The following is a 42,306-nucleotide window of genomic DNA, read 5'->3' as shown; positions in this document are numbered from 1 at the left end:
CCCGGACAAAGCTTCAAAGATTGTTGTTCAATTGTTGCAAGAGCTGCGCGCCGTGCCTCCGCGCAAAGTATCGTCTAACTACTCGTTCAAGGCGGACGGCTACGCCGCCGCTTAACTCCAGCGTTAGGCCTACTCTCGAACTTTGGTTACACATGAGATTTCTAATCCTTCTCGCCATCTTGCTGTCTCAAGCCGGTTGCACACAAAAGATAGAGGCCTTTTCTCCTGCCTCTGCCGACCACTCAGTCTCGGCCGTCAGCCGCTATCCAAATGCTGTGGTGCCCGCCAAAGTTGGCACTTACAGCGGCCCCGCTAAATCCGGCGCCGGATACTTCTATGATGAGGTTCTTGAGTATCGGGTCTGGCTACATCCTGAGAAAGGCGCCAAGCCACTCGCTGGTGACAAGGATTACTTTGCTGCCTTCGCTCAATACGAGTCAGCCCTAAAATTCTCAGAGACAACACCAGGCGCGGAGCCACCTCTCGCTCTAGTCCGTCAAATCGAGTCAATCAATGAGCCCAGCCCAGGTGTGTACGAGTGGACCAAGGAAGAGCGCATTACTGAATGGCAAGTCGAATGGCTGCTCGACAGTCATCGAGAGCCAGACAGCATTTCAAAGTTCTTGTCCAAGCATGGATCTCCCGGCAAGTAGGCCTAACAATTCCGTAAGAGACTTCCGATCAAGCCCGGGTGCATGAAGCCTTTGCCCTGAGCTTTCGGGCCGCTGCTGGTCATCGTGTTGTCCTGTATTGCGTCGTGCGTGTCAGTGCTTTGCGTGTTGCAACGAATGTCAGACTGCATTTCCGTAATCGGTCTTGTTGAGCCAATGTTGCTGACTCAGACCTGTGTATAAACCGCACCCGAAGACCTCGTTCGTTCATCGGACTGTCCGATGCCCGGGGATCAGCCGACACATCGTTTGGACGTCCACCTAGTTAGTCAGGTTCTCTCCGGGGTGGTCTGACCTGTTGTCTACCGTATCGCGCTGACGTTGAATCGAAACTTTCTTCTAGGCCGCTTGCGCCGCTTCGGTTTGCCGGTGCATGGCCCGTGGCCACCCAGTCGGATGGTTCAGACAGGCATGCGGGTCGTAGTCCACGTCGTGCGCCAGCATCGCCCAGATCTGCCGGGCATGTTTGTTGGCGATGGCCACGATGACCTTGCCGAAGGGCATACGCCCGTCGAGTGTGCGTATCCAGCGCTGCTCCGGCGTGGCCTTCTCGATGGCCACGGCCTTGGCCCGCTGCAGGCTGCTACGCGCGCCCTGGATCAGCAAGGTACGCATCGCCTCGACAGCTGATCTCACCCAATCGTGCATGGCCGCTGCTGGAATGCTGGGTGGGCACCAGCCCTAGCCACGCCGCCATCTGCCGACCCTGCTTGAACTCGCGGGCATCACCGACCGTGGCCACCGCCGCGTCGGCCGTGATCGGGCCGATGCCGACGATCGCGCGCAACCGCACACTCCGCTCGACCTATCAGTAGCGGGAGAGTGAGAGCCGGGACGGAGGCGCAAGTCGTGGAAAGTTCCTTCGTCCGCTTCCCCCGGATGTGGAAGAAGCTTGCCTTCGCGGTGGTGGGTACGCTGCCGCGGGCGTTCCGGCACCAGCGCCTCGGCTTCGTCGATGCCCTGGTCATGTTCATGCAGCTGGCAGGCTGACCGTTCCATCGTCGCAGCTTCCTGCGGCCTACGCGTCGACCGGTAAGCGTGCAGACTTATGCATCGGTTTAACTTCGCTGCGTGCAGGCTGGAAAGTAGACCCGATGTCCGGCATGTTGCAGATTTACACATGCCGCCGCATTGGCTGCACCACGCGCCGCGCCAATAAAGGCGTCCGCCAGCCCCATGGAGAGAACAACCGCTATGCCGATACCCCGCTCGGATGCCCTGGTCTTTTTCGGCGCCACTGGCGACCTCGCCTACAAGCAGATCTACCCTGCCCTGCAGGCGATGATGCTGCGCGACGGGCTGGACCTGCCGATCATCGGCGTGGCGCATTCCGGCTGGAGCCTGGAACAGCTGCGCCAGCGCGCCCACGACAGCCTGGCGCAGGCGGCGAAGCAGCATGGCGGCAACGTCGATGAAGCCGCGTTTGCGAGGTTCTCGGCCCGCCTGCAGTACGTCGATGGCGACTACAACGACCCGGCCACCTTCACTCATTTGAAACAAGTACTGGGCAGCGCCAAGGCGCCGCTGCATTACCTGGCGATTCCGCCGAGCCTGTTCGGCGTGGTGGTGAAAAACCTGCACCAGGCCGGCTGTGCCGACAACGCGCGGGTGGTGGTGGAAAAACCCTTTGGCCGCGACCTGGCCTCGGCGCAGGCGCTCAATCGCACCCTGCACGAGGTGTTCCCGGAATCGGCGATCTTCCGCATCGACCATTACCTGGGCAAGGAGCCGGTGCAGAACCTGCTGTATTTCCGCTTCGCCAACAGCGTGCTCGAGCCGGTGTGGAACAACCGCTATGTCGACAGCGTGCAGATCACCATGGCCGAGCAGTTCGGCGTGGATGGCCGCGGCAGTTTCTACGAGGGCGTCGGTGCGATCCGCGACGTGCTGCAGAACCACCTGCTGCAGGTGACCTCGCTATTGGCGATGGATGCGCCGATCGGCAACGACCCCGCCTCGCTGAATGCGGAAAAGCTGCGGCTGTTCCGCGCGATGCGCCCGCTCGATCCGGCCGAAGTGGTGCGCGGCCAGTTCGACGGCTATCGCCAGGTCGACGGCGTGGCGCCGGATTCCAACGTGGAGACCTTCGTCGCGCTGCGCCTGCACATCGACACCTGGCGCTGGGCCGGCGTGCCGTTCTACATCCGCGCCGGCAAGAACCTGCCGATCACCACCACCGAGGTGATCGTCGACATGAAGACGCCGCCATTGTCGGTGTTCGACGAGATCACGCCGCCGCAATCGAACTACTTCCGCTTCCGGCTCAGCCCCGCGGTGATCATTGCCGAGGGCATGCGGGTGAAGAAGCCGGGCGAGGCGATGCAGGGCGAACCGGTGGAGCTGGTCGCGCATCACCATGCGGCGGTGGAGAAACCGCCCTACGAGCGGCTGCTCGCCGACGCGATGCGCGGCGACAACGCGTTGTTCACCAGCGACGAATGCGTCGAGGCGGCGTGGGCCGTGGTCGACCAGGTACTGCAGCACGAGGGCAACGTGAGCTTCTATGCGCCGGGCAGCTGGGGGCCTGCGGAGGCCGCGCAGATCGTCAGCAGCAGCGAGGGCTGGCACGATCCCGTTCCTGAATCCAGCCCGCCGAAGGCGGACAAGCCATGCTGAGCGACAAAGCCAGCGGCGTCGCTTCTGTCGCCTTCCTGCTCGACGTCGACAACACCCTGCTCGACAACGACCGCTTTGCCGCCGACCTCGGCAACACGCTGGAGCAGGCGTTCGGCGCGGCCGAACGCGACCGCTACTGGGCGATCTACGCACAGCTGCGCGACGAGCTGGGCTACGCCGACTACCTCGGCGCGCTGCAGCGCTTCCGCGCAGGCCTCGACAACGACCCTTCGCTGCTGCAGATGTCGGCCTACCTGCTGGAATACCCGTTTGCCGACCGGTTGTATCCGCACGCACTGGACACCATCGCGCACCTGCGCACGCTGGGCCCGACGGCAATCCTGTCCGACGGCGACGTGGTGTTCCAGCCACGCAAGATCCAGCGCGCCGGCATCTGGGCCGCGGTGCGTGGCGAGGTGCTGATCTACCTGCACAAGCAGCAGATGCTGGTGGCGATGCAGCAGCGTTACCCGGCCGCACATTACGTGATGGTCGACGACAAACCGCAGATCCTCGCCGACATGAAGCAACGGCTCGGCCACAAGCTGACCACGGTATTCGTGCGCCAGGGCCACTACGCCGCGGCGGCGCCGACCGACCTGCACCCGGCGGCGGACCTCACGATCGCGTGCATCGGCGATCTGCGCCGGCGTAAGCTTGAAGACTTCCTGCCAGACACGCCCGTCATCAGCCTGCCGGCAGGCTGAAACAACCCGTATTGAACTTGAGTCATGGAGCAAGCATGAAAGCAACCCGTCAACTGCACGAACTCGGCCAGAGCCTGTGGCTGGACAACATCACCCGCACCCTGCTCGATGACGGCACGCTGGCGCGCTACATCGCCGAGGACTCGGTCACCGGCCTGACCTCGAACCCGAGCATCTTCGACGCCGCGATCGGCGACGGCGATGCCTACGATGCCGGCGTGCATGCCAAGGCGCTGGCCGGGCTGTCCGGCGAAACGCTGTTCACCGAGCTGGCGCTGGAAGACCTGCGCCGCGCGGCCGACCTGTTCCGGCCGATCTTCGACGCCACCGACCGCGTCGATGGCTGGGTCTCGATGGAGGTCTCGCCGCTGCTGGCCGCCGATACCGCCGGCACGATCGCCGCGGCCAAGCAGATCCATGACCAGGCGCAGCGCGACAACCTGTTCGTGAAGATTCCCGGCACGCCGGAGGGCATCCCGGCGATCGAGGAGGCGATCTTCCTCGGCATCCCGATCAACGTGACCCTGCTGTTCTCCTGCGCGCAGTACGTGGCGGTCGCCGAGGCCTACATGCGCGGCATCGAGCGGCGCATCGCCGCCGGGCTCGGTTCGCGCGTGGGCTCGGTCGCCTCGCTGTTCATCAGCCGCTGGGACGTCGCCAGCAACCCGCAGCTGCCGCCCGAACTGCACAACAAGCTCGGCATCGCCGTGGGCCAGCAGACCTATCGCGCCTACCGTGAGCTGCTCGCCTCGCCGCGCTGGCAGAAGCTCGAAGCCGCCGGCGCGCAGCCGCAGCGCCTGTTGCTGGCCAGCACCGGCACCAAGGACCCGGCCCTGCCGGACACGCTGTACATCAGCGCGCTGGCCGCCCCCGACACGATCGACACGATGCCGGAGAAGACCCTGCTCGCGTTCGCCGACCACGGCCAGCTGCATGGCGTGATGGCCGCCGACGGAGGCGACGCCGATGCGGTGCTGGCGCAGATCGGCAAGGCAGGGGTGGATGTGGATGCGCTGGCGCTCAAGCTGCAGGTCGACGGTGCCGCCGCCTTCGTCAAATCGTGGACGCAGCTGCTGCAGCGGATCGCCGACAAGGCCAATGCGCTGGAAGACAAGTCCAAGGGACCGGCCCTGCCATGAGCCAGCCGCCACTCACCACGATGCCGCAGTGGCAGGCGCTGCGGCAGCATTTCGCCACGATCGGCCCGAAGCACCTGCGCGAACTGTTCGCCGCCGACCCGCAGCGCGGCGTACGGCTGACTGTCGAGGATGTCGGCCTGTACCTCGACTACTCCAAGCAGCGCGTCGATGCCGACACGCTGCACCTGCTGCGCGAACTAGCCGAGGCCTGCCAGTTGCCGCAACGGATCGAGGCGATGTTCCGCGGCGACAAGATCAACAGCACCGAAGGCCGCGCGGTATTGCACGTGGCGCTGCGCGCACCGACCACCGAGAAGATCCTGGTCGACGGCCATGACGTGGAACCGGACGTGCACGAGGTGCTGGAACGCATGGCGGCGTTTTCCGAACGCGTGCGCAGCGGCGCGTGGCTGGGCCATACCGGCAGGCGCATCCGCAACGTGATCAGCATCGGCATCGGCGGCTCCGACCTCGGCCCGGTGATGGCGTACGAGGCGCTGCGCGATTACAGCCGGCGCGACATGACATTCCGTTTCGTCTCCAACGTGGACGGCACCGACTTCGCCGAGGCCGTGCGCGACCTCGATGCGGCCGAGACGCTGTTCATCATCTGCTCGAAGACGTTCACCACGCTGGAGACGTTGACCAACGCGCACGCGGCGCGGGCATGGAGCGTGGCGGCGCTGGGCGACGAAAAATCCGTCGCGAAACACTTCGTCGCGGTCTCCACCAATGCCGAAGGCGTCAGCAAGTTCGGCATCGACACCGCCAACATGTTCGGCTTCTGGGACTGGGTCGGCGGGCGCTATTCGATGGATTCGTCGATCGGCCTGTCGACCATGCTGGCGATCGGCGCGGACGGTTTCCGCGAGATGCTGGCCGGCTTCCATGCGATGGACGAGCATTTCCGCCACGCGCCGCTGGAAAAGAACCTGCCGGCGCTGATGGGCCTGCTGGCCGTCTGGAACAACAACTTCCTCGATGCCGCCACGGTCGCCGTGCTGCCGTACGAGCAATACCTGAAACGCTTCCCCGCCTATCTGCAGCAGCTGACGATGGAGAGCAACGGCAAGCACGTGACGCTCGACGGCAAGGTGGTGGACTACAACACCGGCCCGATCTACTGGGGTGAACCGGGCACCAACGGGCAGCATTCGTTCTACCAGCTGATCCACCAGGGCACGCGCATCGTGCCGTGCGATTTCATCGGTTTCGGCCAGACCCTGAATCCGTTGCCGGCACAGGGCGGCGGCGACCAGCACGACTTGCTGATGGCGAACCTGATCGCGCAGGGCGAGGCGCTGGCATTCGGCAAGACCGCGGACGAAGTGCGCGCCGAAGGCACGCCCGAGGCGCTGGTGCCGCATCGCACGTTCGAGGGCAACCGGCCCAGCACGACGATTCTTGCCGCAAAACTCACCCCGCACATCCTCGGCACGCTGATCGCGCTGTACGAGCACAGCGTGTTCGTGCAGGGCGTGATCTGGGACATCGACTCGTTCGACCAGTGGGGCGTGGAGCTGGGCAAGCAGCTGGCCAGGACCACCATCGCCGAGCTCGTCGCCGCGGACGAGCCGAAGCTCGCCCACGACAGTTCGACCAATGCCTTGATCCGCCGCTACCGACAGTTGCGCGACGACGCCATTTCAGGAAAAGCATGAGCCAGAGCACATGAGTCAAATCATCAGTCCACTCGCCGGCAAACCGGCACCGGCGTCGATCCTGGTCGACATCCCGAAGCTGCTCGCGGCGTATGCCGATCTCGAGCCCGATCCGTCGGTGGCCGCGCAGCGCGTGGCGTTCGGCACCTCCGGCCATCGCGGCAGTTCGTTCGATCGCAGCTTCAACGCATGGCACATCCTGGCGATCAGCCAGGCGATCTGCGAATACCGCAAGTCGAAAGGCATCGACGGTCCGCTGTTCATCGGCGCGGATACGCATGCACTATCGCAGCCCGCGTTCGAGAACGCGCTGGAAGTGCTGGCCGCGAACGGCGTGCAGACGATGATCTCCACGGGTGGCGAGTTCACGCCCACACCGGCGATCTCGCACGCGATCCTCGTGTACAACAAAGGCCGCATCTCCGGTCTTGCCGATGGCATCGTGATCACGCCGTCGCACAACCCGCCCGACAACGGCGGCTTCAAGTACAACACGCCGAACGGCGGCCCGGCCGATACCGACATCACCGGCTGGGTGCAGAACCGCGCCAATGCGCTGCTCGAAGGCGGCTTGAAGGACGTCAAACGGATGCCGTTCGCGCAGGCGCGCAAGGCCGCCACGACGCGCGAGCACGACTACCTCAACACGTACGTCGCCGACCTCGCCAACATCATCGACTTCGATGTGATCCGCGGTGCCGGCGTGCACATGGGCGTCGATCCACTCGGTGGCGCCGGCGTGCATTACTGGGCGCCGATCGCCGAGCGCTACAAGCTCGACCTCACCGTGGTCAGCGCGGTGGTCGATCCGCAGTTCGCGTTCATGACGGTGGACTGGGACGGCAAGATCCGCATGGATCCGTCGTCGAAATACGCGATGCAGCGGCTGATCGGGCTGAAGGACACCTACGACGTCGCGTTCGCCTGCGACACCGACCACGATCGCCACGGCGTCGTCACCCGCAGCAGCGGGCTGATGGAGCCGAACCATTACCTGTCTGTGCTGATCGATTACCTGTACCGGCAGCGGCCACAGTGGAGCGCGAATGCCGCAGTCGGCAAGACCGTGGTCACCACCGCGCTGATCGACCGCGTGGTGAAACGGCTCGGGCGCAAGCTGTACGAAGTGCCGGTCGGCTTCAAGTGGTTTTCCGAAGGCCTGTTCGATGGCTCGCTCGGCTTCGGCTGCGAGGAGAGCGCCGGTGCGGCGCTGCTGCGCCACGACGGCTCGGTATGGACTACCGACAAGGACGGCCTGGTGCCGGCGCTGCTGTCGGCCGAGATCACCGCGCGGCAGGGCAGGGACCCCGGCGAGTTGTTCGCGCAACTGACCGATGAACTCGGCAAGCCGTTCGCCGATCGCGTCGAGGCCGCCGCCACGCCCGCCCAGAAAGCCAAGCTCGCGAAGCTGTCACCCGATCAATTGAAGAGCGACCAGCTCGCCGGCGAGAAGATCACGCAGGTGCTCGACAAGGCGCCGGGCAACGGTGCCGCGATCGGCGGCATCAAGGCGGTTGCCGCCAGCGGCTGGTTCGCCGCGCGGCCATCCGGTACCGAGGCGATCTACAAGATCTACGCAGAGAGCTTCAAGAGCGAAGACCATCTGCGGAGCCTGCTGGCCGAAGCGCAGAAGATCGTCGACGCGGCGCTCGTGTAGAAGCGCACCCTGTGCGCGAATGCTCTTGGCATGAGCAACACACCAGAGCATCGCGCACAGGATGTGCTCCTGCATAACCCCAACCATCATCGGAGAAACCCATGTCCACCGAGCTCGACCAGCAATGCATCAACACGCTTCGCTTCCTGTCGGTGGACATGGTGCAGAAGGCCAACAGCGGCCATCCCGGCCTGCCGCTCGGTGCCGCGCCGATGGCGTACACGCTGTGGACGAGGCAGCTGAAGCATCACCCGGCGAATCCGCACTGGCCCGACCGCGACCGTTTCGTGTTGTCGGCCGGCCACGGCTCGGCATTGCTGTACAGCCTGCTGCACGTGACCGGCTACGCACTGTCGCTGGATGACCTCAAGCAGTTCCGCCAGTGGGGCAGCAAGACGCCCGGGCATCCCGAATACGGCCACACGCCCGGCGTCGAGGTGACTACCGGCCCGCTGGGCCAGGGCCTGGCGAACGCGGTCGGCATGGCGATCGGCGAGGCGCATCTGGCCGCGCGCTACAGCCGCGACGGCCATGCCGTGATCGATCACCGCACCTGGGCCATCGTCAGCGACGGCGACCTGATGGAAGGCGTCGCCAGCGAAGCCGCCTCGCTGGCCGGACATCTGAAGCTGGGCAAGCTGGTCTGCCTCTACGACGACAACTACGTCACCCTCGCCGCCGGCACCGACATCACCTTCTCCGAGGATCGCGCCAAGCGCTTCGAAGCGTATGGCTGGCAAGTCATCCACGTGGCAGACGGCAACGACGTGGACGCGATCGGCGCTGCGCTGGAGGCTGCCCGCGCCGATACCGCGCGGCCGTCGCTGATCCTGGTGCGCACGCATATCGGTTTCGGCTCGCCCGAGCAGGACAGCTTCAAGGCGCACGGCTCGCCACTCGGCGTCGAGGATACGAAAAAGACCAAGCAGAACCTCGGCTGGCCGCTCGAACCCGACTTCCTTATACCGGAACCGGCACTGGCGCGTTTCCGCGAGGCGCTCGAGCAGGGCGCCAAGGCGGAAGCCGAGTGGAATGGACGTCTGGACGCCTATGCCAAGGCCTTCCCCGATCTTGCAAAAGAACTGCAGGGTCGCCTGCGCGGCGAATTGCCGGCTGGCTGGGACACGGACATTCCCGTGTTCCCCACCGACGCCAAGGGCCTTGCCACCCGCGTTGCCAGCGGCAAGGTGATGAATGCGATCGCGCCGAAGCTGCCCGCGCTGTTTGGCGGTTCGGCGGACCTCGATTCCTCGACGCACACCAACCTGAAGGGACTCGGCGATTTCAACCCGGCCGCCACGCCGGGACAGGATACCCAGGGTTCCGACAGCGCCGGCTGGAGCTATGCCGGCCGCAACCTGCACTTCGGCGTGCGCGAACACGCGATGGGCTCGATCAGCAACGGACTGGCCGTGCATGGCGGCTTCCTGCCGTATGGCTCGACCTTCCTGATCTTCTCCGACTACATGCGCCCGGCCATCCGCCTCGCCGCGCTGATGGGCGTGCACGTAGTGCACGTGTTCACCCACGACAGCATCGCGCTGGGCGAGGACGGCCCCACCCATCAGCCGGTGGAACAGCTGGCCAGCCTGCGCGCGATCCCCAACCTCACCGTGATCCGTCCCGCCGACGCCAACGAAACCGCGATGGCCTGGAAGGTCGCGGCGCAATCGGAGAAGCATCCGGTACTGCTGGCGCTGACCCGACAGGATCTGCCCACGCTCGACCGCACGCGCTATGCCAGCGCGGACGGCGTGCGCCAGGGCGCCTATGTGCTGAGCGACGCGAAAGACGGCAAGCCTGCGCTGATCCTGATCGCCAGCGGTTCCGAAGTCGCCCTGATCCTCGCCGCCGCCGACCAGCTGCAGGCCGACGGCATCGCCGTGCGCTGTGTGTCGATGCCGAGCTGGGAGCTGTTCGACGCGCAGCCGCAAAGCTACCGCGACCAGGTGCTGCCGCCGAATGTGCCGGCACGTCTGGCGGTGGAACTGGGTGCGTCGCAAGGCTGGGATCGCTACGTCGGCGCGCACGGCGACATGCTCGGCATCGACCGCTTCGGCGCCTCGGCGCCGGCGGGGGTGTTGCTGCGCGAGTACGGCTTCACTGTCGAGAACGTGGTAAAGCGGGCCCGCGCGTTGCTGCAGCGCTGATTCCGGCGGATTGCCGACCGGCGCGCCTGGACCGGCAACCGGTCCGGTGCTGTCGGCGGAGTTGGACTGGCCCCGCTGCACGACGGGTCACTGGCGTGAACCGTTTTGTCCACAAAGCGGCCCAGTGACGCCCGTGTCCATCGCCATATATATCTGAACTTATCGGTATGTTATTGTCCTGGCCGGCTTCCACCCTGCCCAGGCCATTCCCTTGTCCAGTCACCCGTCCGACCTGAAGGCCGCCGTACTGCGCGGCCGCGCCCACGCGCTGACCGTGCTCATCGGGCTTTCCGTCGCCGGTTGTGCCGTCGGCCCCGACTATCACCGCCCGGATGCTCCACCGGTGAATCGTTACACCGCGCAGCCGTTGCCCGCCGCCACGGTATCGGCCAAGGCGGCCGATGGCGATGCGCAGCGCTTCATGCAGGGCCGCGACATACCCGCGCTCTGGTGGACCACGTTCGACAATGCCGAACTGACCCGCCGGGTGGATACGGCATTGAGCCACAGCCCGTCGATTGCCTCGGCCCAGGCCGCTTTGCGCCAGGCGCAGGAAAGCGCCAACGCGACCCGCGGCGGCCTGTTTCCGTCGGCGGATGCCGCCGCCGGCGCCACCCGCGAGAAGGAATCGGCGATCCAGTCCTTTGTTCCCGGCGGCCTTGGCCCGTTTACCGTCTACAACGCGTCGGTCAGCGTGGGCTATACGCTGGACCTGTTCGGCGGGGTCCGCCGCGGCATCGAGGCACAACTGGCGCAGGCGGATTATCAGCGCGCCCAGCTCGACACCACCTATTTGACTCTCGCCGCCAACGTGGTCACCGCTTCGCTGCAGGAGGCCTCGCTGCGCGAGCAGCTGCGCGCGACCGAGGACATCCTGGATATTCAGCGCAAAAGCCTGAGGATCGCCGAACAGCAGCAACAGATCGGGGCGAAGTCGCTGTCCGACACGCTGGCCGTGCGCACGCAACTGGCCGCCACCGAAGCCACCTTGCCCCCGCTGCGCGCCCAGCTCGCCGCGACCCGCAATCAGCTGGCGACCTACCTGGGCACTACGCCGGCGCAACTGGAGTTGTCGCCGCTGACTCTGGATGCGATCAGCCTGCCGCAGGACATCCCGGTGAGCCTGCCTTCCAGCCTGGTCGAGCAGCGCCCGGACATCCGCGCGGCCTCCGCCCAGCTGCACGCGGCCTCGGCCGGGGTCGGCGTGGCCACCGCGGCGATGCTGCCGCAGATCACGCTTTCCGGCAGTGCCGGCTCACAGGCGCTGAGCGCCGGCGACCTGTTTTCCGCCGGCACCGGCGCCTGGTCGCTGGGTCTGGGCCTGACCCAACCGCTGTTCCACGGTGGCGAACTGCTGCACAAGAAACGCGCCGCCAAAGCTGGCCTGGACAAGGCCGTGGCTGACTGGCAACAGACCGTGCTGGTCGCCTTTCAGAACGTCGCCGATTCTTTGCAGGCCCTGCAATACGACGCGCAAGGGCTGGCCGCGCAGGCGGTTGCCGAAAGCGCGGCGTCGCAACAACTGGAATTGACCCGCCAGCAATACCAGGTGGGCGCCACCAGCTATATCAACCTGCTCGATGCCCAGCGCAGTTACCAGCAGTCGCGTATCGCGCTGATCCAGGCACGCGCCGCACGGCTGTCCGATACCGCCGCGCTGTACGCCGCCCTTGGCGGCGGCTGGCGCAGTGATACCCAGATAGCCAGCCAGAAGCCCTAGCTCGATCAACGAGTGCGAACAGGATGTCCGCTTTTCGACTTTCGCGATCGTGGATGATCGCAATAACCCAAGGAGTTCGCGCATGACCACGCGCGTCGACAAAAAGCCCAGCACCACCAAACGCATGATCTGGATGATCGCGGGGGTCCTGCTGCTGATCGTGCTGATCGCCGGCATCAAGGTACTGCTGGTGGTGCGCATGATCCACAGCATGCCCAAGCCGGCGCCGTTCACGGTGAGCACCACCATCGCCAGCGAACAGCCATGGCAGCCCGCGCTGAGTGCCGTCGGCACACTGCGTGCAGCCAACGGTGCCGACCTGGCGATGGAGGTGGCCGGCCTGGTCACCGCGGTCAACCTGAAATCCGGCCAGGATGTGAAACAGGGCCAGGTGCTGCTGCAGCTGCGCGACGACGACGATGTGGCCCAGCTGCAACAACTGGAAGCGACCGCCCAGCTGTCCGGGCTCACCTTCGAGCGGGCGCGCAAGCAGCTCGCGGTGCAGGCGATCAGCAAGGCCGATTACGACACCGCCGCCGCCGACCTCAAGGCGAAGCAGGCTGCGGTAGCGCAGCAGAAAGTGGTGGTCGCCAAGAAGCAATTGCGCGCCCCGTTTACCGGCCGCGCCGGCATCATCACCACCAGTCCCGGCGACTACCTGAGCGCCGGCACCACGGTGGTGACCGTGCAGCAGCTCGATCCCCTGCTGGTGGACTTCTACGTGCCGCAGAGCGAGCTTGGCCGGTTGCAGGTGGGCCAGGCGGTGAAGCTGAAGCTGGACGCCTATGCCAGCCGCGGCTTCAGCGGCAAGCTCAGCGCGATCAACCCCAAGGTCGATCTCAACACGCGCAATGTGCAGGTCGAGGCGACCGTACCCAACCACGACAAGGCGCTCACTCCCGGCATGTTCGCCAAGGTCAGCGTCGACGTCGGCAGCCAGCAGCGCCAGCTGACCCTGCCGCAGGCGGCGATCGTCTACAACCCCTACGGCGACACGGTGTACGTGGTGCAGCCATCCAAGGGCAAGGATGACAAGGGCCAGCCGCTGCCGGCCACGGTGAAGCAGACCTTTGTCACCCTGGGCGAGACCCGCGGCGACCAGGTGGCGATCCTCAAGGGCATCGAAGCCGGCACCGTGGTCGTGACCAGCGGCCAGATCAAGCTGAAGAACGACTCGCCGATCGCGATCGACAACAGCGTGCAGCCTGCCGACAGCGTCAACCCTGCGCCGCAGGAGCACTGAGCAAACACCATGAAATTCACCGACCTGTTCATCAACAAGCCGGTGCTGGCGGTGGTCGTCAGCCTGCTGATCCTGGTGCTCGGCGTGCGCGCCGTCAGCAGCCTGACCGTGCGCCAGTACCCGAAGACCGAAAACGCCACGGTCACCGTCAGCACCGCCTACTACGGTGCCGACGCGCAGACCATGGCCGGCTTCGTCACCCAGCCGCTGGAACAGGCGATTTCCCAGGCGCAGGGCATCGACTACCTGTCCTCCAGCAGCGTGCAGGGCGTGTCCACCATCACCGCTACGCTGCGCCTGAATTACGACGCCAACCGCGCCCTGACCGAGATCACCACCCAGGTCAACTCGGTGAAGAACCAGCTGCCGCCGGAGGCGCAGCAGCCGGTGCTGAACGTGCAGACCGGCGAAACCATCGACGCGATGTACATGGGCTTCTACAGCGATGTGCTGCCCACCAACAACATCACCGACTACCTGGCGCGGGTGGTCAAGCCCAAGCTCGATTCGATCGATGGCGTGCAGACCGCCGAGCTGCTGGGCGCACGCCAGTTCGCCCTGCGCGCCTGGCTCGACCCGGCCAAGATGGCCGCGCATGGCATCACCGCCAGCGATGTGAACACGGCGCTGGCCTCCAACAATTACCTGGCCGCGGTCGGCTCCAGCAAGGGCCAGGCGGTGACGGTGGACCTGACCGCCAACAGCAACCTGCATACAGTCGACGAGTTCAAGCAACTGGCGATCAAGCAGGTCAACGGTGCGATCGTGCGCCTGCAGGACGTGGCCACCGTCTCGCTCGGCTCGGACAGCTACGACTTCAACGTGGCCTTCAGCGGCAAGCGCTCGGTCTTCATCGGCATCAAGGTCGCGCCCGACGCGAACGTGCTCGACGTGGCCAAGCGCGTGCGCGAGGCGTTCCCCGATATCCAGAGCCAGCTACCCAGCGGGCTGACCGGGCAGATCGTCTACGACGGCACCGAGTTCGTGAACAGCTCGATCAACGAGGTGGTCAAGACCCTGGTCGAGGCGTTGCTGATCGTCACCCTGGTGATCTTCCTGTTTCTCGGCAGCCTGCGCGCGGTGATCATTCCGGTGATCGCGATGCCGCTGTCGCTGGTCGGCACCTTCTTCGTGATGCTGGCGCTGGGCTACTCGATCAACCTGCTGACCCTGCTGGCGCTGGTGCTGGCGATCGGCCTGGTGGTGGACGACGCCATCATCGTGGTGGAAAACGTCGACCGGCACATGAAAGAGGAAGGCAAGACGCCGTTCCAGGCGGCCTTGCTGGCCGCGCGCGAGCTGGGCGGACCGATTCTGGCGATGACCGTGGTGCTGATCGCGGTGTATGTGCCGATCGGCTTCCAGAAGGGCCTGACCGGCGCACTGTTCACCGAGTTCGCCTTCACCCTGGCCGGCGCGGTGACGGTATCGGCGGTGATCGCACTGACCCTGTCGCCGATGATGTGCTCGAAGTTCTTTCGCAGCGAGCAGGAGAACAACCGCTTCGTGCAGTTGATCGACCGCCAGTTCGAGCGTGTGCACCACGGCTACCAGCGCGTGCTGCACAACGTGCTCTCGACCAAGTCCGTGGTGATCGTGATGGCCTGCCTGCTGTTGCTGGCCACCATCGCGCTGGGCATGACCGCGAAGTCGGAACTGGCCCCCGAAGAAGATCAGGGCATCGTGGTCGGGCAGCTGGTCGGCGCACCCAACGTGACCGCGCAACAGATGAACGTCTACGCGACGCAGATGTTCGACTTGTCCAAACAGTTGCCGGAATACCAGCAGATGTTCCAGCTGACCGGCGTACCCACCATCAACCAGGGCATCGGTGGCGTGCTGTTCACGCCATGGAGCCAGCGTCACCGCAGCGCCCACGAACTGCAGCAGGTGCTGCAGCAGAAGTGGAATGGCATCGCCGGCGGCAGGGTGGCGGCCTTCCAGTTCCCACCGTTGCCGGGCGCCTCGGGCCTGCCGATCCAGGTGGTGATCACCACCACCGAGCCGTTCGAGAACCTCAACGATGTCGCTACCCAGGTCCTGCAGAAGGCGCAGGCCAGCGGCAAGTTCTACTTCATCGACTCCGACCTCAAGGTGGACAAGCCGCAGAGCACGGTCAGCCTCAATCGCGACATGATCACCACGCTGGGGCTGACCCAACAGGATGTCGGTGCCGCACTCGGCTCGGCGCTCGGCGGCGGCTACGTCAACTACTTTTCGATCTCCGGCCGCTCGTACAAGGTGATCCCGCAGGTATTGCAGGTGGACCGGCTGAACCCGGATCAGGTATTGAACTACTACATCCGCGTGCCGGATGGCTCGGTGATCCCGGCCTCGACCGTGGCGAAGATCACCAAGCAGGTAGTACCGCAGTCGCTCAACCGCTTCCAGCAGTTGAACTCGGCCACGATCTCCGGCGTGAGCGGGATGTCGCAGGGCGAGGCACTGGCCTATCTGCGCGACCTGGTGAAGCAGGTTGCACCGACCGGCTACAACGTGGACTACTCCGGCCAGTCGCGGCAGTTCACCCAGGAGTCCGGCGGTTTCGGCGCGACCTTGCTGTTCGCCGTGATCATCGTGTTCCTGGCCCTGGCCGCGCAGTTCAACAGTCTGCGCGATCCGGTCGTGATCCTGGTCTCGGTGCCACTGGCACTGTTCGGTGCGCTGATCTTCGTCAACCTCTTCACCAGCCTCAACATCTATACCGAGGTCGGCCTGGTGACCCTGATGGGCCTGATCAGCAAGCACGGCATCCTGATCGTGCAGTTCGCCAACCAGTCGCAACTGGAGGGCATGTCCAAACGCGAGGCGATCGAACACGCCGCAGCGGTACGCCTGCGGCCGATCCTGATGACCACCGCGGCGATGGTGCTGGGCGTGCTGCCGCTGGTGATCGCCTCCGGCGCCGGCGCGGCAGGGCGCTTCAACATGGGCCTGGTGATCTCCACCGGCCTGGCCATCGGCACCGTGTTCACCTTGTTCGTGGTGCCAGCGTTCTACCTGCTGCTTGCCGCCGATCACCATGGCGGCAAGCCGTCGGACGATCCGCGGCTGGCGGGGCCGGAGTCGACCGTGCAGGCTTGAGCAACCGACAGAAGATAAGGCGCGGGTGACCGCGCCTTTCTTCTTGCAGCATCCGGCAACGATCGCCTAGTTGCGCGATTGCAGCTTCGACAGCAGCCGCAGCAGTTCCAGATACAGCCACACCAGGGTCACCACCAGCGCGAACGCGCCATACCACTCCATGTACTTCGGTGCACCGGCATTGACCCCGGTTTCGATCATGTCGAAGTCGAGGATCAGGTTCAGCGCCGCGATCACCACCACCACCGCGCTGAATGCGATACCGATGCCGCTGTGGCCATTGATGAAGCCCATCGAGTGGCCGAAGAAGCCCATCGCGAAATTGGCCAGGTACAGCAGCATGATGCCGCCGGTGGCGGCAACGATGCCGAGCTTGAATTTCTCGGTGGCCCGGATCAGCCCGCTGCGATACGCCAGCAACAGTGCCGCCATGGTGCCGAAGGTCAATCCCACCGCCTGGATCACGATGCTCGGATAGCGCATCTCGAAGATCGCCGACAGCGCACCGATGAACACGCCCTCGGCAAGCGCATACAGCGGTGCGGTGATCGGCGCCCAGGTTTTCTTGAACGAGGTGACCAGGCCCACGATCAGGCCACCGATCGCGCCGCCGAGCACCAGCGGGAGCATCGCCGGCATGCTGGCCGGACCGCTGAACTGGCTCCAGCTGTACATCGCCCCCATCAGCACCAGAATCAGCAGGAAACCGGTCTTGTTGACCGTGCCGTTGATCGTCATCGCCTCGTCACCGCGTGCGACGACTGCGCCACTGGCGGCGTCGAGGAAGGTGTTCTTGTTGAGTGCCGGGTTGCCGCTTTGCATGGAATGTCTCCCGTGAAATGCCCACCATCGTAGCCACCACACCATCGACATGACAGCATGCTGCGCCGATACGCCGCGCGTGGCGCGCTACTGGCATGCACAAACTACGCGACAATATGACCCAGCCCAATGCCGCGGAGTTCCGATGAATCCCTCCACCCTGCGTATCGCCACCCGCAAGAGCGCACTCGCGCTGTGGCAGGCCGAGCATGTCGCCGCCCTGCTGCGCGCGGCGCATCCAGGGCTCGCGGTGGAGCTGGTGCCGATGAGTACCCGCGGCGACGAGATCCTCGACCAGTCGCTGGCAACGATCGGCGGCAAGGGACTGTTCTTGAAGGAGCTCGAGGTGGCGATGCTGGAAGGCCGCGCCGACCTGGCGGTGCATTCGCTGAAGGACGTACCGGCCGAGCTGGAACCGGGTTTCGTGCTGGCGGCGATCCTGCCGCGCGCGGATGCGGCCGATGCCTTCGTCAGCAACCACTCTGCGGATCTTGCCGCGCTGCCCCATGGCGCCCGGGTCGGCACTTCGTCGCTGCGGCGGCAGGCGCAGTTGCGTGCGCTGCGGCCGGATCTGGTGCTGCTCGACCTGCGCGGCAATGTCGGCACGCGGCTGGGCAAGCTCGATGCCGGCGACTACGACGCGATCGTGCTGGCCTGTGCCGGGCTGGAACGGTTGGGGCTGGCCGCTCGCATCCGTGCGCGGCTGACGGCGCCGGACTGGCTGCCGGCGCCGGGCCAGGCGGCGATCGCGGTCGAGGCACGCGAAGGCCACACCGGCGTACTGAGTTTGCTGGCGGCACTGGACGACGCCGATACCCGGCTGACGATCAGTGCCGAACGGGCGATGAACCAGGCCCTCGGCGGCAGCTGCACGGTGCCGGTCGGCGCCTGGTGCGTGCTGGGCGAACATGGCCTGCACTTGCGTGGCATGGTCGGCGATGCGGCGAGCGGCCGGCTGCTGCATGCCGAGGCCAGCAGCCACGGCGATCAGGCGGCCGCACTGGGTCGACAGGTGGCGGCGATGCTGCTCGCCCAGGGCGCAGGCGAGCTGCTCGGCTTCTGACGGGGAACAAGTGCGAAAAGGCCCGATGCTCTGGCCGTTCCCCCTTCCCAGACAAAACGGCCCCGCAGCTCACGCTGCGGGACCGCTTCAGCCAACCATGATCAATCGACTCAGAAGCTGTAGACCAGGTTGGTGGTGGCCAGCGTATCCATCTTCTTGATACCCGGCAGCACGTCGCTGTTGTGGCGTACCTGGAAACCCACCTTCAACGCCAGCTTCTTGGTCATGCTGACCGCCAGGCCGGCATCGTTCTGCAGGTAGGTGTTCTTCGAACCCGCTTCCATCAGGAACGTGTCCTCGAACGAGGTGTTGTCCGAGATCTTCAGCTTGTAGTTGACCAGGCCACGGGCCACCAGCTCGTTCTGGGTCGACTGCTGCTGCGGCACCAGCACGCTGTCCACCACGATGTCGACGTTGGCCGGGCGGTATTCCTTGTAACCCGGGCCGATTTCGAACGACAGCTCGTTGCGCTCGTCCTTCAGCGCGATGTAGCCGTAGCCGAGCGAAATCACGCCCTGCCAAAGGTTGGCGCCGAATTCGTCGTGCTCGTAACGGGCGGCACCGACGATGTAGCTGCGCTGGTCGAACTTGTAGCCGACCGAGGCGCCGGCGTCATAGCGGTTGGCGGTGGTGTTGAACTCGTTGACCGTGTTGCCGGAGGTGTCGACCACCTTCAGCTGGCTCTTGGCACGCAGCGCGTCGAGGAAGAAGTTGTTCTTCCACTGGTCGTTTTCCTGGCTCAGGCCAAGCTTGGCGTTGATGTTCTGCGAACGCGTGTTGCCGGTGGCGGACGCGAAGCCGAACTCGCCCGAGCCGGTCCAGCCCCCATTGTTGCCGGCCGTGCTGGCGTTGGTGCTGTCCTGGGCCTGCACGGCAAAGCTCGCGAGAGCCGTCAGCAACAGGCCGGCAATCAAGGTCTTTTTCATCGGGGCAGTCCATTTGTTAATTAATAGTGATGCGTACCTTAACGATTTGGCTTGAACACCCAATGAACGTTTGGTGGTGCGGTTCAGGCTGCTCTGTGATTTCAGCTTGGTCGGCAGCGCCATTGGCAAGTGTCCTCGACACAGGCATTGTTCCGGGATCGGCGAGCACACCTACGGCAGCCCATGCTTGCGGCGCAATGCATGGCTTGCGGCCACCACGGCTCGCCACCATGCTACATGGCGCCCTTTCCCACGATATGCCGCCGAATCCATGGATCGTTACGAACGCATACTGACCCTGCACCGCCTGCTGAAATCAGCGCACTACCCGGTTCCGCTGTCGCGCCTGCTCGGCGAACTGGAGTGCTCGCGCGCCACGCTGTATCGCGACATCGCGTTTCTGCGCGATGCATTGCGCGCACCCATCGAAAGCGCCGGTGGTGACCAGGCCGCGTTCCGCTATGAACTCGGTGAGGGCGAACGCTTCGAGTTGCCGGGACTGTGGCTCACCTCCGACGAGCTGTCCGCGCTGCTGGCCCTGAACGAGCTGATCAGCCGCTCCGGTCCCGGCGTGCTGGCCGGTGCACTGGCCCCGTTCAAGGCACGCATCGAGGGGCTGCTGTCCGATCAGGGCAGCGGCAAGGCGTTGCCGATCGAGCGCATACGCGTGATTCCCTGGGGTGAACGCAAGCTGGACCAGCAGGTATTCCGCATCGTCGCCGGCGCGGTGCTGGAACGGAAGCAGCTGCGTTTCCGCTACCGCGCGCGCACCACCAATGCCGACAGCCATCGCACCGTGTCGCCGCAGCGGCTGACCCATTACCGCGACAACTGGTATCTGGACGTGTGGGATCACGACCGCGAGGCGTTGCGCAGCTTCGCGGTGGACCGGATCGCCGAGGCGCATGCGCTGGATGTCGCGGCCACCGATGTCGCGGAAGGCGATCTCAACGAACTGCTCGCCTCCAGCTACGGCATCTTCGCCGGCAAGCCGAAGGCGTGGGCGACCATCCGCTTCTCCTCGCACGCCGCACGCTGGGTCGCCGACGAGCACTGGCATTCGCAGCAGCAGGGCGCCTGGCTGCCGGACGGTCGCTACGAACTCAAGGTGCCCTATTCCAATTCCAAGGAACTGCTGATGGACGTACTCAAGTACGGCCCGGATGCGGAAGTCGTGGCACCGTTGCCGCTGCGCGAGGAGATGAAAATCCTGCTGCAGCTGGCGCTGGGCGGCTACCAGCATCCGTAGGCATGAGCGAGGCGTCGCGATGAGTCACACCGATATCGCCGATCCCAGCGCCGCCCCGGCCGATGCCGTGGTACCGCGCAAGCCCTCCATCGCACTGGCACTCGGGGCTGGCGGTGCGAAGGGCTTGGCGCATATCGGCGTGATCGAGGAGATCGAGGCGCAGGGATTCCAGATCACCGCCATCGCCGGCACCTCGATGGGCGCACTGATCGGGGGCGTGTACGCGATGGGCAAGCTCGACGTCTATCGCGACTGGGTCTGCACACTGGCCAGGCTCGATGTGTTCAAGCTGCTCGATTGGACGTTCTCCGGCGGCGGCCTGATCAAGGGCGAACGGATCATCGGCACGCTGCGCGAACTGATCGGCGACGTCCGCATCGAGGAACTGCCGCTCGCTTTTACCGCGGTCGCCACCGATCTCGATCGCGAACGCGAAGTGTGGCTGACCCGCGGCTCGCTGTTCGACGCGATCCGTGCCTCGATCTCGATTCCAACAGTGTTCCGGCCTTACACGATCGGCGAGCGCCGACTGCTCGACGGCGCCTTGCTCAACCCGGTGCCGGTCACGCCGCTGATCCGCGACCCAGCCGACTACCTGTTCGCCGTGAGCATGGATGGTCCGGCGGAGCTGGCGCCCGTGGCGACTCCCGCAGATGATCCCGTCGACGAGACCAGCTACCGTCACCGCCTCGGCGAATTCTTCGGCCGGCTGCTGCCGCACAGCGAAGGCAAGCCACGCGAGCCCGGCGCCTGGGATCTGCTCAACCAGTCGATGGACCTGATGCAGGCGAACCTCTCGCGCCTGCGCCTGGCCGCGTACGAGCCGGATCTGCTGATCCAGCTGCCGCGCAACGTGTCGACTGCATATGAGTTCTACCGCGCCCGCGAACTGATCGAGCGCGGTCGCGCGCAGACGCGTGAGGCGCTGGCGCACTGGTCGAAATCGGCGACACCGCAGCGCCAGCCCTGAACGCCTTCTCCGGATTCAGCTGCGTCAACGCGGACCATGCGTGCGCAACCAGTTTTCCAGATACGACTTCAACGCCACTGCGTTGTTGTGCTCCTCGTCGTGCGCGCCGTAGAGCAGGGTGACCACATGCCGCGCCGCACGCTCGGCCAGCGGCCGCCAGTGTTCGGCCGCAGCATCCAGCTCGGTGGCATAACGGTGGCGGAAGCCATCCCAGCGTGCCGGCTCATGCCCGAACCACTGGCGCAACGCGGTGGAGGGCGCCAGCTCCTTCGCCCACTGATCCAGCGACACGGCTTCCTTCTTCAACCCGCGTGGCCACAGCCGATCGACCAGCACGCGATACCCGTCGGCTTTCGCGGCCGGTTCGTAGACACGTTTGACGGCAATGCTCATGACTGGCCTCCGGCAAGGAGATCCCCAGCATACGACGGCCGGATCAGCCCGACGTGATCCGGGTCAGAGTTCCTCGACCTTGGTCACCTTGCCACGCCGCATCAGCCACGCCACGCCGCGCAGGTCGGCCAAGCCAACCCACAGCCGGTCCAGCATACCGTACTTGGAAACGCCGGCGGTGCGCGGGCGATGGCTGACCGGCACGCTCTGGCTCTGGAAGCCGGCGCGCTTTACCAGCGCCGGCAGGTAGCGGTGCATGTGGTCGAAGTAGGGCAGGCGCAGGAACACTTCGCGCTCGAACAGCTTCAGGCCGCAGCCGGTATCCGGCGTGGCGTCCCGCAGCATGCGCGAGCGCACCGCGTTGGCGATCTTCGAGGAGATCCGTTTGTTGAAGCTGTCGCGGCGGGTGGTGCGCCAGCCGGCGAACAGTCGCGTCTCGGCAGCGGCCTTGTCGCGCGCGGCGAGCAGGTTGGGAATGTCGGCCGGGTCGTTCTGGCCATCGCCATCCAGCGTGGCGATCCACGGCGACTGCGCCGCGCGCACGCCGTTCCACACCGCGGTGCTCTGCCCGCTGCGGGTGACGTGGTGCAGCACGCGCAGCTCCGGATGCGTGGCTTTCTGCGCAGCCAGCACGGCACGGCTGTCGTCGCTGGAATCGTCATCGATGTAGATGACTTCGTAATCGACCTTGCCGCGCAGGGCGGCGGCGATTTCCGCCAGCAGCGGCGGGATGTTGTCGCGTTCGTTGAAGACGGGGACGACGACGGAGAGTTGCGGCATGGGGGAGGCCTTGAATATCTACGTGAACGTGAAGCGTGTGGCGGAGCGAGGAGCGAGTGGAGAGGAGTGAGAAACGAGAGAAGGCATTCAAATACGGCATGCCCGCGCGCGCGTTTCTCACTCCTCTCCACTCATTTCTGCCCTCAACGGATCTTGCCGAGGATGCCTTCCAGCTCGTCGTTGCTGTGGTAATGGATCACCAGCTTGCCGCGGCCGCCGCGGCCCTGCGCCAGTTCGACGCGGGTGGCGAAGCGCTCGGCCAGTTCGCGCTCGAGGTCGGCGATGTTCGGGTCGCGCGCCGGCGCGCTTTTCGCCTTGCCTTTCGGCGCCTGCTGCGCGCGCCGCGCGGCTTCCTCCAGCTCACGTACGCTCCAGCCATGCCGCGCCGCTTCCAGCGCCAGACTCTCGGCTTCGCGTTCGGGCAGGGTCAGCAGGCAGCGGGCGTGGCCCATCTCCAGCTTGCCCTCGTCCAGCAGTTTCTTGATCGAGGCGGGCAGTTCGGTCAGGCGCAACAGGTTGGATACGGCCGCGCGCGAACGACCCACCGCATCGGCGGCCTGCTGGTGGGTGAGGTCGAAATCGTCGATCAGTCGCTTCAGCGCATCGGCCTCTTCCAGCGGGGTCAGGTCCTGGCGCTGGATGTTCTCGATCAGCGCCATCGCGGGTACGGCGGCTTCCGGCACCACCTTCACCAAGGCCGGCAGCTCGGCCAGCTGCGCGCGTTGCGCGGCGCGCCAACGGCGCTCGCCGGCGATCAACTCGTAGCTGTTCTTGCCGATCGAGCGCACCACCACCGGCTGGATCAGGCCCTGCGCCTTGATCGACGCGGCCAGCTCGTCCAGCGCCTCGTCATTCCAGTGCCGGCGCGGCTGGTACTTGCCCGGCTGGATCTGCTGGATCGGCAGCATGCGCAACTCGCCCTCCTGCCCGATCACCGACGGCGCAGCCTCGCCGTCGCCACCGAGCAGGGCATCGAGCCCGCGTCCCAGTCCACGTTTTTTCGCAGCAGCCATGCTTTATTCCTGATGGTCGGCGACCGGCGTCTCGAGGATCTCGTCGCCGTCGTCGTGCATTGGTGGTTCGATGCCGGCGCCCGGATCGGCGTGTTCGGCGCGCGGCGGCAAGCCGCGCTCGCGCCGGATCACTTCGCCGGCCAGGCCGATATAGGCGATCGCGCCGCGCGAGCTGCGATCGTACAGATGGATCGGCTGGCCGTGACTGGGTGCCTCGGCCAGCCGCACATTGCGCGGAATGATCGAGCGCAGCACCTTGTCGCCGAAATGCTGGGTGAGTTGGGCCGAAACCTCGTTGCCCAGGTTGTTGCGCACGTCGTACATGGTGCGCAACAGGCCTTCGATCTCCAGGTTCGGATTCAACCGGTGGCGCACCGCCTTGATCGTTTCGAGCAGGCTGGACAAGCCTTCCAGCGCGAAATACTCGCACTGCACCGGAATCAGCACGCCATCGGCGGCGGTCAGCGCATTCAGCGTGAGCAGGTTCAGCGACGGCGGGCAATCGATCAGGATGGTGTCGTACTTCGCGCCGACCTTGGCCAGCTGCTCCTTCAGTCGATGCTCGCGTGCCAGCGCATCCATCAGCTTCAGTTCGGCGGCAGTGAGGTCGCCGTTGCCAGGCAGCAGGTCGTAGTGTCCCTCGGTCGAGACCACCGCCGCCACGATCTCGACCTCTTCCAGCAACACCTCGCAGCCGCTCGGCTTGGCGTCGCGCTTGTTGATGCCCGAGGCCATCGTCGCGTTGCCCTGCGGATCCAGGTCGACCAGCAACACCCTGCGCTTCGCGGCAGCCAGCGCAGCGGCAAGATTGACGGCAGTGGTGGTCTTGCCGACGCCGCCTTTCTGGTTGGCGACAGCGATGATGCGTGCCATGGATGGATAGCTACCGTACGCGGGAGAGGGTTAGTGTAGATCAGACGCGGCCGAGCACCAGCAGATGACGCTCGGCCGGCAGTCCCGGCACACTCAGTTCATGCGTGCTGCGCAGCGCGAAGCCGGCCGGTATGCCCGGCAACTCCTCATCCGGCCGCTTGCCCTTCATCGCCAGCCAGGTGCCGCCCGGCGCCAGCAGGTGGCCGCCCCAGCCGAGCATGTCGGCGAGACTGGCAAACGCACGCGCGGTGATGCAGTCGTACTGGCCCTCGACGTCCTCCACCCGCGACTGTTCCGCGCGCACGCCATCGAGCTTCAGTGCGCGGATCGCCTCGCGCAGGAAGCGCACCTTCTTGCCATTGGAATCGACCAGCAGGATTTCCCGGCCCGGTGCGGCGATGGCCAGCACGATGCCTGGCAGGCCGGGACCGGTGCCCAGGTCGGCCAGCGTATCGCCTTGCACATACGGCAGGATCGCCAGGGAATCGAGCAGATGGCGCGTGATCATTTCCGCCGGATCACGCACGGCGGTGAGGTTGTATGCCGCGTTCCAGCGCTCCAGCAGCGCCTGATAGTCGAGCAGCCGTGCCACTGCCCCGGCCGGCAGCGCCAAGCCGAGCGTGCTGATGCCCTGTTCCAGCCGGGCCTGCAAGGCGTCGCGCGCTGCCATGGTGCTTTCCTGTGCGTGTTTGGGGCCGGCAGTATCGGGGCCGGACGGCGACGATGCCAGCGGGTCATGCCTGAAGCAAGCCGGCAAAAGAAAACCCGCCGTGGCGGGTTTGAAGGTTTACCAATCCCCTGTGGCGTGGGCGCTCTCGGTCGCCCTGACGCGATTCATTGCTCAGGCCGCATCAAGCTCGACCCGGGTCACCATCATGCCGCGCTCGCGCAAGGCCTGGTTCAGCGACTGCTTCAGGCGCGCCCCCAGATCACGGCGATCGGCGCGCTCGACTTCCGCTTCTCCACGCAGGGCTTCCTGCGCGCCACGACGGATCAACTGGTCGACCTGCTCGAACACCGCATCGGCGCGCTCCGGCTCCAGCACCTGCCAGTACACCGTGCCACGCAGGTCATGCGCATCGGCGAGCGGCTCCTCGAAGCGCAACGTCTGCCCCGCCAGATTGATCTTGTGCGCCACCCGGTCCAGCAGCGGCAGCACCAGATGTGTTCCCGCCTGCAACAGGCGCACCGGCTTGCCGTGACGGTACAGGCTATGCACCTGGCCGTCCGGCACGCGCCTGATTGCGCTGGCGATCAGCGCGACAGGCAGCAAAAGCAGCAGTGTCAAAAGAATCATCATGATCAAAAACATCAACTTGCTTTGGGTTTCTTCAACTTTCTTGGGAACTTGATATTACAGCCGCTTGAGCCAGCGAAGATTAACCTTCATTTAACGGCAAAAAGGCTTTCTTAACAAGTGGCAGAGTCCGCTGAAAGTGGGACTCTACCCGCAGATCCGACGGTAACGACCGATCGATCCATGGCTTGGTTCCACTCCCGCGCTGTTACGTTGCCGTAAATGCATCTCCGGCCCACCCTCTGCCTGCCACACGGGCGATGACTCGTTTGGCCAGCCAGGATTTCAGCGATACGAGGAGCCAGCCGATGGCGCTGCGTGCCATACACGGCCACAGGCATGCGCATGACCAGGCGCACGCGCACCCTCGGCGCCTTGCTGCCCGATCATGCGCATGCCTGCGGCCATGGGTTTCGACGCGAGCCCCTCCCGCATGTAACCCCTCCCGAAAGGAAGCGGTTACGGAGAAATCAGAACTTGCCGGCGCGGAAGTCGGCTATCGCCTCGTGGATCTGCTCGGGGGTGTTCATCACGAACGGCCCGTAACGCACCACGCTCTCGTTGAGCGGCTTGCCGGCGACCACCAGCAGGCGCGATGGCTTGCCGCCACCGGCCAACTGCAGCTGCTCGCCTGCGGACAGCACACCGAGCTCGCTGCGTTGCAGTGATTCGCCACCGACCAGCGCCGATTCGCCTTCAAACACGTAGGCGAAACCGTGATGCCCGGTCGGCAGATCCAGCGTCAACGACGCGCCGGGCCGTAGGCTGATGTCCAGATACACCGGCGCGGTGGCGATGCCCTCGACCGGACCGGTCGCGCCGGCCAGTTCGCCGGCGATCACCTTGACCTCGACGCCTTCGGCCGGATGCACCACCGGAATCCGTTCGGGGCCGATGTCCTGGTAGCGCGGCGCGGTCATCTTGTCCTTCGCCGGCAGGTTCACCCACAGCTGGAAGCCCCACATCAGGCCGTTTTCCTGCTGCGGCATTTCCGAATGCAGGATGCCGCGACCGGCGGTCATCCACTGCACGCTGCCCGGCGTGAGGTCGCCGCGGTTGCCGTGGTTGTCGCCGTGCTGCATGTGCCCGGCCAGCATGTAGGTGACCGTCTCGAAGCCGCGGTGCGGATGCTCGGGGAAGCCGGCGATGTAGTCGCCGGCGTCGTCGGAACGGAACTCGTCCAGCAGCAGGAACGGATCGAGCATGTCCAGCCCGGGCTGGCCGATGATGCGCTTCAGCTTCACGCCGGCGCCGTCGGATGTGTCGGTGCCGCGGATGCGGCGGGTGATGTGGCGGTCGCTCATGGGTGGCTCCAGTGAAGGATGTCTGGCCGCCAAGATGGCGCTGTTGCCAGGTTTATCCAAGCGCCATGGCCAGAACGGATCGTTCACGCAGATCGAGAAATGAGGGAAGAGGAGTGAGAGGCGGGAGAAAAGCTTGAGCACACCAAGTGCCTTCTCTCACTTCTCACTCCTCTCCACTCACTCCTGTTTTTTCAATGCACCCAGTGCCCGCTGCGCTGGCGCGGCGGCGCGTTGTCGTCGCCATCGCCGGGGCGCTGCTGATGCACCATCGCCTCCACCTCGGCTTCGGTGACGGGCTTGGCCTGCCAGTACTGGTTGACCGCACCGAGCACGGCCGGCACCTGCGACAGGCACTCGTCGTATTCGTCGTCGCTGAGTTTCTCGAACTCGGTATCCGCACTGAGGATGCCTTCGTCCACCGCCAGCGCCATCACCGGGCCGAGCAGTTCCATCAGCTGCGGATCCTCGGCCAGGCGGCTTTCCCACAGGCTCGCACGCAGGTCGATGCCGCGGCTGAAGCCCTCGCACCAGCCAGCTGCGGACAGCATCAGGCCGGTTTCCAGCTCGACCTCGCCGAGGATCGGCTCGTAGGCGTCGACGTCGAGCTCGGCGCTGATCGAGTCGTTGAGCTTGGCCAGCAACGCCAACACGCGGTTGCCCTCGTCCTCGTCGGCGAACGGCTCATGCAGCACTTCGTGCAGCCATTCGTCCGGCAGCACCAGCAGCGGGCCGACCGCCAGCGCGCTGAGCAGGCCATGCACGCCGTCGAGCAACAGGTCGCCCTCGCCGGTATGCGCGCGCAGGTAGCGATCCAGCTCATCCAGTTCGTTGTCGTCCAGCGAGCTGGGCCATTCGGTTTTTGCGGTCATTTCAGTCAGATATCCAGTTCCAGCGTCACCGGCGTGTGGTCCGAAGGACGCTCCCAACGCCGCGGTTCGCGGTCGATCGCCGCCGCCGTGGCGGCGGATTTCAGTGCTTCGCCGATCAGGATCAGATCGATGCGCAAGCCCATGTTGCGACGGAACGCGGCCTGCCGGTAGTCCCACCAGCTGTAATGTTGCGCACCCGGCTCGAACAGCCGGAAGCTGTCATGCAGGCCGAGGTCGGTGATCGCCTTGAGCCCGGCACGCTCCGGCGGCGAGCACAGGATGTCCTCGCCCCAGGCGACCGGATCGTAGACGTCGCGATCGTCCGGGCAGATGTTGAAATCGCCCAGCACCACCAGGTTGGGATGACGCTCCAGCTCGCGCGCCAGGAACTCACGCACCTTGGCCAGCCAGTCCAGCTTGTAGGCGTATTTCTCGTCGCCGAGGGCCTTGCCGTTGACCACGTACAGATCCACCACGCGCAGGCCCCCGATGCTGGCGGCGAGAATCCGCCGCTGTGGATCGTCCAGCCCCGGGATGTCGGTGACGATGTCGCTGAACCCGTCACGGACTTGCTCGCGCGCCAGGATCGCCACGCCGTTGTAGGTCTTCTGGCCCGAGTAGACCGCGCGATAGCCCGCGGCAGCCAGCTGGTCGACCGGAAACTTGGCATCTTCCAGCTTGGTCTCCTGCAGCGCCACGATGTCTGGCCGGGCGTCGGCCAGCCACTGCGTCAGGTGCGGCAGGCGCACGTTCAGCGAGTTGACGTTCCACGAGGCGATCTTCATGGCCGCATTGTAAGGGATGCATGGATGCGAACCGCTGGAAGCATGGCACCGTTTCGGACCGTTACCAGGAAACCATGCCGCCCGTGCCTTCGCTGATCACCTGACGGCGGTCGGATTTGCCCTCGGGTCACGCCGGAAACCCGCAAAAAGCGGGTGTTTCGCAACATCAACGGGTCAAGATCAATGAATTTGCAAGCAAAACCACCGAAACCTTGCATTACGGTGTATGCTGAGCAGGCAAGAGTCCGGGGTAACCCCGATTTCCTGCTCCTATTGCGGTCAAGTGCTACTCGCTCCGAGCCGCAAACCATCCATGCTTCAAAGGTAATGTTACATGTCGGATCGTCAGAGCGGTACAGTCAAGTGGTTCAACGACGCCAAGGGTTTTGGCTTCATCACCCCGGAAAGCGGTGATGACCTGTTCGTGCATTTCCGCGCGATCCAGGGCACGGGCTTCAAGTCCCTGCAGGAAGGTCAGCGCGTCACGTTCATCGTCACCAAGGGCCAGAAGGGCCTGCAGGCTGAGGAAGTCCAGGCTGCCTGAAGTCTTCGGACTTGAGCGCCTCGAAAAAACCCGCTTCGGCGGGTTTTTTTGTGCCCTGAAACCATCGCGGCCTGCCCGCGCAAAGGTGGGACAGGCCACGCGGTGTCGATCAGGCCAGCCCGTGACTGCGCAGTAATGCCTCCGGCTCGGGCCTGCGGCCGCGGAAGGCGACGAAGCTTTCCAGCGCAGGACGGCTGGCGCCGACCGACAGCACTTCCCGGCGGAAACGCTCGCCGGTGGCGCGGTCGATCACGCCATGCGCCTCGAATTCGCCAAACGCATCGGCCGACAACAGCTCGGCCCACAGATAGCTGTAATAGCCCGCGGCGTAACCGCCCGCAAAGATGTGGCTGAAACCGTGCGGAAAACGCTGCCAGGCTGGCGGATACAACACGGCAACTTGTTTGCGCGCCTGCTCCAGTACGATCAACGTGCGGGCACCTTCGGCGGGGTTGTATTCCAGGTGCAGCAGGAAATCGAACAGTGCGAACTCCAGCTGGCGCACCAGGAACAGGCCGGCATGGAAATGCCGCGCGGTCAGCATGCGCCGGAACAGTTCATCGGGCAGTCGTTCGTCGGTCTGGTAATGCCGCGCAAACAGATCCAGCGCCGCGCGGTTCCAGCCGAAGTTCTCCATGAACTGGCTGGGCAGCTCCACCGCGTCCCACTCGACGCCGTCGATGCCGCCGATCGAGGGCAGTGCGATGGCGGTGAGCAGGTGGTGCAGGCCGTGGCCGAATTCGTGGAACAGGGTAAGCACGTCGTCATGGGTGAGCAATGCCGGCCGACCCTCGGTGGGCGGCGCGAAGTTGCAGGTAAGGAAGGCCACCGGCAGCTGCGGCTGCTCGCCATCGTCGAAGCGCGCGCGGCAGACATCCATCCACGCACCACCGCGCTTGCCGTTGCGCGCATACAGGTCGACGTAGGCGCCCGCGAACACGCGCCCGGCGGCATCGCGCACATCGTAATAGCGCACATCCGGATGCCACGTGTCGACGGCATCGCGGACGGCAAGGGTGATGCCATACAGCTGCGTGGTGAGGCCGAACAGGCCATCGATCACCGCCGGCAGCGGGAAGTAGGGCTTCAGCTGTTCCTCGTCCAGTTCGTACTGCTGCTGGCGCAGCTTCTCCGAGGCGTAGCCGACATCCCAGGATTCGAGGTTGTCCAGCTTAAGCTCGGCATGCGCGAACTCGCGCAGCCGCGCCAGCTCCTGCTGCGCCACCGGTTTCGCGCGGATGGCCAGATCGTGCAGGAACTCCAGCACTTCCGCCGGCGAGCCGGCCATCTTGGTGGCCAGCGATTCTTCCGCCGCGTTGGCGAAGCCGAGCAGCTGCGCGGCCTCGTGACGCAGCGCCATGATCTGCTCGATGCGCGCGCTGTTGTCGAACTTGCCCGCGTTCGGGCCCTGGTCCGAAGCACGGGTCTGGTACGCCCAGTACACCCGCTCGCGCAGGCCGCGATTGTCGGCGTAGGTCAGCACGGCCTGCACGCTCGGCTGCTTCAATGTGACCAGATAGCCGTCCAGATCCTGATCCTCGGCGTACTGGCGCAGCACGGCGCGGCCGGATTCGGGAATGCCGGCCAGATCGCGCTCGTCGGTGATGTGCTCGTGCCATGCCTCGCTGGCATCGAGCACGGCATTGGAGAATTCGGTGGAGAGTTTCGACAGTTCCACGCCGATCTCGCGGAAGCGCGAGCGCGCCGGTTCCTCCAGCGCCACGCCGGACAGCCTGAAGTCGCGCAGCGCATGTTCGACCAGCGCACGTTCGGGACGTGGCAACGCGGCGAAATCCGGTGCATCAGCCAGCGCCTGCACCGCGGCGTACAGGTCGCGGTTCTGGCCCAGCTCGATCGCGTGCTCGGTGAGCTTTTCCTCGGCCGGGCCATAGACCTTGCGCAAGGCTTCGCTGTCGGCCACCGAATGCAGATGGGAAACCGGCGCCCAGGCGCGGGCCAGGCGCTGCTCCAGCCGTTCCTGGGTCAGCATCACGGTGGCGAAGTCGCGTGGCGCACCGGGCGCGACCAGCGCGTCGATGCCGGCACGGTAGTCGGCGAGGATCGCGTCGATCGCGGGTTCCACATGCTCGGGGCGGATCTGCGAGAACGCGGGCAGGGTATCGTCGGCCAGCAGCGGATTGTCTTGATTCATGGGATCTCCTTGAGGTCACCAGCGTGGCGATCGCGCCGACCGAAATCAAGCGCGCTGCGCGACCGGTATAGGCCCGCGACCGGCACGGCGATGCCGTTTTGTCATGGATCGCACCGTAACCTTGCGGCCATGTCGCCATCGGATGTCGCCGAGTTGCTTGCGCACAGCGGAATGTTTGCGCAACTGGATGCACCTGCGCGTGAAGCGCTGGCCCACGAGCTGGTGTGGCTTGGGCTGCCCGGCGGACGGCCGTTGTTCAAACCCGGCGAACCGGCCGATTCGCTGTACCTGCTGAAAAGCGGCAGCCTGGGCGTGTTCGACGACCGCTCGCCGGAGGATACCGCCGAGCTGACCCAGCTGATCGCCGCCGGCGAATGTGTGGGCGCGGCCAGCCTGCTTGGCGGCGAAGAGCGCATCCGCACGGTACGCGCGCTGCGCGACTCCGAGCTGCTGCGGCTCGGTCGCGATGCCTTCGAACGACTGCTCGGACACCATCCGCAAGCCATGCTGGGCGTGGCGCGAATGGCGATCGAGCGTTTGCAACGGCGCGGCCGTGGTGCGGATCGACCCGGCGCGCCGCGCACATTCGCGATCCTGCCCATCGATCGATCGGTACCGGCGCGCGTGCTGGCGATGCAATTGGCGCAGGCACTGGGCGCTTACGGCAGTTGTGGCGTGATCGATGACGAGCTGGGCGCCGGGCGCAGTGGCGACTGGTTCGCCGAACGGGAAGCGAAATCGCGCTTCGTGATCTATCTGGATGCGAGCGGCGACCTGTTGTGGCGCCAGCGCTGCCTGCGCCAGGCCGACGTGTTGCTGTTGCCGGCACTGGCCGCGCAACCGGCACGCGCGTGGCCGGAAGCGGCCCTGCTGGATCCGAAGCGCACCGGCCACCGCATGCGTCATCTGGTGCTGCTGCATGCCGGCCACCAGGTCAGCCTGGGCACGGCGCAACGCTGGCGGGCGCCGTTCACCGGCGAGTTGCGGCATCACCACATCTGCCGCGACAGCGACATCGTGCGGCTGGCACGACTGGTCAGCGGACACGGCCGCGGCCTGGTGCTGGCGGGTGGCGGCGCGCGCGGCGTGGCACATCTGGGCGTGCTGCGCGCACTCCACGAAGCGGGTCACACCTTTGACGCGGTCGGCGGCACCAGCATAGGCGCCATCATCGGCGCCGGCGTGGCCTGCGGCTGGGAGTTGCAGGCGCTGACGGAAACCTTGCGCCGTGCCTTCGTGCAAGGCCGGCCGCTGTCGGACTGGACGCTGCCATTGATCGCGATGACCCGCGGCCGGCGCGCCTCGCAGATGCTGCAGCGGGCGTTCGGTGCGCTGGAGATCGAAGATCTGGCGCTGCCGTATTTCTGCATCTCCACCCGCCTGTCCGGCGGCGGTATGGCGGTGCATCGGCACGGCCCGCTGTGGCTCTGGCTGCGCGCATCCAGCGCGATTCCCGGCGTGCTGCCGCCGGTGCTGCATCAGGGCGGCGTCCACGTCGATGGCGCGCTGGTCGACAACCTGCCGACCGACGTGATGGCCGCCGACGGCATAGCCCATATCACCGCACTGGACATCCGTGCCGATATAGCGCTGCTCACCAACGCCGAGGAATCGGCCACGCCGCCGCTATGGCGTCTGCTGCTGCAACGGCGTCAGCACATCCGCCGACCGGGCCTGGTATCGACCCTGGTACGCGCCGGCATGGTCAACGGCGAGACCGCGAGCGAACAGCGCCGCGAACGCGCCGACGTGCTAATCACGCCACCGCTGGATCACATCGGGATGCTCGACTGGAAGGATTGGCAGCGGGCGATCGATGCGGGCTACCGGCACACGATCGAGCTACTCGAAGCCGGTGCACGCGACGGCACCCCGACGGTTACCATGCACCCATGAATTCCTTACGCAGCTACAAGGGCATCATGCCCACCCTTGGCGAACGTGTGTATCTCGATCCCGCTGCCAGCGTGATCGGCGACGTGGTGCTCGGCGACGACGTGTCGATCTGGCCCGGCACGGTGCTGCGCGGCGACGTGAACTATATCCGCGTCGGCGCGCGCACCAGCATCCAGGACGGCAGCGTCGTGCATGTCGCCCACGCCGGCCCGTACGGCCAGGGCTTTCCCTGCCTGATCGGCGAAGGCGTCACCATCGGTCACGCCGCGGTGGTGCATGCCTGCACGATCGGCGACTACTGCCTGATCGGCATGCATGCGAGCGTGCTCGACGGCGCGGTGGTGAAGAAGTACGGCTTCGTCGGCGCCGGCGCGCTGATCCCGCCGGGCAAGGTGGTCGGCGAGCGCGAGTTGTGGCTCGGCAACCCGGCGAAGTTCGTGCGTCTGCTCAGCGATCGCCAGATCGAGCAGTTGCATTACTCCGCCGACCACTACGTGCGGCTGAAAGACGCGTATCTGGCCTCCGCCTGACGGTGCCGTGCCGCGTGCTGTTCCTGTGCGGTCGCCATCTCGACTGCTCCGGCTTCATGCAGCCGGAGCTGATTGCGCTATGCATGGTTGAAGCAAGCGGGGCTGGCTACGACGTACGCGACTTGCGTGCGATCACGCCCCGGACGCGTGCCCGGCTTGCGCCTGCTGGATACGCGCCGCTTCCGCCTCGTGCTGCCTGGTCTCAATGTTGCGCGCCGCGGAGAGCTTGCCGCCGAGCAGGGCCAGGGTAAAGTTGTTGCTGTCGAATTCGCGCAGCAGGTCGATCTCGCGGCGTGCTTCGTCCAGGTCGTTGTGGTTGATCGTGCGCTCGATTTCTTCGGAGGCGCGCGGAAAAGACTCGCGCAAGGCTTCCTGCGCCGTGCGGTTGTGCGGTTCCAGCTGCAGCACGCTGAGGTAGAACTCGTAGGCGTTGCTGCCCGCCGGTGCCACCAGGCGGCCGTCATGCATCGCATCGCGGGCCAGCCCGAGCAGGATCTGGCTGCCGCTCTGTGCATCGCCGCCTGATGTCGCCGCCACGGCCGGAGAGGTCGTTCCGGCATCGATCATCGATGCCTCGGCCGTGGCGTGGCTGTACCAGAACACGCCGCCGGCCAGCAGCATCAGCAGGCACATGGAGACGAAGACGAGCGCGTGGCGATGCGCCATGGCGGAAAGTGAGCGGAACATGACACCTGCTGCGTGGGGAATCACCGCGCACGGGCAGCATGCCGCCATCGGCACGCTCCCGGCGGCTGGCGCCACGGTAACGAGGCTGTGTGTCAGCGGTGTGGCGACCCGGCTTCAGCGCGTTGCCGTGGCCGCTTCCAGCTGCGCAAGCCACGCCATCGCATGGCCACGATCCGCGCCGCACATCGCCGGCTCGGCGCGCAGGCTGCCGCATACCGCCGGCCGTTCCGGCTGGCCGAAGATCGCGCAACGGTTGTCGTCGGTCAGCTGCACACAGCGAATGCCGGCCGGCTTGCCCTGCGGCATGCCGGGGATCGGCGAACTGATCGACGGCGCGATGCAGCACGCGCCGCAGCCAGCCCGGCATGCCAGCGTGCTCATGCGGTCTGCTGGCGCAGCAGCTGGTACACCGGCTCGGTCTCCGGTCGCTGGCCATGCCACAGCTCGAACGCATCGGCGGCGGTTTCCACCAGCATGCCGAGACCGTCGAACGCGTAGCGCGCACCGGCCGTGTTCGCCCAGCCCAGGAATCCGCTGGCCGCGATGCCATAGGACAGGTCGTAGCAGAGCGCACGGGCGCCGACCAGCGAAAACGGCAACTGCAGCGACGCACCCAGTACCCCGGCCGAGGTGGCCTGGACGATCAGGTCATAGCTGCCGATGTCGGCCAGATCTTCCCAATAGCGGGTATGCGCCCGCGCCGGCTCGCCAATCGCATCGGCCAGCGCATCGGCCGCTTCCGGCGAACGGTTGACGATGGTCAACTTGTCCACGCCCGCATCCAGCAGGCTCCACGCCACGCCGTGCGCGGCGCCGCCGGCGCCGAGCAGCAGCGCAGTATGGCCGCGCAGGTCGACGCCGTGGCGTTCGGTGATGTCGCGCACCATGCCGTCGCCGTCGGTGTTGTGCGCGGCGAGACTGCCGTCTGAAAGCCGGGTCAGCACATTCGCGCTGCCGGCACGCGTGGCCTTCGCGCTGCGCTGGTCGGCCAGCGCGAAGGCGGCGGCCTTGTGCGGCAGCGTGACATTCGCACCACGACCGCCATCGGCGAAGAAGCGCCGCACCGAAGCAACGAAGTCGGCCGGTGCCGCGTCGATCGTGCAGTACTCCAGCGCGATGCCGAACTGCTGCGCGAACGCGCGATGGATCTGCGGCGACAGGCTGTGGCTGATCGGATGGCCGAACACGGCGAATTGGGCGGGTTGCATGCAGGTTCCATGGAAGGTGTCGGCATCCATTCTACAAGCCGAGGCTTGCCCGGGCGGCCCGAGCCGGCTCGGCGGGAGCGGCTATCGGCCGCGACAGCTCTCACTGCATGGCCTGATTCGAGCACGAGTATCGCAACTGAAGCCGCTCCCACCGTCTGAGGGTCGCAGCCGGTGAGATGGACGCAGCGCAGGCTGCCACCGTCATCTGCCGAAGGGACACGCGCCATGCATCCGCCATTACTGCCCGACCTCCACCGCCAACGCCTGCTGTGCGCTGCCTTGCTGTGGCTGCTTGCCGGCAGCGTCTTGCTGCTGACCACGCTGATTCCGCTGCACACCGACCTGCTCGGCTGGACACCCGCGTTCTGGCTGCTTGGCGCACCTCTGGTGGTCTTGCTGGTACTGGAACCGTCGCTGCCGCGCCAGTTGCTGGCGCTATGCCGGCCGCGGCGCCATGCATTGCATCGCGCGGTATGGCATTGAGCCTTGCCGACTGCCGGCTAGCCGGTGATGCCCTGCCGCTTGCGCTCCATCCGGCGCAGGAATTCCTGCATGATCTGCAGATACAAGGCATCGCCGAGATGGGCGTCTTCCACACCGGCGTCGATCGATGGGTTGTCGTTGACCTCGATCACCACCGGCTTGTTGCCGACCTGCTTGAGGTCGACGCCATAGAGTCCGTCGCCGATCGGCTGGGTCGCCTTCAACGCCAGCTTGATCACCTCGGCCGGCGCCTCGCTCACCGCGATCGTCTCGAAGCCGCCGGACTTCGCGGTGCCCTTGGCGCCGTGGTTGTAGATCTGCCAGTGGCCGCGCGACATGTAGTACTTGCATGCATACAGTGGCTCGCGGTTGAGCACGCCCACGCGCCAGTCGAACTCGGTATAGACGTATTCCTGCGCCAGCAGCAGGGCACTGTGCTGGAACAGTTCGCCGGCGGCCTTCTCCAGCGCCTGCTCGCTTTCCACCTTGACCACGCCGCGCGAGAACGAACCGTCGGGAATCTTCAGCACCAGCGGGAAGCCGAGCTTGGCGACCACCTCCTTCATGCCCTTGCTGTCGTCGCGGTAGAGGATCTCGGTGCGCGGCACGGCGAGCTTGCGCGACACCATCAGGTCGTTGAGGAAGATCTTGTTGGTGCAGCGCAGGATCGAGGTGGGATCGTCGATCACCACCATGCCTTCCTTCTCCGCGCGATGGGCGAAGCGGTAGGTGTGGTTGTCGCTGGCGGTGGTTTCGCGAATGAACAGGCCGTCGTATTCGGCGAGGCGCTGGTAGTCGTTCTTGCCGATCGGATCGACCTCGATGCCGAGCTGCTTGCCGGCGGCGATGAACGCCTTCAGCGCCTTCTTGTTCGATGGCGGCATCTGCTCGGCCGGATCGACCAGCATCGCGATGTCGTAGCGATACAGCTTGCGCGCGCGCGGCTTGCGCCACAGCTTCTTGGAGAAACGGTCGAGCTCCTCGGCGAACGCATCCTCCTGCGCATCGTCCAGCGTCTGCAGGCCGACCGGCTTGATCGAGCTGACCTGCCACACGCGGTCGCGCTCGAACTCGATGCGCAGCAGCGGGCAGGGGAACGACTCGAACACCTGGCGCGACAGATCCTGCAGCGCCGGGTAGGCGGTCTCGCCGAAGTAGACCAGGATGCCGAAGTCGGTGGTGTCGCGGCCGCCGGCCGGCAGGAAGTGGGTCAGCTTCTGGTTGAGGTCGTTGATGTCCACGCCGTACAGCGAGCGCCGGCGCAGGTCGTTCACCGTGCGCACCGACGGCATCACCTTGTGCCCGCGCGCCTCGGCCAGCAGCGACACGTAGTAGCCGGTACCGAGGTATTTGTAGCTGCGGCACAGGTTGATCACGTGGGTGCGTTCGTCGTCGCCGCCGACCGGCTCGCGCAGGTAGTCCATCGCGCTCATGACGTCGACGGACGGGTAGTACGAGCCCCAGTCGGAGGCTTTTTCGACAACGATGACCAGACGGGTCATGGCACCACTCAGGTGATCCAGCGATGGCGGTAATGCCCTGCGAATGGCGCGGCGGGACACGCAAGTCGCGCAGTTTGGCACAGGGAAGGCGCGGCACAAGGGAAAGCCCTGAAGCATGAATAAACGGCATCCCGCACGACCGGATCGGACCGGGAAAACACGCGTCCGCGGACCTCGCCTGCTAGAGTCCGCGCAGCCGATCCTCCCACCCGCTGCTGCACCCTCACCGGAAGACAACCATAAGCATGCATGCATCCCCCGCCAGTGCCAGCGTGCGTGTGCGCCGCGCCGAATCGTCCGATCTCGATGACCTGGTGGCGCTGGAGGAAGGAACGTTCGACAGCGACCGGTTGAGCCGCACGCAATACCGCCGCCATCTGGACAGCGACTCCGCGCTGGTGCTGGTGGCCAGTGCGAATCACCGCAACTTCCTCGGGACCGCCGTGGTGTTCTTCCGCAAGGGCAGCCGGGTGGCACGGCTGTACTCGATCGCCAGCAAACCGGAAGCGCGCGGCAAGGGGGTCGGTACCGCACTGTTGGATGCCGTGGAAGCGGCCGCCCGACAGCGTCGTTGCCATGCGGTGCGACTGGAGGTACGTGACGACAACGCTAGCGCGGTGCGCCTGTACGAACGGCACGGCTACCGGCACATCGGCCATTACCCGCATTACTACCAGGACGGCACGCATGCCTGGCGCTACGAGAAAACGCTGGATTGAGTCGCCCGGCTGCGTCGGCCCGGCCTGTCGCAGCGCAACGGGCGGTGCGGGTTTATCATGTCGCCGCGATCGAGGGGATAAGGGGACGTCGCGACACCGCGAGCAGCGGTGACTCCAATCGTCCTGGCTTTTGAGATTTCCCGATGTCCATGCGTATCCTGACCCTTGCCACCGCGCTGACCCTGGCGCTCGCCGGCTGTACGACCAGTCGCGGGCTGCACCCCGAAGGCCGGCTGACCGATTCGCAGAACCTCGCCATCGAGCGCAGCCTCGCTGACGTGAAGCTCACCCCGGCGGCATGGCCGACGCAGGACTGGTGGGTTGGCCTGGGCGATCCGCAGCTGTCGGCGCTGATCGACGAAGCGCTGAAGAACAATCCCGGCCTGGCCGCTGCTGATGCGGCGGCCAGGTTGGCACAGGCCCAGGTACAGGGTGCCAACGCGGCCCGTGGCCCGCAGGTGGCCCTGGACGCGGCCGCGCCCGGTGTCCGGCTGTCGAGCAAGGACTACAGCTATCCGGTGGAAGACCTCGGCACGTTCGCCTGGGCCAAGTCGGCCACGCTCGATTTTTCCTGGGGGCTGGATCCGTGGGGCGGCAAACGCGCCGCATGGGAGGCTGCACTGGGTCGCAGCCGTGCCGCCGAGATCGATGCGCACGCGGCACGCATCCAGCTGTCGGTGAACGTGGCACGCGCGTATATCCAGCTCGGCTACGCGTTCGCCCAGCAGGACGTCGCCGACGCCGAGCTGCAGCGTACCGGCAAGGTGCTCGAACTGGCCCGCCGTTACGTCGCCGCCGGGCTGGGCACGCCACAGCAGCTGCACCAGGCCGATTTCGCGGTGGCCAGCGCACAGCAGCAGAAGGCCCAGGTCGAACGCGCCATCGATGCCGTACGCAGCAGCCTGTCGGTGCTGCTCGGCCAGGGGCCTGACCGTGGCTTGCGGATTGCACGGCCGCACGTGTTGAAGCCGGCCGATCTCGTACTGCCGGACAACCTGCCGCTGGAGCTGATCGGCCGTCGCGCCGATCTGGTCGCCGCGCGCTGGCGCGTCGAGGCGGCGGGCAAGGAGATCAAGTCGGCGAAGACCGAATTCCTGCCGAACATCAGCATCAGCGCAATGGCCGGCCTGGTGGCGGTGGGCGACAGCAGCAACCTGTTCGAGCTGTCCTCGCGTACCTACGGCATCACCCCGGCGCTGAGCCTGCCGATCTTCGACGGCGGTCGGCGGCGGGCCCACCTCGCGGCCAGCGACGCGAGCTACGACGGGCTGGTGGCGCAATACAACGCGACCCTGGTGCGCGCGGTCAACGACGTGTCCGACGACTACGCCGCACTCAAGTCGATACGCACCCAGATCGCCGCCGAGCGCCGCGCGCAGCAAGACGCGCAGCAGGCCTGGAGCGATGCGCTGAGGCTCTACAAGGGCGGCCTGGGCAGCTCGCTGGAAACGTTGGTCGCCCGCCAGCAGCTGCTGGCGGCGGAGCAACGCATGGCTGCGCTGGACAGCCAGCAGATGGATATTTCGGTGCAGCTGATCCAGGCACTCGGCGGCGGTTACCGCGCCGAGCATCCACCAGCGCCTGCGGCATCAGGCACGGCGGCCGCGACAACGGACCCCACCGGCAACCGCTCGGATCGGTGAGGCGCACGATCCCGCCCGACCGGGGCGGAACCGTGCGGGACGACCTCGATGCTCAGTGGTGATTCGCCGCCTCAGCTGCCTGCTTGAGTTCACGGCTGGCCTGGTCGAGCAGGTCCTTGGCCTTCGCCGCGTGACCGTCCATGTCCCACTCGTTGGCCTGCTGCGCATCCGAGATGCGCTTGAACGCCTGGTCGGTCAACCGCTGCGCCGCGGCGATGTTCGGATGGCGCTTGGCGCTGACATCGCGCACGGGCGGAGCGGCGAGCACCGAGCTGGTGACGAGAGCGAGACCAGCGATCAGTGCGAAAGACGAGGTGCGCTTCATGAGTTTCTCTCCTGACAGGGGTATGGCTGGATGAACCCGTATCGATCCCGCGCCTGGTCGGGCAGCGCGGGATCCACTTCGGCATGCCTGCCAGCCGGCAGGTTGCGGCGCAAATCTAGCAGTGCGATGCATGTGCGCAGCAGCTCAAGATCCTGCGATTTATCCGCAGTTGGGCGTCGCCCCCGGATCCGGCCTTGTGCGCTCTTCAGCCGCCGAGTGGCGAACCGATCCGCTGCGCGGTGGCATCATCCGGTCGCGCCACCAGGGCGCCGGTGCGCATCAGGCTGATGCTGTAGTGGCCCTGATCGACCAGCGGCAGGAACGCACCGCTGCCGTAGAGCGTGTCGACTTCGGGCAGCCACTGCGGATATTGCTTCTTCAGATCGAGCAGATCGAAGGCGCCAGCCTCGCCCAGGCTGATCACGGTGCGCGGTGCACTCGCCTCCTGCGCGGGGTCGTCATAGCGACCGGACAGCCGGTCGAGCCGGTACAGCGGCGGCAACCCGGCCAGCAGCGCGGGCAGTTTCCACTTCAGCACCACCGCCTCGACGCGCCAGTCGTCGCCGGACAACTGCACCTGCCGCGTGCTGCCGTCGGGCCAGCTCAGGGTGAGCGCCCAGCGCTGCGGCGACAGGATGCGGGCATCGATATCGACCACCGGCGTTTCCTCGGCCAGCAAGCGGTAACCACGCAATGCGATACCGGTGCCGGCCAGCAGCAGGGTGAGTCCGAGACAGAGCAGGCACAGCAAGGCACGCCAGCCGGCCGCCAGCCGTCGGCCGTCGTGCAGGTGCCGACGCAGCACCACCAGCTGCGCCAGCGTCACCAGCAGGAAGACCGCCGCCAGCACCAGCAGCACCGTCATCGGCATGCGCAGCAGCGTGCTCCACTCCATCGTTGCTCTCCTCGTCGCCTCGGCGTGCGCGCTGCCGTGCATCATAACGGCGATGGCCTGGCACTGCGGCTGGTTCAGCGGGCCTCGCTATACTGCGACCGTCCACAGGAAGCCCTGCCATGCGCCGATCCCTCTTGCTGCCGCCGCTCTGCCTTGTTGTCGCCCTGCTTGCCGGCTGCGGCCAGAAAGGCCCGCTGGTGTTGCCGCCGACCAAGCCGGCGTCGGCATCGAGTACGGCGAAACCGCGCGCACCGGCCCCGGCGTCGAGTGTGGAAACACAAGACCAAGACAACGACCAGTACTGAACCGGCCCACACCATGCAACTGCATTTCTCGAAAATGCATGGCATCGGCAACGACTTTGTCGTGCTGGATTGCCGGCAGCGTGATTTCCCGCTGGATACCGCGCAGATCCGTGCGCTGGCCGACCGGCATACCGGCGTGGGTTTCGACCAGCTGCTGAGCGTGGAGCCGGCACGCGATCCGTCCTGTGCTTTTTATTACGGCATCTGGAACGCCGACGGTTCGCCTTCGGGCCAGTGCGGCAACGGCGTGCGCTGCGTGGCGGCGTGGCTGCATCGTGCCGGTGCGCTGGCGCTCGACAGCAGCGTCATGATCGAGAGTCCGTCCGGCCCGGTGACGGTGCGCCTGCTCGGGCCCCACGAAGTCACCGTCGACATGGGCGAGCCGGTGTTCGAGGCGGCCCGCATCCCGCTGACGGCGGCCGCGA

General features: G+C 65.8%; 40 protein-coding genes and 1 pseudogene (1 of these 41 running past the window's edge). 22 read left to right on the top strand and 19 right to left on the bottom strand.

Annotation, left to right across the window (positions count from 1 at the left end; all coding sequences use genetic code 11):
* The first annotated feature begins 152 nt into the window (after positions 1–152).
* A complete protein-coding gene (locus B0E46_RS12905) occupies positions 153–653 on the top strand; it encodes a hypothetical protein (protein ID WP_217316348.1) in 501 nt (166 codons plus the stop codon).
* Between the two features lie 357 nt (positions 654–1,010).
* Here B0E46_RS12905 and B0E46_RS12900 read toward each other — a convergent pair.
* A pseudogene (locus B0E46_RS12900) lies at positions 1,011–1,470 on the bottom strand (transposase); the annotation flags it as partial.
* 50 nt (positions 1,471–1,520) lie between these two features.
* Here B0E46_RS12900 and B0E46_RS12895 point away from each other — a divergent pair.
* The 10 genes from B0E46_RS12895 to B0E46_RS12850 all read left to right on the top strand — a co-directional run bounded on the left by B0E46_RS12895 (position 1,521) and on the right by B0E46_RS12850 (position 16,648).
* Positions 1,521–1,661 carry a hypothetical protein gene (locus tag B0E46_RS12895; protein WP_217316347.1) on the top strand — a complete coding sequence of 47 codons (141 nt, stop codon included), beginning with the start codon at positions 1,521–1,523 and terminating at the stop codon, positions 1,659–1,661.
* A gap of 204 nt (positions 1,662–1,865) precedes the next feature.
* Positions 1,866–3,287 carry a glucose-6-phosphate dehydrogenase gene (zwf, locus tag B0E46_RS12890; RefSeq protein WP_077556190.1) on the top strand — a complete coding sequence of 474 codons (1,422 nt, stop codon included), beginning with the start codon at positions 1,866–1,868 and terminating at the stop codon, positions 3,285–3,287.
* Entirely contained in the window at positions 3,281–3,994 is a 714-nt protein-coding gene (locus B0E46_RS12885; RefSeq protein ID WP_077556189.1) for an HAD family hydrolase, read from the top strand. The genes zwf and B0E46_RS12885 overlap by 7 nt, the downstream gene beginning before the upstream one ends.
* A 35-nt stretch (positions 3,995–4,029) precedes the next feature.
* Positions 4,030–5,133: a transaldolase gene (gene tal / locus B0E46_RS12880; RefSeq protein WP_077556188.1), complete on the top strand. Its 1,104-nt coding sequence runs from the start codon at positions 4,030–4,032 to the stop codon at positions 5,131–5,133.
* Positions 5,130–6,794, top strand: a complete 1,665-nt coding sequence (gene pgi / locus B0E46_RS12875) for a glucose-6-phosphate isomerase (protein WP_077556187.1) — start codon at positions 5,130–5,132, stop codon at positions 6,792–6,794. The genes tal and pgi overlap by 4 nt, the downstream gene beginning before the upstream one ends.
* Before the next feature lie 10 nt (positions 6,795–6,804).
* Positions 6,805–8,451: a phosphoglucomutase (alpha-D-glucose-1,6-bisphosphate-dependent) gene (gene pgm / locus B0E46_RS12870; protein WP_077556186.1), complete on the top strand. Its 1,647-nt coding sequence runs from the start codon at positions 6,805–6,807 to the stop codon at positions 8,449–8,451.
* A 101-nt stretch (positions 8,452–8,552) separates the two neighbouring features.
* Entirely contained in the window at positions 8,553–10,601 is a 2,049-nt protein-coding gene (gene tkt / locus B0E46_RS12865; protein WP_077556185.1) for a transketolase, read from the top strand.
* Between the two features lie 211 nt (positions 10,602–10,812).
* A complete protein-coding gene (locus tag B0E46_RS12860; RefSeq protein WP_077556184.1) occupies positions 10,813–12,321 on the top strand; it encodes an efflux transporter outer membrane subunit in 1,509 nt (502 codons plus the stop codon).
* A gap of 82 nt (positions 12,322–12,403) precedes the next feature.
* Positions 12,404–13,564 (top strand): efflux RND transporter periplasmic adaptor subunit, encoded by a 1,161-nt coding sequence (locus B0E46_RS12855; RefSeq protein WP_077556183.1) that lies wholly within the window; start codon positions 12,404–12,406, stop codon positions 13,562–13,564.
* A gap of 9 nt (positions 13,565–13,573) precedes the next feature.
* Positions 13,574–16,648 (top strand): efflux RND transporter permease subunit, encoded by a 3,075-nt coding sequence (locus B0E46_RS12850; protein WP_077556182.1) that lies wholly within the window; start codon positions 13,574–13,576, stop codon positions 16,646–16,648.
* 66 nt (positions 16,649–16,714) lie between these two features.
* On the opposite strand, the gene B0E46_RS12845 is transcribed toward B0E46_RS12850, so the two are convergent.
* On the bottom strand, positions 16,715–17,470 hold the full coding sequence (locus B0E46_RS12845; RefSeq protein ID WP_077556181.1) for a Bax inhibitor-1/YccA family protein: 756 nt from the start codon (positions 17,468–17,470) through the stop codon (positions 16,715–16,717).
* A 145-nt stretch (positions 17,471–17,615) separates the two neighbouring features.
* Between B0E46_RS12845 and hemC the strand changes: the two genes are divergently transcribed.
* Entirely contained in the window at positions 17,616–18,533 is a 918-nt protein-coding gene (gene hemC, locus B0E46_RS12840) for a hydroxymethylbilane synthase (RefSeq protein WP_077556180.1), read from the top strand.
* Between the two features lie 110 nt (positions 18,534–18,643).
* Here the strand turns inward: hemC and B0E46_RS12835 are convergent, their stop codons facing one another.
* A complete protein-coding gene (locus B0E46_RS12835) occupies positions 18,644–19,459 on the bottom strand; it encodes a DUF481 domain-containing protein (protein ID WP_077556179.1) in 816 nt (271 codons plus the stop codon).
* Positions 19,460–19,730: 271 nt separating this feature from the next.
* On the opposite strand from B0E46_RS12835, the gene B0E46_RS12830 reads away from it, so the two are divergent.
* Both B0E46_RS12830 and B0E46_RS12825 read left to right on the top strand, forming a co-directional pair.
* Positions 19,731–20,708, top strand: a complete 978-nt coding sequence (locus tag B0E46_RS12830) for a YafY family protein (RefSeq protein ID WP_077556178.1) — start codon at positions 19,731–19,733, stop codon at positions 20,706–20,708.
* A 19-nt stretch (positions 20,709–20,727) separates the two neighbouring features.
* Positions 20,728–21,678: a patatin-like phospholipase family protein gene (locus B0E46_RS12825; RefSeq protein WP_077556177.1), complete on the top strand. Its 951-nt coding sequence runs from the start codon at positions 20,728–20,730 to the stop codon at positions 21,676–21,678.
* A gap of 24 nt (positions 21,679–21,702) precedes the next feature.
* Here the strand turns inward: B0E46_RS12825 and B0E46_RS12820 are convergent, their stop codons facing one another.
* The 9 genes from B0E46_RS12820 to xth all read right to left on the bottom strand — a co-directional run bounded on the left by B0E46_RS12820 (position 21,703) and on the right by xth (position 28,992).
* Positions 21,703–22,071 carry a DUF488 domain-containing protein gene (locus B0E46_RS12820; RefSeq protein WP_077556176.1) on the bottom strand — a complete coding sequence of 123 codons (369 nt, stop codon included), beginning with the start codon at positions 22,069–22,071 and terminating at the stop codon, positions 21,703–21,705.
* 63 nt (positions 22,072–22,134) lie between these two features.
* Positions 22,135–22,851, bottom strand: coding sequence for a glycosyltransferase (locus B0E46_RS12815; RefSeq protein ID WP_077556175.1), 717 nt, complete (start codon positions 22,849–22,851; stop codon positions 22,135–22,137).
* Positions 22,852–22,994: 143 nt separating this feature from the next.
* A complete protein-coding gene (locus B0E46_RS12810) occupies positions 22,995–23,864 on the bottom strand; it encodes a ParB/RepB/Spo0J family partition protein (protein ID WP_174567082.1) in 870 nt (289 codons plus the stop codon).
* 3 nt (positions 23,865–23,867) lie between these two features.
* Positions 23,868–24,737, bottom strand: coding sequence for a ParA family protein (locus tag B0E46_RS12805; RefSeq protein WP_077556174.1), 870 nt, complete (start codon positions 24,735–24,737; stop codon positions 23,868–23,870).
* 40 nt (positions 24,738–24,777) lie between these two features.
* The gene (gene rsmG, locus B0E46_RS12800) at positions 24,778–25,407 is read right to left on the bottom strand and encodes a 16S rRNA (guanine(527)-N(7))-methyltransferase RsmG (protein ID WP_077556201.1); all 630 of its coding nucleotides are present in this window, start codon (positions 25,405–25,407) and stop codon (positions 24,778–24,780) included.
* Positions 25,408–25,578: 171 nt separating this feature from the next.
* Positions 25,579–26,037 carry an SPFH domain-containing protein gene (locus B0E46_RS12795; protein WP_077556200.1) on the bottom strand — a complete coding sequence of 153 codons (459 nt, stop codon included), beginning with the start codon at positions 26,035–26,037 and terminating at the stop codon, positions 25,579–25,581.
* A gap of 467 nt (positions 26,038–26,504) precedes the next feature.
* Positions 26,505–27,338, bottom strand: coding sequence for a pirin family protein (locus tag B0E46_RS12790; RefSeq protein WP_077556173.1), 834 nt, complete (start codon positions 27,336–27,338; stop codon positions 26,505–26,507).
* Positions 27,339–27,529: 191 nt separating this feature from the next.
* Positions 27,530–28,207, bottom strand: coding sequence for a YecA family protein (locus tag B0E46_RS12785; protein WP_077556172.1), 678 nt, complete (start codon positions 28,205–28,207; stop codon positions 27,530–27,532).
* Between the two features lie 5 nt (positions 28,208–28,212).
* Positions 28,213–28,992, bottom strand: coding sequence for an exodeoxyribonuclease III (gene xth, locus B0E46_RS12780; protein ID WP_077556171.1), 780 nt, complete (start codon positions 28,990–28,992; stop codon positions 28,213–28,215).
* A 334-nt stretch (positions 28,993–29,326) separates the two neighbouring features.
* Between xth and B0E46_RS12775 the strand changes: the two genes are divergently transcribed.
* Positions 29,327–29,536, top strand: a complete 210-nt coding sequence (locus tag B0E46_RS12775) for a cold-shock protein (protein WP_008438719.1) — start codon at positions 29,327–29,329, stop codon at positions 29,534–29,536.
* Between the two features lie 109 nt (positions 29,537–29,645).
* Here the strand turns inward: B0E46_RS12775 and B0E46_RS12770 are convergent, their stop codons facing one another.
* A complete protein-coding gene (locus B0E46_RS12770; RefSeq protein ID WP_077556170.1) occupies positions 29,646–31,688 on the bottom strand; it encodes a M3 family metallopeptidase in 2,043 nt (680 codons plus the stop codon).
* 129 nt (positions 31,689–31,817) lie between these two features.
* On the opposite strand from B0E46_RS12770, the gene B0E46_RS12765 reads away from it, so the two are divergent.
* Both B0E46_RS12765 and B0E46_RS12760 read left to right on the top strand, forming a co-directional pair.
* Complete coding sequence (locus B0E46_RS12765; protein WP_077556169.1) at positions 31,818–33,584, top strand: patatin-like phospholipase family protein; 1,767 nt, start codon at positions 31,818–31,820, stop codon at positions 33,582–33,584.
* The gene (locus tag B0E46_RS12760; RefSeq protein ID WP_077556168.1) at positions 33,581–34,114 is read left to right on the top strand and encodes a gamma carbonic anhydrase family protein; all 534 of its coding nucleotides are present in this window, start codon (positions 33,581–33,583) and stop codon (positions 34,112–34,114) included. Before B0E46_RS12765 ends, B0E46_RS12760 begins: the two co-directional genes overlap by 4 nt.
* 132 nt (positions 34,115–34,246) lie before the next feature.
* Here B0E46_RS12760 and B0E46_RS12755 read toward each other — a convergent pair whose 3' ends face one another.
* From B0E46_RS12755 to aroE, 3 genes are all read right to left on the bottom strand, one after another.
* Positions 34,247–34,801: an energy transducer TonB gene (locus tag B0E46_RS12755; protein WP_077556167.1), complete on the bottom strand. Its 555-nt coding sequence runs from the start codon at positions 34,799–34,801 to the stop codon at positions 34,247–34,249.
* Between the two features lie 114 nt (positions 34,802–34,915).
* On the bottom strand, positions 34,916–35,182 hold the full coding sequence (locus tag B0E46_RS12750; protein WP_077556166.1) for a YkgJ family cysteine cluster protein: 267 nt from the start codon (positions 35,180–35,182) through the stop codon (positions 34,916–34,918).
* Positions 35,179–36,009 (bottom strand): shikimate dehydrogenase, encoded by an 831-nt coding sequence (aroE, locus tag B0E46_RS12745; RefSeq protein WP_077556199.1) that lies wholly within the window; start codon positions 36,007–36,009, stop codon positions 35,179–35,181. The genes B0E46_RS12750 and aroE overlap by 4 nt, the downstream gene beginning before the upstream one ends.
* Before the next feature lie 225 nt (positions 36,010–36,234).
* Here aroE and B0E46_RS12740 point away from each other — a divergent pair, with 225 nt between their 5' ends.
* Positions 36,235–36,492, top strand: a complete 258-nt coding sequence (locus B0E46_RS12740; RefSeq protein ID WP_077556165.1) for a hypothetical protein — start codon at positions 36,235–36,237, stop codon at positions 36,490–36,492.
* 17 nt (positions 36,493–36,509) lie between these two features.
* Here B0E46_RS12740 and B0E46_RS12735 read toward each other — a convergent pair whose 3' ends face one another.
* Positions 36,510–37,994, bottom strand: coding sequence for a RimK family protein (locus B0E46_RS12735; RefSeq protein ID WP_077556164.1), 1,485 nt, complete (start codon positions 37,992–37,994; stop codon positions 36,510–36,512).
* Positions 37,995–38,239: 245 nt separating this feature from the next.
* On the opposite strand from B0E46_RS12735, the gene B0E46_RS12730 reads away from it, so the two are divergent.
* Together B0E46_RS12730 and B0E46_RS12725 are read left to right on the top strand one after the other, a co-directional pair.
* Positions 38,240–38,713: an N-acetyltransferase gene (locus tag B0E46_RS12730; protein WP_077556163.1), complete on the top strand. Its 474-nt coding sequence runs from the start codon at positions 38,240–38,242 to the stop codon at positions 38,711–38,713.
* A gap of 143 nt (positions 38,714–38,856) precedes the next feature.
* Positions 38,857–40,356, top strand: a complete 1,500-nt coding sequence (locus tag B0E46_RS12725) for an efflux transporter outer membrane subunit (RefSeq protein ID WP_077556162.1) — start codon at positions 38,857–38,859, stop codon at positions 40,354–40,356.
* A 52-nt stretch (positions 40,357–40,408) separates the two neighbouring features.
* Here B0E46_RS12725 and B0E46_RS12720 read toward each other — a convergent pair whose 3' ends face one another.
* Together B0E46_RS12720 and B0E46_RS12715 are read right to left on the bottom strand one after the other, a co-directional pair.
* Positions 40,409–40,681, bottom strand: coding sequence for a hypothetical protein (locus tag B0E46_RS12720; RefSeq protein ID WP_077556161.1), 273 nt, complete (start codon positions 40,679–40,681; stop codon positions 40,409–40,411).
* Positions 40,682–40,886: 205 nt separating this feature from the next.
* Positions 40,887–41,576, bottom strand: coding sequence for a hypothetical protein (locus tag B0E46_RS12715; protein ID WP_077556198.1), 690 nt, complete (start codon positions 41,574–41,576; stop codon positions 40,887–40,889).
* 119 nt (positions 41,577–41,695) lie between these two features.
* Between B0E46_RS12715 and B0E46_RS12710 the strand changes: the two genes are divergently transcribed.
* On the top strand, positions 41,696–41,881 hold the full coding sequence (locus B0E46_RS12710; protein WP_077556160.1) for a lipoprotein: 186 nt from the start codon (positions 41,696–41,698) through the stop codon (positions 41,879–41,881).
* A gap of 13 nt (positions 41,882–41,894) precedes the next feature.
* Positions 41,895–42,306, top strand: partial view of a diaminopimelate epimerase gene (gene dapF, locus B0E46_RS12705; protein WP_077556159.1) — the start only. Its footprint extends 437 nt past the window's final position; 412 of the gene's 849 nt are visible here — the first part of the coding sequence; the start codon lies at positions 41,895–41,897; the stop codon falls past the right edge of the window.

The organism is Rhodanobacter sp. B04 (assembly GCF_002001125.1).
In the GTDB taxonomy this organism is placed as follows: domain Bacteria; phylum Pseudomonadota; class Gammaproteobacteria; order Xanthomonadales; family Rhodanobacteraceae; genus Rhodanobacter.
This window is presented reverse-complemented; position numbering and strand designations above follow the sequence as displayed.

What these genes read in the sequence shown, in the direction of transcription:
- aroE (WP_077556199.1), bottom strand. Translation starts at nt 36,009, where the DNA reads ATGCAACCCGCCCAATTCGCCGTGTTCGGCCATCCGATCAGCCACAGC.
- B0E46_RS12710 (WP_077556160.1), top strand. Translation starts at nt 41,696, where the DNA reads ATGCGCCGATCCCTCTTGCTGCCGCCGCTCTGCCTTGTTGTCGCCCTG.
- B0E46_RS12725 (WP_077556162.1), top strand. Translation starts at nt 38,857, where the DNA reads ATGTCCATGCGTATCCTGACCCTTGCCACCGCGCTGACCCTGGCGCTC.
- B0E46_RS12770 (WP_077556170.1), bottom strand. Translation starts at nt 31,688, where the DNA reads ATGAATCAAGACAATCCGCTGCTGGCCGACGATACCCTGCCCGCGTTC.
- B0E46_RS12820 (WP_077556176.1), bottom strand. Translation starts at nt 22,071, where the DNA reads ATGAGCATTGCCGTCAAACGTGTCTACGAACCGGCCGCGAAAGCCGAC.
- B0E46_RS12810 (WP_174567082.1), bottom strand. Translation starts at nt 23,864, where the DNA reads ATGGCTGCTGCGAAAAAACGTGGACTGGGACGCGGGCTCGATGCCCTG.
- B0E46_RS12750 (WP_077556166.1), bottom strand. Translation starts at nt 35,182, where the DNA reads ATGAGCACGCTGGCATGCCGGGCTGGCTGCGGCGCGTGCTGCATCGCG.
- tal (WP_077556188.1), top strand. Translation starts at nt 4,030, where the DNA reads ATGAAAGCAACCCGTCAACTGCACGAACTCGGCCAGAGCCTGTGGCTG.
- B0E46_RS12775 (WP_008438719.1), top strand. Translation starts at nt 29,327, where the DNA reads ATGTCGGATCGTCAGAGCGGTACAGTCAAGTGGTTCAACGACGCCAAG.
- B0E46_RS12845 (WP_077556181.1), bottom strand. Translation starts at nt 17,470, where the DNA reads ATGCAAAGCGGCAACCCGGCACTCAACAAGAACACCTTCCTCGACGCC.
- B0E46_RS12765 (WP_077556169.1), top strand. Translation starts at nt 31,818, where the DNA reads ATGTCGCCATCGGATGTCGCCGAGTTGCTTGCGCACAGCGGAATGTTT.
- B0E46_RS12720 (WP_077556161.1), bottom strand. Translation starts at nt 40,681, where the DNA reads ATGAAGCGCACCTCGTCTTTCGCACTGATCGCTGGTCTCGCTCTCGTC.
- rsmG (WP_077556201.1), bottom strand. Translation starts at nt 25,407, where the DNA reads ATGGCAGCGCGCGACGCCTTGCAGGCCCGGCTGGAACAGGGCATCAGC.
- B0E46_RS12830 (WP_077556178.1), top strand. Translation starts at nt 19,731, where the DNA reads ATGGATCGTTACGAACGCATACTGACCCTGCACCGCCTGCTGAAATCA.
- B0E46_RS12885 (WP_077556189.1), top strand. Translation starts at nt 3,281, where the DNA reads ATGCTGAGCGACAAAGCCAGCGGCGTCGCTTCTGTCGCCTTCCTGCTC.
- B0E46_RS12815 (WP_077556175.1), bottom strand. Translation starts at nt 22,851, where the DNA reads ATGCCGCAACTCTCCGTCGTCGTCCCCGTCTTCAACGAACGCGACAAC.
- tkt (WP_077556185.1), top strand. Translation starts at nt 8,553, where the DNA reads ATGTCCACCGAGCTCGACCAGCAATGCATCAACACGCTTCGCTTCCTG.
- xth (WP_077556171.1), bottom strand. Translation starts at nt 28,992, where the DNA reads ATGAAGATCGCCTCGTGGAACGTCAACTCGCTGAACGTGCGCCTGCCG.
- B0E46_RS12850 (WP_077556182.1), top strand. Translation starts at nt 13,574, where the DNA reads ATGAAATTCACCGACCTGTTCATCAACAAGCCGGTGCTGGCGGTGGTC.
- B0E46_RS12825 (WP_077556177.1), top strand. Translation starts at nt 20,728, where the DNA reads ATGAGTCACACCGATATCGCCGATCCCAGCGCCGCCCCGGCCGATGCC.
- hemC (WP_077556180.1), top strand. Translation starts at nt 17,616, where the DNA reads ATGAATCCCTCCACCCTGCGTATCGCCACCCGCAAGAGCGCACTCGCG.
- pgi (WP_077556187.1), top strand. Translation starts at nt 5,130, where the DNA reads ATGAGCCAGCCGCCACTCACCACGATGCCGCAGTGGCAGGCGCTGCGG.
- zwf (WP_077556190.1), top strand. Translation starts at nt 1,866, where the DNA reads ATGCCGATACCCCGCTCGGATGCCCTGGTCTTTTTCGGCGCCACTGGC.
- B0E46_RS12735 (WP_077556164.1), bottom strand. Translation starts at nt 37,994, where the DNA reads ATGACCCGTCTGGTCATCGTTGTCGAAAAAGCCTCCGACTGGGGCTCG.
- B0E46_RS12730 (WP_077556163.1), top strand. Translation starts at nt 38,240, where the DNA reads ATGCATGCATCCCCCGCCAGTGCCAGCGTGCGTGTGCGCCGCGCCGAA.
- pgm (WP_077556186.1), top strand. Translation starts at nt 6,805, where the DNA reads ATGAGTCAAATCATCAGTCCACTCGCCGGCAAACCGGCACCGGCGTCG.
- B0E46_RS12835 (WP_077556179.1), bottom strand. Translation starts at nt 19,459, where the DNA reads ATGAAAAAGACCTTGATTGCCGGCCTGTTGCTGACGGCTCTCGCGAGC.
- B0E46_RS12785 (WP_077556172.1), bottom strand. Translation starts at nt 28,207, where the DNA reads ATGACCGCAAAAACCGAATGGCCCAGCTCGCTGGACGACAACGAACTG.
- B0E46_RS12805 (WP_077556174.1), bottom strand. Translation starts at nt 24,737, where the DNA reads ATGGCACGCATCATCGCTGTCGCCAACCAGAAAGGCGGCGTCGGCAAG.
- B0E46_RS12855 (WP_077556183.1), top strand. Translation starts at nt 12,404, where the DNA reads ATGACCACGCGCGTCGACAAAAAGCCCAGCACCACCAAACGCATGATC.
- B0E46_RS12795 (WP_077556200.1), bottom strand. Translation starts at nt 26,037, where the DNA reads ATGATGATTCTTTTGACACTGCTGCTTTTGCTGCCTGTCGCGCTGATC.
- B0E46_RS12740 (WP_077556165.1), top strand. Translation starts at nt 36,235, where the DNA reads ATGCATCCGCCATTACTGCCCGACCTCCACCGCCAACGCCTGCTGTGC.
- B0E46_RS12755 (WP_077556167.1), bottom strand. Translation starts at nt 34,801, where the DNA reads ATGTTCCGCTCACTTTCCGCCATGGCGCATCGCCACGCGCTCGTCTTC.
- B0E46_RS12715 (WP_077556198.1), bottom strand. Translation starts at nt 41,576, where the DNA reads ATGGAGTGGAGCACGCTGCTGCGCATGCCGATGACGGTGCTGCTGGTG.
- B0E46_RS12760 (WP_077556168.1), top strand. Translation starts at nt 33,581, where the DNA reads ATGAATTCCTTACGCAGCTACAAGGGCATCATGCCCACCCTTGGCGAA.
- B0E46_RS12905 (WP_217316348.1), top strand. Translation starts at nt 153, where the DNA reads ATGAGATTTCTAATCCTTCTCGCCATCTTGCTGTCTCAAGCCGGTTGC.
- B0E46_RS12790 (WP_077556173.1), bottom strand. Translation starts at nt 27,338, where the DNA reads ATGAGCGACCGCCACATCACCCGCCGCATCCGCGGCACCGACACATCC.